A 57,671-nucleotide genomic window follows, 5' to 3' on the forward strand; every position below is an offset into this window, starting at 1 on the left:
TATCAGGTCCTCTCTAGATGTTAGCTTTTCGCCCACTACAGTTGACAAAAAGCCTTAATATTCACCTAGGAATGAAAGAGTTTTTTATCGTCCCTAACATCGCACTCATAGTCGTAATCCAGTTTTTTCTCTTCTTTTGTTAAACGTTTAAAGACTTTTTCTTCCGAAAGTTTGCCTTTTTTATCATAGGTAAGGACATTGATTTTATCGGCATTAACCTTATAGTGAACCATCTCTTTAAGAAATTCCTTATAAGTCTTAATATAGACTTTTTTACTATCGTAGATATCAGATTTAGTGGTATATTCGTCCACTTTATAACGATTATCTACAGCTTTCTCAACGACTTTTGTATAATCAACCAAAGATATTGTTGGTTCGAGCGTTCTAGACCAGTTACCAAAACGGAAAGCTTTTTCAGTATCATAATCCAAGTTAACCGCACCAGCCAAGGTATATTCATAAAATTTCAACTGATTGCCTTTAACTTTAACAAAATCACCGTCTTTTAGCTTACTTTTCTCATAGGATTCCATACCATCAATCATCTTTTTCTTGTCCTTATCATAATATCGATAACTTTCTTCTGAGATTTCACCTACCTGTAGGTGGACATCGGCATAACCACCAAAAGAAAGTGAAATTATTACAACTGCTCCAATAACAGAAGCAATAATGATTATAACTTTCTTAGATAAGCCTTTTTTAGATGCCACAATTGGTGTCACTTATTCAGTTACTGGCTCACTCACCTAAACTTGTGGCTGACTACTCTCTGCCACAGGCTCTGAGGCTATAAATTCGCCGTTCGCTTTGGATTGTTGAATTTCTTCTTCGGTTAGTTTGCAATTATTGATTGTTTTGAAATAATCTAACCACTCTGTTTCGTTCATAAAAGTCCCTTTTTTCATTGATACTCCTATTTTAGCAGAAAAATGCCAAAAATCTATTTGACCATTTTCATAAAAAGAAAAACAGTACCTGACTTTAGGCCTGATACTGCTTTATTAGACTTATGAATGTTAAATTCTATCAACGCTCTTTTTACTGCTACTGCTACCACTAGAGCTTGATTTTGAATCGCTACCATAGTCGTCACTATAGCCGTAACCATAATCATAATAGTCCTTGAAGTCATCGTATTGATCACTATAAGACTTCAGCTCTTTCTTATAATCTTTGACAGCATCGTCATAATCATCCCAACGTTTGTCTGTATCAGATTTACTTAGACGTTTAAAGGTAATACGTGACTCAAGCTTCCCTTTTTTATCATAAGTAGTCAGAGTGTATTCATCACCATGTTTGACATAAGTACGTTTTTCCCTCAAGGTATCTTTATATTCTCTTGTTGTTTTTTTAACGACTTTGTCAGCTACCTCTTTGGTATAGAACGAATAGTCTTTTCTCATCTTTTTCATGAAGTCTTTTGTGACATCTTCGACTTGATCCGCATTTAAAACTTGACTTTGTGTTTTATTCCACGGATCAAATATCTGAGGAACATCTATCTCATAGTCCATCAAACTAACATATGATTTATTGTCACCCTCTACTAAATTGTAGGTTCTAGATTGATTATTCTTTACAACTACAAAAGACTGCAAATCCAAATCTTCGTCCTTGTATTCATCTATGCCATCAACCATCTTGTCTTTATCATCATCACGATAAGAATAGGCTACTACCTCGTATGTTCCATCCGCAATCTTACCTGATTGGTAACGCCATAGTGAGTAGCCACCAACGATAAGTAAAATCGCTACCAAGGATCCTAAGACTGATGCCAAAATAATCTTAGTTTTCTTAGACATACCTTTTTTAGGGGGGACTACTTGTTGGAAAGTTGTTGCCGCGTTGACAAACTGAGGCTGTTGTGTCATAACAATCACAGGTTCAGCTGGCTCAATCGGTCTTTGCTCCGTCACTTGTCCATTTGATCTAAAAACGTTAGGTCGTTCAAGGATAAACTCGCCTGCTGCTTGAGCTTGAAATAACTCTGCGGGAGTTGGTTTACGACCGTTGACTAATTCAAAGTACTCAATCCACTCTTGCTGGTTCATAATAACATCCTTTTTTATTGGTCTACTGTTCTATTGTACTAAAATAAATAGCCAAATAGTATTTGACAATTATCATAAAGACTGTAAGTTTCTTTAACAAATCTTTAGGCTATGATTCTCCATAGAAAAAAACTGCTTGATCGGTTTACCTATCAGCGCCAGATACGATAATTTCTATATTAATCCCAGTCCTTATGATGCTCCAAGGCATGCTTATAATCTCACTCATAACCACTTCTGAGCCCTTTAGATTCCTCTGAAGTCAGTCGTTTAAAAATTCTACGCGACTCAATATGTCCATCATTAGCATACACAGTCAGAACGAGAGTATTAGAACGCTTTTCATAAACTCATTTTTGCTTCTACATTTTTTTATAACCATCCACACACCTTCGGACAGATACTTCTTTTACTCTTGAATACTCCTCTCCCTTTTTAGAAAGCTTAGCAATATGAGAAATCACTAAGGCTTTATATTCAGAGACTGTTAAATCCTGTTTCAAAGTCCTTGCACGAGGGTCAAAAGTCTGTGGTAGCTTTTCGTCGTGCTCAAATAGTCAAACAAAAGGTTCTCCATCCCTATAAGAAAGATAATAAAATTGACATTTCATATTCTCAACAACTATAAAATTTTCATATAAGGTGTCATTCTTTTCTCCCCACCCAGTCAAATTTACCAATTCATTTGAATATGCCTAAGTAGCTTCGTCTTTTACCATCTGATAGGCGCCATCTGGAATATAGTTCTCTTGATACTTTCAAAATCTTCCCTCTCTAATGGCTATTAAGACTACCACCACAAGGTCAAGAACCGAAATAAGAGCAATATTCCATTTTTTTGCGTTAGTCATTCCTCTTTCCTCCATATTATCCTACTCTATAGTACTATTTTACCAAAAATAGAGAGAAGATCTGTTACTTGGATAGCAAAGAAAAATCGATAGAGAACACTTACCCTCAAAGCTCTTTTCATCTATTTACTTTTTAACATCCTCAGCACCAATGACTGGGTATTCGGTCAATCCTGATGCTACTTCTTCTTCAGCCTGGTCTGATCCTTCTGATTTCTCCTCAAGATCAAACTTAGGTGCATCTTTTTCATAAGCATTAATGATATCCGCAACAACTGGGTGACGTACGACATCATTAGCAGAGAAATGAACAAAATCAATAGCCTTGATTTCCTTCAATTTCTCCATGGCATCGACAAGACCAGATTTAACACGACGCGGAAGGTCAATCTGGCTCATATCTCCATTAACAATCATTTTAGAATTAAAGCCCAGACGCGTTAAGAACATCTTCATCTGCATGATGGTTGTATTTTGCGCCTCGTCAAGGATAACAAAGGCATCTTCAAGGGTTCGACCACGCATATAGGCGAGTGGCGCAATTTCAATAATTTCACGTTCCATAAGACGAGTCGTCTGCTCTTTGCCAAGAATTTGATAAAGGGCATCATAGACAGGGCGAAGGTAAGGGTCTATCTTTTCCTTGAGATCTCCTGGTAAAAAACCAAGGCTTTCACCTGCCTCAACAGCCGGACGTGTTAGAACAATACGTTTCACCTGGCCACGTTTAAGAGCTGTGACTGCAAGAGTGACCGCTAAGAAGGTTTTACCTGTACCAGCTGGACCAATCCCAAAGACCACATCATGGCTTTTAATGCTATCAACATAAACCTTTTGCCCTAGGGTCTTAACTCGAATAGGCTTACCACTGTTGTCCTTGATAATCTCTTCTTCATATAAAGCAACAAACTTATCAATCGAACCATCTTGAGCCATGGTTAAGGCCGCGACAACATCTGAAGTGTTGACTAGCATCCCACGCTCCACTAAAACAAGGAGGGCTTGAATGGTCAAGCGGGCCAATTCGACACTTTCTTCGTCATCCCCAAGGACTTGCACACGCTCTGTTCGGGCATGGATAATAACATTTAGGTTTTCTTCGATAAGTTTTAGATGGCGCTCATTGGTCCCGAAAAGCGACAAGACGTCATCTGGGTGGTTTAGGGTAATTTCAACAGAATACTCTTGCAAATAGAGTTCCTCTCTCTTTCGTATTTTTCTCCATTATATCAAAAAAATCACGCCAGGCGTGACTTTTTGTAATTCTTAATTATGCATTGAATGATACGTGAACGTGGTCATAGTGGTTTTCAGTAACGCTACCACGATCAGGCATTTGGTTCCAAGTATTAGCTGGTCCGTAGATATTGTTTACTGGTGCATAGAATTGTTGTCTGTAGATGACATATGAGATACCTGCATTTGCGATATTGTCTACAGCATATTGTGCAACCTGATTACCAACTTCTGAACCAACTGGTACCATAACGTCAACGGCAAGTCCTTTACCATGGTCTTGTGGGTCACCTTCACGGTAACCACCGATATCAGTAAGACCAAATTGTGCTGCTACCTTTTGACGGAAAGCTTCAGCTTGTGGTTGAAGATTTGGATCCGTTGGAAGTGTATTTGTTGATGCAGGTTGTGCTGCTGGTGCCTCTGAAGTTGCTGGTGCTTCTGAAGCAGCTTCTGATGTTGTTGCTGGTTCTGCCGCTGGCTGTTCTGCTGGCGCTTCTGAAGTCGCTGGTGCTTCTGATGTTGCTGCCGGTTCTGCCGCTGGAGCTTCTTCTTTTACTTCAGGCTGTGCTGGTGTTTCAGCAGCTGGAGTAGTTGCTGCTTCAGGTGTAGCTTCTGCTGACGCAGTGACATGATCAATAGCATCAGAAACTGGTTGCTCAGTTTCTGCGTATGCTGGTGCTTCTGATGCTGATGCGATAGCTTCTGTTACTTCTGAAACAGCTTGAGTTGACTCTTCTGTAGCAGGTGCTTGAGTAGCTGTTGTGTTTACTGTTTCAACTGGAGCTGTCAAGTCCGCTGCAACTACAGATTGACCATTTACAGTCACTTCGTTAGTTGTCAAGTTAGCTTCTGCAACTACAGGTGTAGTTGATGTTTCTGAAGCTGGAGTTTCAACTTTAACTGATACTGCTTGATTATCTGCGTTGTATGTTGTTGTCAAAACTGTTCCAGGGAAAATCAAGTCAATGTTTGTGATTTCGTTGATATTAGCCAAAACATTCACATCGATTCCCATCGCTTCAGCAATACTACCTAAAGTATCACCATATTGAACAGTGTACGTTTGTTGATTATCATTTACAGAGATATCTGCCTTGATTTGATCTACTGAACGCGCTGTCCAGTTAGAAGTTTCATCGGCATGTACGTGGCTGGCAGCAAAAAGTGAAAGTGCTGCAGTCGAGTAAAGAAGTGCCTTTGTAGTTTTAGATTTTGATAACATGTATAATTCATTCCTTTTTTAGCAATTTTAACATCTACAATAATATCACACTTTCCATCAAAAAAGTTGTGATTTACTGCTCTTTAAAGGAATTACTAACTAGTTGTAACAAGCCTAATTTATTGAAAAACATCTGAGATATTTGTAAAAAATGTAACAATTTATCCTAATTCAAATGCTAACCGCTTTATAAAAAGTTGTAAAAAAACAGTTACACCTATGGTAAAGCCCTATCCCTATCAATGTGCTAGATAGTCTTCCCAAATCTGGTCAAATTGACCTAGATTGAAAGAGAAACTAGCCTGATCTTCCAAGTAACGACTAACTTCTTCAAAATCATCGGTATGCTTAGGAAAGATTGAATCTTCAAAAGCCAGATCGGCTAAGATAGCTACCGGTTCATTTGATTTTGGATTACGTTGAGCCATCAGCCAAGTATAAAAGGATTTTCTCATACCTTCTCCTAACCGATTAATTCTGTTCCAAACTGATCTTGTTTGATTTTTTTAGCCTTCATCAAACCACCCAAGGCCTTTTTAAATTGCCCTTTTGAAATACCAAAGGTTGCCTTTATATCTGCTGGTGATGATTTATCGTTCAGAGTCATAAAACCACCGTTGCTTTCTAGGTAGGTCAAAATCATTTGAGCGTCATTTTCAAGCATCTCAAAAGAACGTGGTTTAAGAGAAAGATTAAGGGTGCGATCAACTTCTCTGAAACCAATCACGCGTGCTTCAAGGACTTGACCCAAGCGCGGCTCAGCATAACGTTCTGATGGATGAATAAAGCCAAGCATGTTATTCTCTGTCAGATAGACAAAGGTTCCTGACAATTTAAGACGGTAGGCAATGGCTGGCCATTTTTGATTTTGCATATTATCGTAAGCAGGACCAGCCATACGTTGAAAGACCTCAGGTTCAGCAGGTAGTCCCCAAATACGATCCTTTTTATCAACATCGAGTTTGATATAGAGTTTGTCACCTTTCTTAGGCCAAAGCTCTTTGAGTTCAGGTAAAACATCAAGAGAAACCACGATTTCCTTATCTGGAATTCCTACATCTACAAAAACACCCAAATCCTTACGGACTTCAGTAACCTCTCCCCAATCATAGGAATCACGAGTGGCCTTGATTTCCTTTTGTGTTAGACGTGATTTCTGCTTGCTATCTGTATAGGCGAAACCTGTCACCATATCACCAATGGCATGTTTCCCTTCTTCTTTAGACAAGGCAAAAGTTACACCGTCCTTTTGAACAAAGTAAAATTTGTCGTTTTCATCAGTTACTAGGGCAGTAATGATTGTTCCAAGTAATATATTCATTTTTTTTCCTCTAAAAAGAGAGTCGGACAAGGAAGCTAACATAGTCCATGCTCTTTTGCTTCTGTCCCACTCTCCTTATTTTTCTATTGATTAAACAGTAAGGAGTTCTTTTTCCTTCTCTGCTGTCATGCTGTCAATTTTCTTAACAGCGTCATCAGTTGCTTTTTGGATATCTTTTTCCAAAGCTTTCAATTGATCTTCTGTGATTTCTTTGTCTTTTTCTTGCTTTTTAGCTTCATCCATAGCATCACGACGAATGTTACGGATAGCGATTTTAGCATTTTCACCGACTTTTTTCACTTCTTTGGCTAACTCTTTACGAGTTTCTTCTGTAAGTGCTGGGATAACCAAGCGGACTACAGAGCCATCGTTAGCTGGGTTGATGCCAAGGTCAGATTCATTAATGGCACGTTCTATATCAGCGATTGATCCTTTATCAAATGGTGAAATCAAAAGAACACGTGCTTCTGGAACAGTGATTGAAGCCAATTGGTTAAGCGGTGTTGGAGCACCATAGTATTCCACAGTAATGCGGTCAAGAAGTGATGCATTGGCACGGCCTGCACGGATAGCTCCGAATTCACGGGCCAATGACTCGTGTGAGTGGGCAAAACGTTCTTTTGCTTTTTCAATAATTGCGTTTGTCATGAGTTCTCTCTTTCTTATTTACGTAATTCTGCTTTGTTAGATACAGTTGTCCCAATGTGTTCACCAAAAATAACACGTTTGATATTTCCTGGTTCGTTCATATTAAAGACAACAAGGTCAATGTCATTATCCATTGAAAGGGTAGAAGCTGTGGCATCCATAATTTTCAAACCACGTTTGATAACTTCTACGTGTGTCAATTCGTCAAATTTGACAGCATCAGCGTTTTTACGAGGGTCATCGTTGTAGACACCATCAACACCATTTTTAGCCATAAGGATAGCATCGGCTTCGATTTCAGCGGCACGAAGAGCTGCCGTTGTATCTGTTGAAAAGTATGGTGAACCAATACCTGCTGCAAAGATAACGATACGCCCTTTTTCAAGGTGACGAAGGGCACGACCACGAATATAAGGCTCTGCCACAGATTTCATATCAATCGCTGTTTGAACACGTGTATCGACATCCAATTGTTTCAAACTGTCAGCCATAACAAGGGCATTCATAACTGTTCCAAGCATTCCCGTATAGTCCGCTTGAACACGATCCATTCCTGCTTCAGCTGCAGGTTCGCCACGCCAAAGGTTACCACCACCGATAACCAAAGCAATTTGAACACCCGATTCTGCGACTTCAGCTATTTCTTTAGCCATTGTCTGTACGGTTGGAAGATCAATCCCAACACCACGCTCACCAGCCAAAGCTTCACCTGAAAGTTTAATGAGGACACGTTTGTATTTTGGTTCTACCATGATTTCTCCCTATTAACTATGTTGTTTTTCTGATTTTATTCTTGGCTCAGATTTATCATTCCTAATCCGTAAATGACCATCGTATTAAGAAGAGGATAAATCTCTTTCCAGATTGACAAATGGTCTCTTTATGACAAAGCGAACACTAAATCTTCATCCTTACTATTTTATCATAAATTAGGATTTTCACCTAGTCAAATATTTTAAAAAAATATGTTTACAAGATAACTGTAAAGGTGATGGTGTCATTTTTATAGGAGGTAAAGATTCGCCCTTTAAATAATTTAACCATGCTTTGCGCCATGGATAGACCTATGCCAAAACCACTGTGCTCTTTGTTATTGTGGGACTCATCAATACGATAAAAGCGCTCAAAAAACTTACTATAATCAACTTCCTTACCTTCTTTATAGGTGTTTGACACTTCTAAACGAGCCCTTTTACGCGTTCTTCCAATCTGACGAAGTCTTACAGTAACCGTCCCTTCTGGATCACAATACTTGTTAGCATTATCCACAAGGAGAGTTACAAGTTCAAAGAGAGACTTCTCCTCAGCCTTTACATGGATATCTGGGGCGATATCCATAACGAAGGATTTGCCATCTCGGACGACAGGTCCCTTAAAGTCCTCGGCTGCATCCTCTGTAATATAGGAAAAATCCACATCTTGAAGAACCATGTCCGGCTGCTCTTCCAGACGAGATAGAGCCACAAGAGAATTGACTAGATTGGTCAAACGTGCCACCTGGTCATTAGTTGACTTAGTCCATTCATTCTCCCCTGTCATGAGTTCCTGTAACTCCGTATTAGCAGAAATAATAGCTAATGGGGTTTTCAATTCATGACCAGCATTAGTGATAAAACGCCGTTGCTTTTCATAGTTTCGAATGAAGGGGCGAATGACAATTCCTGACAAAGCACTGACAATGATGACAAAAAAGATAAAAGCAAACAGTGATAAAAGAATAGAAAGACTGAACAAGGCTTGGGAAGAATTGTAATAAGAAGACGTGTCCAAAAAGACTACAAGGATTTTATCTTTGCTGACTTTGCTAACCTGATAACTCAGATTGATATTTTTTTCTCTAATCGTTCCAAGATTATTGGTCAAGCGACTAACTGTCAGAGCATATCTAGCCGCTTCCTCGTCGTTTATTAGGGACGTATGGCTGGTATCCTGGCTAACAACCTTATCATCAGACAAGGTCAAACTGAAAAAACGAAAGCTATCTGATGGAATCTCGCGCCCTTGATTAGTCTCAATTTTTTTGATTTTTCCGAAGCTTCCATTATTTTCTGTGAGTGTGTTGAGGACCTTGCTAATTTCCTGCTCCGTCTGAAAGGACCTCACAGTGTTGATGATTCCCACCGTAAAGATCAAGATAAAGAGGATAGCCAAAGAAGTAATCGTTATAAACTGAAGTCGTAAACGTCTAAACATGGGCTACTCCTCTCTAATTGGTGAGAAGGCAAAAGTCGCCACCTTTTTCACCAAGAATGCTGATATCCGCTTGAATGGCTTGTAATTTCTGACGCAGATAGGAAATATAGACCCAGACAATTGACTCGTCCACATCTTCCTCATCCTCCCAAATAGTCTTAAAAAGGTGCTCAGTCGTTAATTTCTTGGCAGGATTGAGCATGAAGTGGGCCATTAACTTGGTCTCTCTGCTTGAAAGTCGAATAGCGTTTCCAGCTACCAACTCCTGCTCCTCTTGGTCCAATCGAACAGAACCAAGAGTCAAAATTTTGGAAGTGAAGCTCTCACTCACACGACGTTCTAATGAGCGTAGACGAGCCAAAAGTTCCTTAAGGGAGATTGGCTTGGTCAAGTAATCGTCTGCCCCAGCATCAAGCCCGGTCACACGATCATCAATTTCAGCCATAGCTGTCAACATAATGACATGCGTCCTGTCCCCAGATGAGCGAATCTCTTTCAAGGCCTCGATACCTGTTTTTATGGGCATCATAATATCCATAATCATTACTTGATAAGCATTCTGTGCAGCTAGGTCTACGGCCTCTTGCCCATTGAATGCTTGATCCACCTCATAACCTTGATGCTCTAGGGCTGCCTTGTAAACTCGGGAAAGAGCCTCTTCATCCTCAGCTAGTAAAATTTTCAAAGCCATTCTAGTCCCCTCCTTCTTGAATTAAGTTACGGATAGTCTGCATGGTCAAATCACATGAAGCTAATTCATCCGCACAGCGCTTAAGCTCACGGGTAATCATTTCTGGATTCTTGATGTCATGCTTGTACTTCATCTGATGCTCCAAACTGGCCCAGGAATCCTGAGCGATGGTCCGAAGCTGAACCTCAACAAAATAGGTCCCTCTCTCATTTCCTAGCACATCTGGAAACTCGGTTTCTATTTCCAAAATGAGATGGTAAGAACGATAGCCATTGGGCTTAGCATTTAAAATGTAATCTTTTTCGTTATAGATAGAAACGCCAGGGATAGCCTTGATAACATCAATAGTTTTGTAAATATCATCGACAAAGCCACAAACAATTCGAATCCCAATACTGTCACGAATTTCCTTGAGAGCAGATTGGCTGGTTTCAGGCAAATTTTTCCTACGACACTTTTCACGCATAGAATCGCTTTCTTTAATTCGTGAAATGAAATGTTCATAGAGTTTAAAGCCTGTTTCTTTTTTGCTCGCAATATTAGTCGCAATAATTTGGTCTGTTATTTCTTGTAAAATCTTGGGGAGATACTGAGCATATTCCCCATAGATACTTGGAGTTGACATATAAACCTCCTCTAATAGCGTTTCCTAATTATAGCATAGTTAGTCTTAAAAATAAGGAATGAGCCAGACAAGAAGGACTCTAAAGCTAAGAAAAAAATCCAGCCGAAGCCAGATTCATTTTGCTTATCTAAGTTAAATAGCACAAGGCTATTCATCAAGTGATTTGACAAAAGGCCAGTTGCCTAGTTTGTGTGTTTCATAGGTCAAAACCTTATAACCGCATTGCTTGTAGCCATTCTTCCGGAGTCACTGCCAACATCATCAGATACCAGTCGTACTCTGCAGAATCTTCCAGATGTCTTTCGGACTCTTCAACAAAGTTAAAATACTTGAACAACTTAGTGATGCTTATAAAACGAAAAAGCTTAGTCGCCCCATTTTGAAGATAATTAAGCATAGAAATCGTCTGATGCTGTAAAATAGCTGCCGCAACAATGCGACCGTCCTTTTCAGCCACCAAACATGAGTCTCGTTTAATCGCCAAACGCACCAATATTTCCTGCAAGGCTAAGACAAATTCCTTATACTGTTCAGGATTCTTTAAATTACTAGCATTCATCGAAAGACAGAGATAATCTTCAAAAGCATCTGCGCACACTTATGCCACTTTTTAAACTTCATCTTGTCTTGCTTTGCGATATTGCATCTTGGTCTCCTAATCCGTCTGTTCTTTTCAGTATAACACAAAACGTATGACTGACAGTCATACGTTCTATGGCTTTTTGTAAAATCTTATAATTTTATAAGAAAAGTTTAGGCAACTTCTTCTGTAAATTGACTATTATAAAGATCAGCATAGAAACCATCTGCTGCCATGAGCTCATCGTGATTTCCCTGTTCAATAATGTTACCATCTTTCATCACAAGGATAAGGTCGGCATTTCGAATGGTTGATAAGCGATGGGCAATGACAAAGGAAGTACGACCTTCCATAAGCTTGTCCATAGCTTTTTGAATCAACTCTTCTGTCCGGGTGTCAACCGATGATGTCGCTTCATCCAAGATAAGAAGAGGGGCATCCTTAAGAAGCGCACGCGCAATGGTCAAGAGCTGTTTCTGACCAACTGATAAGGTCACAGAATCATCCAAATAGGTATCATAACCCTTTGGAAGTGTGGTGATGAAGTGGTGAACACCGACAGCTTTGGCTGCAGCAATAACTTGCTCATCAGAAATATTCTCTTGGTTGTAAATTAAATTATCACGAATAGTACCTTCAAAGAGCCAAGTGTCTTGAAGCACCATAGAGAATTGATCATGAACGCTTTCACGTTTCATGTCGTTCGTATCCACACCGTCAATGGTGATACGACCTTGGTCGATGTTATAGAACTTCATAAGCAGGTTAACAATAGTCGTCTTACCAGCACCCGTCGGACCAACAATAGCAATCTTTTGTCCTGGCTTGGCAAGAGCTGAAAAATCATGAATAATAGTCTTTTCAGGAGTATAACCAAAGGAAACATGGTCAAAGACTACTTGACCTTTAGTATCTGTCAGCTCAGCTGTCTTAGCTGACTCGTCGTCCATATCTTTTTCTTCCAAAAATTCAAAGATACGACCAATGGCTGCAGTGGCTGATTGGAGTTGTGTAATCCCTTGTGCAATTTGAGAAAGAGGTTGTGAGAAGATACGAACATAGGTCATGAAGGCTACCACATCACCAATAGTCAAGCTACCATCAATAACTTTGATAGCACCCACAAGACAGACCATGACATAACCAAAGTTCCCAATGAAAATCATAAGTGGCATCATAATACCAGAGATAAACTGTGATTGCCACATAGATTTATAGAGCTTATCATTAAGCCCCTTGAAAGCTTGACTACTTTCTTTAGATGCATTGTAGCTCGTTACAACTGCTTGACCCGTGTAAATTTCTTCAATGTACCCATTAATGTTAGCCAAATTTTCTTGTTGGCGTTTAAAAAGTGGTTGCGAGAAGCCCATGATAAAAGCTACTAGAACAAATCCAATCAAGACAGAACCAATCGCAGTGAAAGCCATAGTGACATTTGAGTAGAACATCATAATAATGGCTACTACCAAGAGAATACTTGAAGTAATTAGAGTACCCAGACCTTGACTAAGCGATTGTCCCAAAAGGTCAACGTCATTAGTCACACGAGAGAGTGTGTCTCCTTGAGAATGACTGTCGAAATAATTAAGAGGGACACTGTTGATTTTCTTTTGGATAGCTGTACGGAAACGTTGTGAAAAGCGTTGTGTAACCGTCGCAACCGTAAAACTTTGTAAGTAACCAACAATGGCTGAAATAACATATAAAACAGCCAAGGTCATAGCAATACTTGCTACCTTGTCCAAATCAATGCCTGGAATCGTCCCCATTTTTGTAGGTGTGATACCTTCAGTAATAGTATTGGTAATTTCTTTAAGCTTATCTGGTCCAATAACTGTAATGACAGCTGAAATAATTGCTCCAAAAATCGCTAGGACAAACGGAATTTGGAAACCTTTAATATAGGGTTTTAAGCGTTTATAGGATGATGTTTTTGGCTTATTTTCCATTTTCTAACTCCTCCTTAGACAATTGTGAATAGGCAATTTCTTGGTAAACCTCATTATTTGCCAAGAGTTCCTTGTGGGTTCCTTGACCAACGACCTTACCTTGATCAAGAACCAAGATTTGGTCAGCATCCATAATAGTAGAGATGCGTTGGGCAACAATCAACTTGGTCATCTCTTGTGTTTTTTCAGCCAATTCTTGACGTAACTTACGATCGGTCTTATAGTCCAAGGCTGAGAAGGAATCATCGAAAATCAAGATTTCAGGCTTACGTGCCAAGGCACGCGCAATAGCCAAACGTTGTTTCTGTCCACCCGAGAAGTTAGACCCGGCTTGGGCAACCTCTGCTTTAAGTTGACCTTCTTTATTTTCAACAAAATCTTTTCCTTGAGCCAATTCGAGAGCTTCCCAAATCTTAGCATCATCAAGAGGACTGTTATTGCTCGTTCCCATCGTCATATTTGACATGATATCACCTGAGAAAAGCACAGCTTTCTGTGGAATATAACCGACTATATTATGCAAGGTTTCATGGTCATAATGTCGCACATCGACACCGTCAACCTTGATAGTTCCTTGTGTGGCATCATAAAAACGTGGGATAAGGTTGACAAGCGTTGATTTACCAGATCCAGTCGAACCAATAAAGGCCACTGTGTCACCTTTTTTAGCTTTGAAGCTAACATGCTCCAAAACAGGCTCTGAAGTCTCAGAATAACGGAAGGAGACATCATCGAATTCGACAGTACCCACTTCTTTAGGCTTTTCAGAACTATTTTCAGGATAAGAGACTGAAGATTGGGTATCTAGAACTTCATTGATACGACCAGCTGCTACAACTGCACGTGGAAGAAGAAAGAAAACAACAATCATCATCATGAATCCCATAACAACTTGCATGGCATAAGATGAATAAACCACCATGTCTGAAAAAAGATGGACCTTATTTTCCATGGCACCAGCAATCTTAGTTGGATCTGTTGGAATCTTAACATCTTCAATCAAATGCGCACCAATCCAATAAATAGCCAGTGTCAAACCACTTGATACAGCAGTCATCACCGGTGTCAGTAAGGCAAAAGAACGACCGATAAAGAGATTGTTTCGAGTCAAATCAGTATTGGCCTTTTCAAATTTATCCTCTTGATAACTTTCAGCGTTATAGGCACGCACCACACGAATTCCTGTAAGAGATTCACGCGTTACGCTATTCAGTTTATCGGTCAGCGTTTGAATCAAGCGTTGCTTAGGCATAACCATAATCAAGAGGAAGAGCATGAGAATGGCAATTACTGCCACAGCGACAAGCAAGGCAAGAAGCCAGTTCCCATTTTTATCAGCAATCTTCGTAATAGCCCAGATTGCCATAATAGGTCCCTGTGTAATAACCTGTAACCCCATGGTCAGTACCATCTGTAATTGTGTAATATCGTTTGTCGTGCGGGTCAAAAGACTAGGAATAGAGAATTTCTTAATCTCGGCATCCGAAAAATCTAGAACCTGATGAAAGATATCATCACGAAGACGGGTGGTAAAACTTGCCGCAGTTCTGGCAGCTAAGAAACCAACCACTACAGAGGCCATAAAGCCTGCAAAGGACATTAAAAGCATTCGCATTCCTGGGGCATCCGTATTCCAAGCAAAAATATCCGACGCCTTAGTCCCCTTAGTTGATAAGAGGGTTGTAATGTCAGACATATAGTCTGGAATTTTCAAGTTTAGATAGACGTTCAAGCAAACAAAAATCACCGCTAAGACAATCATGATTAACTCTTTTGTCGTTAAACGTTTAAAGATTTTAAACATAAGTTACTCCTTATTTTTTTCTAAATTCATACGAATTTGGTGAAAGACTCGAAAAGCTGTTTCAGCATCTTCTTTCGAAATACCATCTAACAACTGTTCATGGATAGCCTCTCGGAAATATCCGACATCTTGGGCCTTCTTTTTACCCAAGTCTGTCAGATGAACATACTTGTAGCGTTTGTCCTTGTCAGATGTCACCAATTCAACAAAACCATTTTTCTCCATACGTTTGACCAAATTACTAGCCACTGACTTGGAAATAGATAGTCTTTTCTCAATATCTTTGATAAATATTTCTTTATCTTGATTCTCAAACAAGTACCTGACGGCAAATCCTTGCGGGCCAGCTAAATGCTCAACACCATGGATCTTTCCTAACTCTTGCACGCGAGATTCCATAGTATTGATGAATTCTCTGAATTCACTAAAAGGATCTTTTCCATGCATCTCAAGTTCCTCCTTGAATAATTCTCATGGAAACTATTTTAGTTCTTGTGGGAACTATTGTCAAGAAAAAAGTTCTTATGAGAACTAAAAAAGAGTGAGAAAGAAGATTGCTTTCCACTCTCACTCCCGTAACTTTGATTTTTAAGGCTTTGAACTCTAAAATCTAACAACAGTTGGGCTAGTCTATCTAAATAATAATTCCCTCCAAATGATCCAATTCATGTTGAATAATTTGGGCTGGCATGCCAGAAAAATTTAACTGTTTAGGCATCCATTGTTCATCTAAATAAGCAACCTCAATCGACTCATAACGTTTGGTTGGACGACTTCCTTCTAGAGACAAACAAGACTCCTCTGTTTGAAAAGGTGAGGACTTGCTGACTAAAACAGGATTAAACATAACTAGATTAACAAAGCCGATATTGACGATAATAACACGCTTTTTAACACCGATCATATTGGCAGCCATACCCACACAGGCATCCTTATGAAACTCCAGTGTATCACGTAAATCTTTAGCCAAATAGAGGTCTTCTTTAGTCGCTTCTGTCGATTTTTGTCCAAGGAAAAAGACATCCTTTACGATAGTTTTTATCATCTATTTACTCCCTTTTCATATTAATCACCTTGACCTATTATATCAAAAGGCCTACCCTCTAGTAAAACAGACAAAAAAAGAAACCCGCAGGCTTCTTTTTAGTCATCTTTCCTCACTCTATACAAATAACCAATAAACGCCAAAAGACTAATAGTTGAAACACCCATTGCCAATTTGGCAACTGGGGTATAACTATGGGTCAAAACGACAGCATGCTTACCTGGTGGTAGGACTAGATTAGTTGGATTCTTTTCCTCAGCTAAGTAAGTAGTTACTCGCTTTCCATCAATCCTCACTTCTTGTCCTTTATAGTAGAAAACTGGTAGCGACAAGACTTTAGCTTCTTTTGACTCGTTATCTACTGTAAGTGCTAGTTCCTTTGGAGAACGGCTGATGGTTGACTTAATTTCCTGATTTTCCAAGAAAAGGTGTTTGTCAAATACAAAGCCAAAGGGCACTTCTTTATTGGTGTAATCGCCATTTATATTTTTATAAGTTCCCTTAGCTAGCATTTCTCTCGTGACTTTTGTATTGCTTGGCAATATATTCCTGGCTTTAGTCATCTTATCTTGGACAGTAACAATCTGAAACATATTCAGACAAATACCAAACAAGACAAGTATCGTCGCTGCCTTCATAGACATATTTTCCAAGATATTAGCCAAGGCTAAACTGAAGAAAATCAAGGCAAAACTCCATAATCTCCAAGGAAATTGTAGATTGGACACTGGACTCTCCTGTAATAACTGCCAAGGAAAACTATTCAAAGTTAAAAAAGGTACATTCTAGCTTCCTTATCCTTCACAAAACGCTTAGCAAAGATTAGGCTTAGCACTAGACCCAGGAGATAGAGAAGATTAACTGACGGAGTCCTTAAATCACTTTTTAGAATCAACTCCCAGTTGTCTACCAGACTTAAGGCAGTCTTTGATAGGAGCGGTTTAAAAGTCGTTCGTAGAGTGACATACTTGAATTGCTCTATCATAGGAACAAAGAAGGCTAGAGACATACTAAGAGTGACAAGAGTGGCCTTAATAAATCCTAGAGTACGTCCTTTTTTATTATCCCAAAACCCAAAACTAGCTACCACTGCTATGAAAATCATAAGAGAAGCCAAAAGGACAGATAAGACATGGGAATAGACTAAACCAAGCATGCCAAGAGTCAAAACCCACCATTTCTTATAATATCCAAAAGTTATCAAACGAACGCCAACGAAAACTAGAGGTAAAAAAATCATAGCCAGCGTTTCGCCAACAGCTGCCCGGTAATAAGAATTGTGCAAGAAATAACCCAAAAAGAGATAAAAGGTAACAAATACCATCACCTGTTTATCAGAGTAGTTCATTAAACGTAATCCGTAAAAACTAAGCAAACAAGTTACAAGGCGAACAAGAAATTGAAAACTCATCCAGGCTACAAAGACTGACTGAGTCAGCTTATAGATTATGAAAATAGGATAATAGGTTAACCAGGGATAGAAGGTATTGATTAATTGTCCGGTCCCTCCGTTAGTTGTAAAATTGATAGGACTCTTCCAGACAGTATCCAAGGATAACAGTCGGTTAATGTGAAAGACAATATCATCACCATAAAGCTTGTCCCTAAAAAAGAACATAGGCAGTATTGACGCTATGCTGATCAAGAAACTTATTAAAATGACTGTCTGATTAGTATACTTCTTTCCTTTTGCCCCACAGGGATCCTTTCCAAGACTCACGATTATTCCTCTCGTATTCTAATTCATCAAAATCTGCTCTAAAAAGAGATTTCTTACTAGCTCATTATACCAAAAAAGAACAACTCTCCTCTTCCTCCTAAGTCCGTCTAAAAAAAAAGAAACCCACAGGCTTCTTTTCTTATTTTATTGAGAGGCTATCGGTAATAGTCTATCAATTAAACGATACCTTGTGCTGACATAGCATCTGCAACTTTTAGGAATCCAGCAATGTTGGCACCTACAACAAGGTTACCTTCATGACCAAATTCTTTAGCAGCTGCTGCAGCATTTTCGTAGATACCTTTCATGATATCGTAGAGTTTAGTATCAACTTCTTCGAATGTCCATTGTGTACGTCCGCTGTTTTGTGCCATTTCAAGGGCTGATACAGCAACACCACCGGCGTTAGCAGCTTTGGCAGGACCAAATGATACACCAGCTTTAAGGAAGACATCAATAGCTCCCAAAGTTGAAGGCATGTTAGCACCTTCTGAAACAGCCAATACACCATTTGCTACAAGTGTTTCTGCATCTGTTTCATCCAATTCATTTTGAGTTGCACATGGGAATGCCAAGTCAGCTTTAACTGACCAAACTGTCTTTTCACCACCAGCAGGTGTGAAGGTTGCATTTGGACGAGCTTCTGCATATTTAACGATACGTTCACGTTTAACTTCTTTGATTTCTTTCAACAAGTCAACGTCGATTCCATCTGGATCATAAACAAAACCAGATGAGTCAGAACATGTTACTGCTTTAGCACCAAGACTTTGCAATTTTTCGATAGCGTAGATGGCAACGTTACCAGCACCTGAAACAACTGCTGTTTTACCGTTAAAGTTTTCACCACGTGCATTAAGCATTTGTTCTGCAAAGTAAACAGCACCGTAACCAGTTGCTTCTGTACGAGCAAGTGATCCACCCCAGTTCAAACCTTTACCAGTAAGAACACCTGTGTACTCGTTACGAAGACGTTTGTATTGGCCGTAGAGGTAACCAATTTCACGTCCACCAACACCGATATCACCTGCAGGTACGTCTGTATCTGCACCAATGTGTTTGCTCAATTCAGTCATGAAGCTTTGGCAGAAACGCATGATTTCGTTATCTGATTTACCTTTAGGATCGAAGTTTGATCCACCTTTACCACCACCAATTGGTTGACCAGTCAATGAGTTTTTAAAGATTTGTTCGAAACCAAGGAATTTGATGATTGATTGGTTTACAGATGGGTGGAAACGAAGACCACCTTTGTAAGGACCAATAGCTGATGAGAATTGTACACGGAAACCACGGTTTACTTGTACTTGTCCTTTATCGTCAACCCATGGCACACGGAATGAAACGATACGTTCTGGTTCAACCAAACGTTCCAAAAGGTTTTCTTCAATATATTTAGGATATTTATCGAAGACAGGAACAAGTGAATCGAAAACTTCTTCAACTGCTTGAAGGAACTCAGCCTCATGGCCATTTTGAGCTTTCACTTTTTCAAAAACGCTAGCAACGTACTCTTTACCTGTTGTCATATCAATGTTTCCTTTCAAATAATTACCTTAGTAATTTAATTACATGAATAGTATAAATTTTCAGAATCTTCTTGTCAAGTATTTTTTGTCATTTTTTCGATTTGCATGTTATATTTTATTACATGGATAATTCTTCCTCTTTTGTAAAAACCTATCACGTCAGTAATGTAAGCGTATTACCTTTTTGGGGTGTTCTTTCAAAATTTTTCTCCTTATTTAAAGACTTGAAGCTTAATTTGTTTGAAAAAAACAATTTAGTTATTTTACTATTTCATCTATTTACATTACCTCGAAACTATGTTACCATTAATTTAGTAAATTTACTATATTTAAAAAAGGATAAGCCTATGAAAAAAAAAACATCTGTCAGGAAAGAGTATTAGCATTGTTTTTGGAACCTTTGCTCCAATGCACATGGGACATGTCGACCTCATCACAAAGGCAAAACGCGCTAACGACAACGTCCTTGTCATCGTAAGTGGCAGCAACACACAAAAAGATCGTGGGACACGCACAGGCCTGTCGCTCAACCGACGCTTTCGTTATGTCCGTGAAGTTTTCTACGATGATGAACTAGTCGTTGTGGATAAACTGGACGAAGCCAATATGCCTCCCTATCCAGAAGGTTGGGTGCCATGGGTTAACCGCATCAAAGAGCTTATCACTAAGAATACGGATAGTCCTGAAAAGATTACCTTCTATGTTGGAGAGCCAGAGTACGTGATCGAGCTCAATCGCTACTACTCTCAAGCTCAGGTAGAGATCATCGAACGTTCTATTATCAATATTTCTGCTACTGAGATTCGCGATAACCCTATGGAAAATTGGCGGTTTATCACCAAACCTTTCCGTCGCCACTTTACTCGTAAGGTCCTAGTTGTCGGATCTGCCAGTGGAGGAAAAACAACCCTTGTTAAGGATTTGGCTCGTACTTACAACGCCCCTTGCTCACTTGAATATGCCAGAAAATATCAAGAAAAGTATAATGTCCGAGATGACGAGTTAGATACCAATGATTATATTCACCTCTTAACCGATCAATATGCCCAGACAGCTGAGATCATTGACAAGGGGCAACACTCAGGGCTTATTTTTGCAGACACCAACTCAACGGTCACTAAGGTATATATCGACTACTATCTGAAAGAAAACATTTCACAAGAAGAGTTCGATATGTTAGATCGACTCTATCAGGTAACCCAAGCTCGTGAAAAGTGGGATTTGATTTTTGTGATACTGCCAAAATCAAACTATGTAGATGATGGTTTCCGTGACATGACTATGGCTGATAACCGAACACGGGATTGGTTTACCAAGCATCTCTTGGACCTACTATCACCATTCAAGGATAAAATCGTTATTTTAGGAGAAAACAGTGATAGTGACAGTTTTTTTGCTGACAACTACCATCACGCCAAAAAAGCACTCAAGGAACGTCTACACATCGAGATTTAGAAGACTGATGTAAAGCAATCATCATTTGAACTTACAATAAATAAAGGAGGAAACCTATGACCAAAACCTTCGAAAACTCTGGTAACGAAAAGGAATTTTTGGACATCTATCAGCGAGAGGAAAGGGATAAGTACGTTAAGCCCTCAGTGACCGTTGACTCGGTTATCTTCCGCTATTATGAAGGAAGAGTCCAAACCTTACTTATCAAGCGAAAAAAACATCCCTTCATGGGGAAATACGCCCTCAGTGGTGGCTTCGTTCAGGAGCAAGAAGACCTCAATCTAGCTGTCTGTCGTGAAGTACAGGAAGAAACATCCGTTAAACTCAATCCTGATCAGATTGAGCAACTCATTACTGTGGGAACACCTTATCGAGATCCTCGAATGTGGACCATTACAGTGGCTTATCTCTGCTTCATGACCTTTAATGACATTCAAGTGGAAAAGGCTACCGATGATGCAACATCTACACATTGGTTAGACATCGCCACGGTAAATGGTCAGCTGCAACTTGTTGATGGCAATAAGCAACTGTCACACGATGACCTCGCCTTTGACCACTGGGAAATCCTCTTAACCGCTATGGAACGTATCAAGGGACGACTCGAATACTATCCAACTATCCTTTCCATTATGCCCGAGGAAAACACCTTGACCACCTACCGTCAACTTTTTGGTACCTTTAATGAGGACTACCTCAAGATGGATTCGACAAATTTCTTGCGCCGCTTTAAACACCTCTTCCAAAAAACAGGACGCCAAGTAGCTACCAGAACTAAAAAGGCTGCTACCTACACTTATCAGATCCCACCAATCTAAAGTAGATCTTTGTTTGACAATTTTTACCTTACATAGTAGTATTAAGAAAAATTAATAAGAGGTATCGTATGAAAAGTTTTACATTAATTAGTGGGATTCTCATTACTCTCTTGGGTGTCTTTTTCTTCGCTAATCCTACAAACCTTCTTGCCATTGTTGGTTGGCTTTTTGCTCTAGTGATGCTCATTTCTGGTGTTTCAAGTCTCATGATTTATTTCAAACGTTATAACGAAAACCGCACCTTCTTCCAACTGCTTCAGAGTATCATTTCCATTGTTTTTGGGATTATTTTGCTATCAACATCAGCATGGGTGCTCTCAGGTGTAGCTGTAACCATTATCGCTTGGTGGCTTCTTGTCTCAGCCTTTACACAAGGCTTTCAAGCTTATCGCCAACGTCAATTCGGCTTCTCAGGACAACCTGCCCTATCAATCGCCTTGATTTGTCTGGTATTCGGTCTCCTACTCTTTAGTGCCCCGTTTTTCTCAGCCTTTCTTATTGGGCGCTTGGTAGCTTCCTTAATTATCTTTACGGGTGTTTCAGTCCTCTCCTTCTCATTCCGCTTGTGGTAAGAAGAAACCAGACACTACATAAACATAAAAAAGCCTTGCAAATGCAGGGCTTTTGTCATACTTTGATTACTAAAGAGCTTATCCTTCTAGCTCACTCAAATACTCATAACGTTCATACTTTTCAAGTAAAGTTTCGTTGGCAGCCTCCAAATCACGTTGAAAGGTAGCTAACTGTCCATAATCGCTAGCATTTTCAAGCATGGCTGCTTCAATCTCTTCGATTTTGGCCTCAAGGTCAGCAATCTCGTCCTCAATGGTTGCCCACTCTTGTTTTTCAAAGTAACTCATGCGTTTTTTGTCTTCTTTGACTTTTTCAACCTTAACGCTAGCTTGTGCTTTTTCCTTCTCAAGAAGGGCTGATTGCTCTTGTAAGAAGGCTTTTTCATCAAGGTAGTCCGTATAATTGCCAAAGAACTCACGCACGCCGCCATCTTCAAAGGCTAGAATCTTGTTTGCCACCTTATCCAAGAAATAGCGGTCGTGACTAACGGTAACGACAGGGCCTCCAAAACCATTAAGGAAGTTTTCCAAAACCGTCAAAGTCGCAATGTCCAAGTCATTTGTTGGTTCATCCAAGAGAAGAACATTGGGTTTTTCAATCAGAATCTTAAGTAGATATAGACGTTTCTTTTCCCCACCAGAGAGCTTGGCAATCTGTGTCCCATGGGTAGAACGAGGGAAGAGGAATTGCTCCAAGAGCTCTGTGATACTGGTTGTTCCAACCGTTGTCTTAACTTCATCTGCAACTTCTTGCAAGTAATTAATGACACGCTTGCTCTCATCCATATCTTTAATTTGCTGTGAGAAATAACCAATACGTACCGTCTCACCAATATCCAGGACACCAGCTGTAGGCACAAGGTCACCATTAATCAGATTGAGCAAGGTCGATTTCCCGACACCGTTATCCCCAACAATACCGACACGGTCACGATTTTGCATGATAAGGTTGAAATCACTGAGAATTTGCTTGCCGTCCTCATAAGCAAAATCGACATGCTCGAAGTTCACTACCTTCTTACCAATACGACTAGTCTCAAAGTTAATTTCAAGATCGTCATTATTGACCGTTTGGTGAACCTCACCCTTAAGATCCTTAAAGCGATTGATACGAGCTTGTTGTTTGGTTGCACGTGCCTGTGGTTGCGTTCGCATCCATGCTAACTCCTGCTTATAGAGTTGCTTTTTCTTGTGAAGAGTTGCTGCATCTCGTTCATCTTGTTCGGCCTTTAGACGCACATAGTCTTGATAATTCCCTTGATATTCAATCAAATTAGCCTGGTCTAGCTCAAAGATACGTGTAGCTACATTGTCCAAGAAATAACGGTCGTGGGTAATAAAGAGTACCGTTTTTTTAGAAGACTTGAGAAAATTCGTCAACCAAGCAATAGTATCAATATCCAAATGGTTGGTTGGCTCATCCAAAAGCAAGAGATCTGCATCATTCAAGAGAACCTGAGCCAACTGCACACGACGACGAAGACCACCTGAGAGGTCCCCGACCTTTTGCGAGAGGTCTGACAATCCCAACTTAGACAAGACTGTCTTGACCTCGCTCTCAATGGACCAAGCATCTAGACTATCCATCTCAGCCATAACCTTCTCCAAGCGAGCCTGATTCTCCTCAGAATAATCTGCCATAAGGGTTTCATATTCTCGAATCAAAGCCATCTCACGAAGGTCTGATGACAAGACCGTATCAAGCACTGTCTTGCTATCATCAAATTCTGGCTCCTGAGTCAAATAAGCAATCTTATAGCCATTAGCCTTAGTGAAAGGTGACACATCACCATCAAAACCAATACGCTCAGAGACAACATCTAGCAAGGTTGTCTTACCTGTCCCATTGACACCAATAATCCCAATACGATCCAAATCATGGATAATAAATGAAATCTCTTTAAAAACCGTCTTATCCCCAACGGACTTGGTTAATTTTTCAACAATAAAATCTGACATCTTACTTCCTTCTTACAAATAACACCGCTACGGATCCTACGCATGCTCTGTAGCGGTGTGTCATTTTTATAACGTCCGTAGACTTATTTCATAGCTTGAACAAAGGCCATAATGGCTTCCTTGTCATTAGCTAGATTTCCATCAACAATAGTATTTTCAATAGCTTTGAGTGCACGACCAAGCTCCGGTCCAGGTTTGAAACCCAGCTCCTTCATTAGCATACCGCCATTTACAACGATTTCGTGTTTATCATGAATGAGCAACTGACCGTCCAAATCAGCAATACGCTCATAATCGACTGTCAAGCCCTGAGCCTGTCTCAAACCTTCAGCTTCCTCCAGGAGCTCCTTACCATACTGATAAACATCTTGCTTGGTCACAGCTCTCTCCATACGGAATTTGAAAATCTCAACTAGAGATTGTACTGTCTTCTGGAAATTCACAGAGGTCTTCCATTTTTTAAGGAAAGAGCGTGGATTGTCATGCTTGAGAGCCAAAAGCGTAGCTGCCCAGGCCTGCTCAGAACTTGTAAATCTAAAGTCCTCCACATAGTCTGCCACAAAAGACTGCCATTCTTCAGCAGTTTCTTGAAAATCTGGAAGGTACTGATAAGCCTTAGTTGCTAGAAGTGCCTTGATCCCTTTCTTCCAATGCGGTGCCAAAAGCAACTTATCGAACTCGATGAAACTTCGCTCAATCGAAATCTTTTCCAGAAGCGGAGCATGGCTGGTCATAGCCTGAAAAGTCTTTTTTTCGATATCAAAGTCTAAACTCGCGGCAAAACGTAACCCTCGCATGATACGAAGGGCATCCTCGTTAAAGCGTTCCTCAGCCTTACCAACAGCCCTCAAAACACGGTTGTCCAAATCATCAAGACCATCGAACTTGTCGATAATCTCAGCATTTTCATTAAGAGCAAAAGCGTTGACTGTAAAATCACGACGCTTAAGATCCTCTTCCAATGAACGCACAAAGGACACGCTAGACGGACGACGGTAATCTACATAGACGTCCTCTGTTCGGAAGGTCGTCACCTCATACTCACCGCCATTTTCCAAGACCAAAACAGTCCCATGCTCAATACCGATATCCACCGTACGCTCGAAAATTTGCTTGGTCTCTTCAGGATATGAAGATGAAGCAATGTCTACATCATGAATCGGACGGTTAAGAAGGGCATCTCGCACCGAACCACCAACAAAGTAAGCCTCAAAACCCGCAGCCTTAATCTTCTCTAATATTGGTAAAGCCTTCTGAAACTCAGAAGGCAAATAACTTAATCTCATAGTAAATGTTCCAAACCATAAACAAGCTGATCACGTTTAACCACTTCTTTAATACCGAGGTTAACCCCACCCATGAAGGAAATACGGTCATAAGAATCATGACGCAAGGTCAAGCCTTCTCCTTGGGCACCAAAGATAACCTCTTGGTGAGCCACAAGTCCTGGCAAACGCACACTGTGAATACGGAAGCCATCAAACTCAGCACCACGTGCTCCAGCAAGTGTTTCCACCTCATCCTCAGCACCTTGACGTTTCGTTTCGCGAACCTCACGAATAAGTTCAGCTGTTTTCACTGCTGTACCTGATGGCGCATCCTTTTTCTTGTCATGGTGAAGCTCAATAATTTCAAGATCTGGGAAATATTTGCTAGCTTCTGCCGCAAACTTCATAAGAAGGATAGCACCAATAGCAAAGTTAGGTGCAATCAAACCACCAATAGACTTGTCTTTAGAAAGGTCTGTCAATTCCTGAATTTGTACTTCAGTAAATCCTGTTGTCCCCACAACTGGTGCAAAACCATTTTCCAAAGCAAAACGAGTATTTTCGTAGGCAACAGCTGGCATAGTGAAATCCACCCAGACATCTGCGTCAAAGCCAACCAAATCCGCTTTATCTGTAAAGACAGGAACACCGTCCACTTCTTTTTCTGTCGCAAATGGGTCAAGCAAGGCAGCCAAAGTCAATTCGTCATCTCCCTTAACCATTTCAACCGCAGTTGAACCCATTCTTCCTTTAAATCCGGCAACTATAACTTTAATAGACATATCATTTTTCCTCTCTATTGATCTCGCTCATAGGCAAGTCTGATTCCAGATGGATCGTACTTATTTGGTAAATTTAGGTGTTAAACCTAGCACTAGCGCTCCCTCGCCCAAGTGCGTCGCAATCACAGCACATAAGGATACCACCGATGAAACAGTAATCCCTTGAGCTTCCAGCTGACTTTTAAAAGCCTCAGCCTTTTCAGGAGCATTGGTATGAAGGATGCTAAGCTCCATTTCACGATTGTCTTCGGCTAGGGAAACCAAGCGTTTCACAGCTTTCTTCTCTGTACGTACCTTTTCAAAAACAACGATTTTGCCTTCAGCATTAAAATGTAAAATGGGTTTGATAGACAAGAGATTCCCCAAGATCGCTGAGCCATTCGACAAGCGGCCACCCTTAACGAGGTGATTAAGATCATTCACAAGAATATAAGCCGTCGTGTTCTCTACTTGCTCCTCGAGCTTCTTCAAAATATTCTCGAATGACATCCCTTGCTCTGACCAATACAAAACGTTTCTAACCATAGCACCCATAGGAGCTGCCGTGATTTTAGTATCAGGAAAAGCAACCTTCAACTTGGCATGATCTTCAATCAAAAACTGACTATTAGCCCAAAAACCAGAAATCCCCGAAGAAAGGAAAAGCCCAATGACATGGGTATACCCTTGCTCCCCCAACTCCATGAGAAAGTTATCCAAGTCGGCTAGATTAGGTTGTGACGTCTTGAGCAGTTCCTCAGAGTTTGCCATTTTCTCGTAAAACTGATTCACATCCAAGTTCTTTCCTTCAACAAAAGGCTGCCCCTCAATGATAACCGGAATATCTAAAACATAAACATCAGCATGGCCCTGAATTTCAGTAGGGAGATTAACCGATGAATCCGTAATAACTGCAAGAGACATCTTAGAACTCCAAGTTAATTCCTGGACGATCCAAGGCGATTTCAGTCACTTCATAAGTCAAACGCTGAAGTGTATCCAGTAGTGGTGCTGCCAAAGACTCAGCTTCTTCTTGTGAGAAATCTTTTGGTTTATTGACAATACGGTTTTGAATATGGTTCATTTGAGAAACAATCCCTGAGATAACAAACTCATCACGAACAATCATAAATTGCAAAACAGCTACAACCGACGTATTGTTAGTTTCTTTATCTTTATTGTGCAACTGAAACGTTACTTCAACATTTGTTTTAGGAACACCATTCTCTTTTTCCCACTCATGGTTACGAACATCATAGTGGTAACGGTTAACAAATACTTTTTCGCGAATTAAATCCATTAGTCATTATTCTCCTTGATAAAATTACTCTTTATTATAGCATAAATATGCTTTATTATGGGAATATTATTGACAGAAAAATGAGTATTCAAACTGATTTTGACAGTGATAATAAGCACTAGCAAACTAAAAACTTGGAATTGACCGTCAGACTACTAAAACAGAGCTCCTTCACCAGAAAAGAGCCCTTATATTAATAGCTAAAAGTCCCTCAGAGAACGTTTCTGTTGTCCCTGTTCATCAAAATTCTCAGGAGCTAACCAATTCTCAAATCGTTCTTTAAGCCTCGGCCACTCACTATCAATAATCGAGAACCAGTCCGTATCTCGACTACGTCCCTTATAAATAGCATGATTACGAAAACGCCCTTCATAGGTGAACCCTAAACGCATGGCAGCATTGGCAGAAGGACGGTTGAGACTGTCACATTTCCACTCATAACGGCGATAGTTAAGATTTTCAAAGACATATTTCATAAGCAGGTATTGAGCTTCTGTAGCAGCTCGAGTCTTTTGTAAAGCAGGTGCCAAAATCACTCGCCCCATCTCAACACTGCGATTTTTGGGTGTAATAGCCATGAGTGAGAAAGTACCCAGAACCTTTCCTGAAGCCTTATCCCTAATGGCAAAGAAATAAGGGGTTTGGGATTTCTCATAATCCTCCAAACACTGACGTACAGCTTCTTCAGATTCAAAAGGCTCCGCATACATATAGGTCCAATCGGAAAGAATCTGATTAGTAAAATAAAAGTCTAAAATATCCTTATAATGCTCTGCCACTGTCAAATGTTCAACGCTACAATAACGACCTTCTAATAGGGCAACATCTGGCATCTTACCTGGACTAGCATCCGCTAGACTTAGCCCCACTTCTTGTTGGTAGTGATTTAAAGGCATAGAATTCTCCTTTTTCATAAAGAAAAGCCTACACAAAAGTGCAGACTTTAGCTTAATTATTTAGCAACTGGGTATACAGATACTTGTTTTTTGTCGCGACCTTTACGTTCGAAACGTACAACACCTTCAACTTTAGCGAAGAGTGTATCGTCACCACCACGGCCTACGTTTACACCTGGGTAGATGTGTGTACCGCGTTGACGGTAAAGGATTGATCCACCTGATACAGTTTGTCCATCAGCTGCTTTAGCACCAAGACGTTTAGCTTGTGAATCACGACCATTGGAAGTAGAACCCCCACCTTTTTTGTGGGCGAAAAGTTGCAAGTTTTCAAGAGTTTTCAACATAAGATTGTGTCCTTTCTTAGTGATTAGTCGCTAACTTACGCGTTGATAGCGTTGATAACAACTTTTGTATAAGGTTGACGGTGACCTTGTTTACGGTGGCTACCTTTTTTAGGTTTGTATTTGAAAGTAACAACTTTCTTTTGTTTACCTTGTTTTTCGATAGTTCCGACAACAGTAGCTCCCTCAACAACTGGAGTACCTACTACAGTTTTATCACCACCGACAAGAACAACTTCGTTAAAAGTTACTTCTGATCCTGCTTCAGCGTTGATTTTTTCAACGTAGATTGCTTGACCTACTTCAACTTTAACTTGTTTTCCACCAGTTTTGATGATTGCGTATGTGCTCATGATGCACCTCCTATTAAAATTTTTAATGTGTCTGAGGTTTCCCTCTGTGAAGACTCGCCTAGTACTGCGGGGACAAACCCACTTGCAAACAGTAGTCGTGCGGTTGCACAGGACGTGCATTTAGTCAACGTTACAATTCTATCATTTTTTCACGCTAATGACAAGAGAAAAAGTTTTTTGATTATTCTTATTCTGCTCATTGAATTTTAGCCAAGTAAGGATTAGCCTACTCAACTCTTATAGCATATTTCCCTAAGAAGGTCTTAGCTAGTTCCTGCTCCAAAGCATCTAAGGAGAGACTCCTATCCGTTTTCAAAATGTGATAACGTTCAGTCCCTTCAAAATAGAAGTGTTTCAATAGCTGATAACCATTTCGTTCATAAAATGCTAAACGTTTTAAACGTTGCCCCCGATTAGAGACTTGCTCCTCATCCATAGGTTCAATCGTAAGCACACATGGTCGTCCCCCTGCTTCTTCCTTAACTTGTTCCAAAATCTGACTGCCGTATCCCTGAGAATGTTTACTTTCTTCAACCGCGAGAAAGAGTAGGTAAACCAAGTTGTCAGTATAAATGGTATAGGTCAAGCCAACGAAGACTTCCTGATCAAAATAGGCCAAGAAAGATTGTCCTCTTTTCAAGCTGTTCCTAGACAATTGCCAGAGTGGGAGACGCTCCTCCACAGGAAAAGCCGCTTCATAAAGCGAAGCGACCTTCTTAAATGTTGGTGTCAGAGGATAAATGTTACGAACCTCTAATGTCATTTTCCTAACCAATAACCTTCTTATAATCTTCTGGTGTTGCTACATGAGCGTGCTCACGTTGGCGATCAAGCAAGTGACTAAGGAAATCACGGTTGCCCAAGGCTTCTTTAAGTGTTTTCTTAAATTGCCCAGCATTCATTGGTGAGAAGATATTACTTGGCGCTGTATATTCAGGACCATGGCTAGTGTTCGTAAAGGCAAGGATAAGCAAGTTATTTTCAAAGGCAGCACGTGTCGCTGACAAGATTTCATTTTGATGGTTAATATCCAAGTAGAAATCCGCTTCCTTATAAAGACGCTTAACCTGCTCTGTCGTAATATTAGGGTAAAGGCTAACATTACTATATTTAGCCAAATCCATCAAGCGACTTGACATTTCTGTAATTGCCCCAACATGATAGTGCATGGTAGGCACTTCACTGACAATGCTTTCCAAATGTTCAATCTGGTCTGAGTTGGTCAAGATAAGCGCTTGATTTTGGAAATTATTCTGGCGGGCAAATGGATACATGAATCCAAGGAAGGCCACGCGAGAAGCCTGCTCTGGACTAATCAGTTTTAGAAGATTTGTGTAAGCTGTGTATTCTTGCACGACAATCTTAGTTTGACGGTGATTGCTATCAAGAAGGAAACGCATATTCCCAGGAACGGAATCAGTAATCGGTTCTTGCCAGAAGAGAACATCTTGACCAGAATTTGGAAGATTCATAGTTGTCAAGAAAGGTGTCGCCAGTGAGTTGTATAAAATACGACTCAAATCATAACCGACTTCTTTAAGATAGAAGACTACAAATTCAGACTTATTTTTGAAAATGTAGACCTTGTCTTTCCAATTCAAGATAAGGTCTTTAGTCAAATGGTTGATGACGATAACTTCCTTGTTGTCAGGAGTGAAATAGCTCGTAATGGTCGCTTCTTGCTTAACATTATAGGTTGTTTGTGAGAATCGGTAACCCTTGTTATTGTAGCGATCAGTCACGCGCAAGCGTCCTGACTCATCGTACCAGTCCACTGCTTTAACCAGACGTTGGTGAGCAGGATGGGCATAATGAATATGACCACGTTTCTTATCAAAACGGAAGATTTCCGCATTGCTATTCGTTCCTATAATTTCCCAGTAGTCAGGTACAGGAACCTGATTAAAGTAAAGTGCAGAACCTTGAACCTTGTCAAAACCGGTGAAATAAAGGTAAGGTGAGGTCACATCACTAGGTAAAAAGCCATCATCTGAAAGACAAACTGTTGTATTCACATAGCCAGCGACAATCAGTGAGTAATGGAGATCCCAACTACCTTGACTATAGTTTTCAAATAAATTAATCATGATTAGTTATCTCCCTTACTAAGTTAAGCCACTTCTGCTCGATTTCCTCTGTCAAAAAGCCTTTGGCAATGTCATAAGAAACTTGATGAACATGATCCAAATCTGAGCGATTGAAGAAGGCTACAATTTTCTCTGCCAGGGCAGCTACGATAGCAGGTTCATCATCTTTTTCAAAACGAGGAATGAGGTACCCATTCTCATTGTCCTTGATAAAGGTTTGGTTCCCATAACGAACATCAAAACCAATCATACCTAGACCAGATCCCACGGCTTCTAGAAGTGTCAAACCAAATCCTTCACTCTTAGAACCTGATAGGTAAAGTTCGTAGTCCTTGTAGACTTCTGTTAAGTCTTGGTGACCTTTAAGGTGGATATAATCCTGAGCTTGATTTTCCTCGATAATGGCCTTAAGTTTGGCTTCTTCAGCACCTGTTCCATAGATATCAAAGTTTACTTGTGGCAGACTTTCTTTAGCCTTAATAACAGCCTTGGCCAACCAGTCCACGTGTTTTTCATTGGCCAAACGTGAAGCTGTGATGATTGAGAATGGTTTACGCTCTCCTTCAGGCTCTCTCAGTTTATCCACACTTCCCACAGGAATCGTTACAATATTAGGTCTAAATGGTGTATATTTGTTGAACTGATCTAGCATAATGCTACGTTGACGCTCTGTCGCTGTGATGAAGAAATCAACCTTATCTGCATTGCTGAATTGGTACTCATAGAAGTTATTCCAAAGAATAGTCTTTTCTGTCACAGCATTTTCACTAAAGTGCTCTGCATGGACAACAACTCCTAGCTTAGCCGGTTTTGTATTACGGAAAACGGCCTGTCCTGTACCGGTTGCACGGTCCAAAATGACAACGTCTTGCTCAGTTAGACCTAGTTGAGACATAAAGTAGGCAATAAACTCATGCTTAGAAGACAAAATCTTATCCGGGAAACGGAAGACACTATCCTTACCATCAACAATTTCATCATAAGCAATAGTGCCATCTTCATTGAAGAAACGCCGTTGATAAAGGTGAGCCTTATTATCTACCGGTGTGTAGTACTCCGTGAACATCTTAGTGTAAGAGTAAAAGTCTTTACGGATTAAGCAGCCACGCGATACTTTTTCCACACGATGAACGATATCTTCACCCTCTTTACGCAAGTAGGCTGCATAGAAGATATCTTCCTTGGCACAAAAAAGCTTAACCACTTTGCCATTAATCTCACGACGCGTGATGTCATAAGGAATTTCCTTTTCCAAATCCTTGACAGTATAGGTCGTTGGGGCAATCTTAAGGTCTGTAAAATAGCTGTAAAGCCAGATAACATCTTCGTCCGCAAAACCCATGTTACGGGTCAAATCAGACAGGTTGTCCTGCAAGAACATATCCATAAAGACAAACTTAGCCTTAATACCTGTATTTTTGAAAATTCTAGAACGATAGGCCTGAGCGTACTCAACACCACTTGATGCCCAACCGATTCCTAAATTGATGTTATAAACAGTCATGCAGTTTCCTTTCTAGGTAAAAGTTCAACATCGATATTTCTTTTTCGATATAGCTAACTCTAATGATACCTGGGCAATACCAAACTGTCACTATATCCTCCTAGACTAAAGTAAGTCTTCAATAAGTGTATCCACTTCGTCTTGTGCTTCTTCAATAGGTGTGATTTCAGTCACCATGATTCCTGCAACCGCACGTTCAACTAGGCTTTCAACATCCATACGACCTTCATATTGCTCAACGTTCTTGATTTTGGGATTAGTTTTTGGACGGTCAGGTGCAAAAATGGTACAGCAATCCTCAAAAGGTTGGATGGAGATATCAAAGGTATCGATTTTTTGTGCCAATTCAATGATTTCCAACTTATCCATAGTGACAACTGGGCGAATCACGGGCGTACAGGTTACAGCATTGATAGCCTTCATAGACTCCATAGTCTGACTAGCAACCTGTCCAAGACTCTCACCATTGATGATCACGAGACCACGGCGTTCTTCACGAATTCGGTCTGTAATACGCATCATAAAGCGACGTGTCAAGGTCATCAAATAAGCTTCTGGTGCTTTTTCTTTGATTTCCTCTTGAATCTCAGTAAATGGTACTTCAATGAACTGAATATTACCACCAAACTTGGTCAACTTACGGGTCAAATCTTGAGCCTTTTTAAGTGCACCAGGACTTGTATAAGGTGGGCTTGCAAAGTGAACAGCCTCGATATCCACACCACGTTTAAGAGCTAAATAACCTGCAACAGGCGAATCAATCCCACCTGAAAGCATGAGCATTCCTTTACCAGCAGTTCCTACAGGTAATCCACCTGCTCCCTTAATTTCCTCATGAGAAATATAAGCTGCCTCGGCACGAATTTCTACCTTGAGGTTGACATCTGGTCCCTTCATCTGGGCCTTAATATCAGGCAATACATCAAATACAGCATTTCCTAAAGTAAGGTTGAGCTCGCGACTATCTAAAACAAAGTCGTGATCACTACGTTTGGCGGTCACCTTAAAAGTAAGGCCGTCACGATAGAGTCCAGTCATAATGTCTTGAACAGCTTTTTTCAATACTTCGACATCTTTTTCAAATTTGTAAACAGGGCTAAAGGCCTGAATCCCGAAAATCTGCTTCAAAGACTCTGCGACTGGTTCGTAGTCTGTGCCATTGAGATAGATGTGTCCACGGTCTCGATCAAAAGTCACTTTAACTTCTGGATAGATAGATAACACATCTTTGATGTTATTTCTAAGTTTATTGATAAAACGCATACGGTTTTTGCCCTTAGTTGACAATTCACCGTAGCGAACCATAATTTCTGAATACGTTAATGTCATTCCTTTTCCCTTTAAACTTGAATTTAGTTTTATTTTTTAATCGATTAAATCTTGCTATCTTACTTTTTGCGTCTTAGCATAGACCTGCTTGAAAATCGTGAGAAACTGTTCTACTTGTCCCATATCATTGTCATCATCAAGACTGATACGAACGGCCGTTTGAGCTAACTTAGTCGGTACACCCATAGAAATAAGGGTTCCCGCTGGTTTCCCCGCCTTAGATGAACATGCTGATGTCGTTGAAATATAGATTTGATGCTCTTCAAAAGCATGGACAATAACTTCACCACGAACACCCTTGATTCCAAAGGTCAAAATATTAGGTGCAAAGTCCTCACCCTCACCTGAGAAAATAGTAATATCCTCGTACTTAGCCAATTCGTCAAAGATAATCTTTTTCATCTTAGCAATTTTAGGAAGAGAAAATTCCTCTTTGTCAGTTACCAATCGCAAGGCCTTGGCCATACTCGCAATGCCAGCAACATTCTCAGTCGTTGAACGAAAATCTTTTTCTTGCCCACCACCGGTTAAGAGTGGCGTAATCTTTTTCCCTGCCTTTTTGTAGACAAAACCGACACCTCGAACGGCATGGAACTTATGACCAGAAAAAGTTGCAAAATCTACACGGTCTGTTAAATAAGCTGATACAGAAATCTTCCCAATAGCCTGAACAGCATCCACATGGAAAGATATGGTCGGCTCATTAGCTAGAAGATCTGAAATTTCTTGGATAGGTTGGATTGAGCCGATTTCATTATTAACTGCCATAACCGAAACCAAAATCGTGTCAGGGCGTAATAATCCAGCAAGAGCTTCAACATCCACAAATCCTTGCTCATTAACTGGTGCATAGGATACTTCGAAACCATGCTCTGAAAGCCATTTAGCAGACTCTTTTACCGCAGGGTGTTCAATATCGGAAACGATGACATGTTTGCCATAAGGCTCTTTTTCGAAGGCCACACCCTTGATAACCCAGTTGTCTCCTTCGGTTCCACCAGACGTAAAGAAAATCTCATCGGCTGATTTTCCAATGAGTTCCGCAACTTGCTTACGAGAAGCCTCCAAAATACGTGTCGCAGATGTTCCTAATTGGTGAAGGCTGGATGGGTTCCCAAAAATTTTAGTAGCCACTTCTTGATAGGTTCTAAGTGCCTCTGGATAAGGCACCGTCGTGGCTGAATTATCAAAATAAATCATGATTTTTCCTCGATTTTTATTTACTATTTATTATAGCATAATTTTTTTAGCAATTTTTGCGAGAAAATCATATAATATAGAGTACGAAATATTTTTAAGGAGAGCATCATGTCTGAAAATTACTCACGCCGTAACCATTCATCAAAAGAAGAAAAAAAATCTGCACCAATGGTGACCGAACACGTTACAAAAGGCTTCACTGCCTTCCAAAAAGTACTTACTGCTATCGGGACAATTTTGTCAATCATCGTGGCTTCAATCACCATCATGAATTTCACAGCCTCTAAAAATAAAGACACTTCTGATTCATCAGCCAATCAGTCAACTGTAGTCATTAAAGAAGGCAACAATAAGACCCAAGAATCAAGTGTCGCCTCATCTAGCTATAGTAATGCAACTGACTCAGAAACAGAGACAAGCAGCCAAGCTGGTAATAATACCTATTCTTCATCAGCAGATACAACAACTGGTGGAAATACAACTACTTCTTCATCCGCAGCCACTGCAGACACAACAACTGGCAATACGACAACTGGTGACGCCACAACTAGTGGCGCTGCTTCCAACTAAAACAAAGAAAAGGTTAGGAAACCCCTGCCTTTTTTCTATAATCCTATGAACTATACAGAAACTCTAAATTTCATCCACTCCTTCAAAGGCAATGGACGTCGCCCTCAACTCGAACGTATGCGTTGGCTCCTGAAACAAGCTGGAAATCCTCAAATGCACTATCCAACAGTCCATATTGTCGGGACCAACGGTAAGGGATCAACAACTAGCTACCTACAAAATACCCTAACAAAATCAGGCTATCAGGTCGGGACCTTTACCTCCCCTTATATTACTCGCTTTAACGAACGTATTAGTATCAACGGCACAGAGATTCCAGACAAGGATCTGATTAACATTGTTGCGAAAGCTCAGGGTCTTCTCGATGATTTAGAAGAGCACACTGCTTTTGAGCGACCAACAGAATTTGAATTGGTCACCTTACTCATGTTCCTCTACTTTGACCTTAAACAGGTTGATATTGCTATTATTGAAGCCGGAATTGGTGGACGACTTGATTCGACCAATGTTCTTTCGCCAGAGCTTGTCATCTGTACTTCGATTGGCTTTGATCACACTGAGACCTTGGGCAATAGCCTTTTGGACATTGCCAATCATAAAGCAGGCGTCATGCGAGAAAACACACCTATCTTACTTGGGCGTATCTCTGCAGAAGTTGAACATTTCTTCAACAAAAAATCACATGACCTACAAGCACCTTTAGCCATCATTGATAGGGAAATTCAGCTGCTTTCAAGGGACAATCAAACGATCCAAATTTCTTATGACCATTGGGAAAGTCCAAATCTTAAACTTCCAATGTTAGGACAGCATCAAGAAAACAATGCTGGGCTAGCTGTCACTGCCGCCCATCTCCTAGCTCAAAGATTTTCTAAGATTACCGATAAGAGCATCCAAGAGGGAATAGTAGAGACGCATTGGCCTGGTCGTAGTGAGTGGATAGGAGATAACATTTATCTAGATGGTGCTCATAACCCTCAAGGAATTGCCAGCTTAAAGCAGGTACTAAAAGATAACTTCGCTAATCGTAGGGTACACATCCTCTTTGCAGGACTTAGGCGGAAACCTCTAGCAGATTTACTAGAGAAATTGAAAGATTATGATATAACGGTAACCAGCTTTGACTTTTTTGAGGCACTGCCCTTGGATGACTATCCCAAAGACTTCAAACGTTTGGCCGACTACAGAGACTGGCTAGCACAAGCTGAATCAGCAAATTCTGACGATCTATTTGTTGTCACTGGATCTCTTTACTTTATCTCAGAAGTAAGAAACTACTTAATTAACGAAAGAAAGGCCTGAAGGTCTTTTTTTATTTAGACAGTCTATAGTTTTACACAAAGTGTAGGCTGCTATTTAAACACAAAGAAAAGCCTGAAACTCTCAGTTAACAGACTTCACTTTTCTATCACATCGTTACAAACTCTTCTGAGCCTGTTGGGTGAATGGCAACCGTATTATCAAAATCAGCCTTAGTTGCTCCCATCTTAATAGCCACAGAGAAACCTTGAATCATCTCATCAACACCGTAGCCAATACCATGAAGACCGATGATTTTTTCATCCTCACCAAGCGTTACTAATTTCATTGTTGAAGGCTGACGATTGTCTCCAAGGGCTGTATACATTGGTGTGAAACTAGACTTATAAACCTTAATATTCTCTGCACCATATTTAGCGATGGCTTTTTCTTCAGTCAAACCAACAGAACCAATCACTGGATGGCTAAAGACCACAGTGGCTACATCAGTGTAATCAAGCTTAGCATCAGCTTTATTGTTGAAGAGTCGCTCTGACAATTGACGTCCAGCCTTGACTGCAACTGGTGTCAAATCAAGTTTACCAGTCACATCGCCAAGGGCATAGATTCCAGGAACAGATGTGTTTTCAAACTCGTCTGAATAAATGTTACCTCGTTCAGTCAACTCAACGCCTGTCTTTTCAAGACCAAAGCCAGAGGTATTGGCTGCTCGTCCAATAGCCCAGATGAGGCAATCAACAGTTATCGTTTTTCCATTATCAAAACTAATGGTCAAGGAATCATCGGCATTTTTCACTACTTCTGTAGCATTAGCATGTGCATGGAGGGTCGGTCCAGATTTGGCCATCTCGTCAACTAAAACATCAACGATATCCTTGTCAAAAGTACGCAATGGACGATCTTTACGCACAAAGAGGTGTGTATCACTTCCAAGAGCATTGAGAACACCAGCAACCTCAACTCCGATATAACCACCACCAATAACAGCTGTACGTTTTGGCACCTCATCTAGTTCAAAGAAACCATCGGAGGTAATCCCATATTCACTACCTGGAATGTTTGGATAAATAGCGTGACCACCTGTCGCAATAAGGATATGGGGTGCTGTATAATGCTCACCTGCTACTTCAACTGTATGAGGGTCAACAAATCTTGCATACTCATAAACACGTTCAACACCATTGCTATCAAAACCACGCTCATAAGAACCATGGATACGGTCGATATAAGCCTGACGATTGGCCTTAAGCGTCGCAAAATCAAATTTATTAAGCGTCACATCAAAACCATACTCTCCTGCATAACGGTGAAGGGTCTCAGCAACCTGAGCACCATACCACATGACCTTTTTAGGTACACAGCCCACATTAACACAGGTACCACCGACCTCTTTCCCTTCAAAGAGAATAACCTTAGCGCCGTGCATAGCAGCACGATTGGCACTGGCAATCCCACCAGAACCACCACCGATAACAATATAATCGTATTCTTTTACCATAATTCACCTCTTATGTTTCTTTATACAGAGCATTAGCTACTAGATAAACCATTTCTGCCTATACTGTATCATAAAATAGGTACCCTGACAAAAATCTGCTACGACACAAAAAAACAATCCCGTCACAACGAGATTGTTTTGTCATATCTTATTTATCAAGTGGTTTGCGGAGGAATCCGAAGAGGATACCTGATACCACAGCACCAATCAAGATGAAGAGAAGGTAGAGAAGGGCATTTGATGTGAGGGCGATAACGAAGATACCTCCGTGTGGTGCCATCAATTTGATTCCTGCCATACCTACAAGAGCACCTGTAAGAGCTGAACCGACGATAAAGCTTGGGATAGCGCGTGCTGGGTCAGCTGCACCAAATGGAATCGCACCTTCAGTGATGAATGAGAGTCCCATAACGATGTTTGTCAAACCAGAGTTGCGTTCTTCTTCAGTGAATTTATCTTTAAATAAGAGTGTTGATACAAATACTGCCAACGGAGGAACCATACCAGCCGCCATAACTGCTGCCATAACAACTGAACCACCTGAAGTTACTGTTGCTGCGAGAGTACCTGTACCAAAGACATAAGCTGCTTTGTTGACTGGTCCACCCATATCCACTGCCATCATACCACCGACAAGGAGACCAAGTAATACTGCTGAGCTTCCTGACAAACTTGACAAGAAGTTATTAAGACCTGTGTTGATTGCTGCCATCGGGATATTTACTGCCAACATCAAGAAACCTGTAGCGAATACACCAAGAAGAGGCAAGAGCAAGATAGAACGGATTCCTTCAAGAGCACGCGGAATACCTGCCAAGAGTTTACGAAGAACGAGGATAACACCACCTGCAAGGAAACCACCAACAAGGGCTCCAAGGAAACCTGAAGATACACCAGCAAGGGCAAGGGTTGCTTTACCTCCTGAAGCAAATGGAACACCACCAAAGGCTGCACCACTTGAAGCAATAGCACCAGCTACGAAACCTGAAACCAAACCTGGTTTTTCAGCGATAGAGTAAGCAATGTAACCTGCAAGTACTGGAAGCATGAATCCAAAGGCCGCACCACCAATTGCTTTGAATTGAGCAGCAATTTCATGGTAAGAACCAAGTTGTGACAATTGATCTTTAGGAACACCCATGATTTGGTCAAGCAAGAAGGCAAGCGCAATCATGATACCACCACCGATAACGAATGGAAGCATTTGGGATACCCCACTCATCAAGTGTTTATAGAAGGCACCACCCAGGCTCAATTTCTCATTTGATTCTTGGGCAGCTCCAGCATTTTCAGCATGGAAGACTTCAGCCTTACCATCCAAGATGTTTTGAATCAATTCTTGAGGTTGACGAATACCTGCAGCGACTGGTTTAGAAAGCAATTTTTTACCATCGAAACGGGCTGTTTCAACTGCCTTGTCTGCTGCTACGATAACACCTACAGCCTTACTGATTTCTTCGGCAGTCAAAGGTGTTCCGACACCTGAAGCACCGTTAGTTTCAACACGAACATTGACACCCATTTCTTCACCTGTTTTAATTAGTGATTCTTCAGCCATGTAAGTGTGAGCAATACCAGTTGTACAAGCTGTTACGGCTACGATAAGTGGTTTATCGCTTGAAGTTGCTTCTTTAACAGCTTGTGCTTTCTTAGCTTCCTCAGCCTGTGCTTCTTCTTCACCCGTATTGAAAGTAGCAATCACTTCATCTGGAGAAGTCACCTTACGCAAACGATCTGCAAAACCATCTTGCATAAGGTATTTTGACAACTCAGCAAGAGCTGCCAAGTGAGTGTCATTTGCTCCCTCTGGAGCAGCAATCATAAAGAAGAGGTCTGTAGGTTGACCATCAAGTGATTCGTAATCTACACCTTTATTAGATTTAGCAAAAAGTACTGTTGCTTCTTTTACTGCAGCATTTTTACTGTGTGGCATAGCGATTCCATCACCCAAACCAGTTGATGTTTGTGCTTCACGAGCCATAATACCTGCTTTGAAAACATCAAAGTCAGTGACAACACCGTTATCAACCAAGCTGTTAATCATTTCATCGATAGTAGCTTCCTTTGTAGTTGCTTGAAGGTCAAGCAACATGACTTTCTTGTTCAGTAAATCCTGAATTTTCATAGTTTTTCTACCTCTACTTTATTGTATGTTTCTTTAATAAATCCAATTGCTGCCAAGTCATCTGAGAAAGCTGTAGATGTTCCACACGCTACTCCCCACTTGAGAGCCTCAATCGGATCACTTGATTTAACAAACTCACCAGTGAAACCAGCAACCATTGAATCACCCGCACCAACAGAGTTTTTCACTGTTCCCTTGATTGGTTTAGCAAAGTAAGCAGCCTCTGGTGTGACAAGCAGAGCTCCATCACCAGCCATTGAGATGATAACGTTCTGTGCACCTTTAGCAAGGATTTCACGCGCATATTTTTCAACATCAGCCAAACCATTAAGTTTGACATTGAAAATAGCTTCTAACTCATGGTTATTTGGTTTAACCAAGAGTGGTTGGTAAGCCAAGGAATCAAGCAAGGTTTGTCCTTCAAAGTCACAGACAACCTGTGCACCCGTTTCACGCACTAGTGGAATCAATTTGTTATAGATCTTATTTCCAAGATTGCTTGGTGCTGATCCAGCAAAAACAACCACATCGTCAGCACTTACACTTGAAAGAACTGCTTCCAATTCAGCCAATTGATACTCATTAATGACAGGTCCTGCACCGTTAATTTCAGTTTCTTGGTCAGCCTTGATTTTAACATTGATACGTGTATCTTGATCCACAGCTACAAACTTAGTTTTAATGCCTTCTGCATCCAAACTATCTGTCACAAAACGTCCTGTAAAACCACCGATGAAGCCCGTAGCAGTATTGTCAATTCCTAAACGTTGTAAAATACGACTGACATTAATACCCTTACCGCCAGCGAACTTATCATCACTCTCCATACGGTTAACTTCACCAATCTCTACTTTATCGATACGAACAATGAAGTCGATTGATGGATTTAGCGTTACAGTATAAATCATACTTCAATAACCCTCGTTTTCTCTTTTAATTCTTTTAGGAGCTCTTCTTCCGAAGCATTTGTAATTATGGTTACTTTCTCAACCTCGGCTACCTTAGCATAGGTAATCTGACCAAGTTTAGAGGCATCAGCTAGAACATAGGCTTTTTGCGAATTAGCTATAACCGTCCGTTTGATAACTGCCTCTTCCATGTCTGGTGTAGTGAAATAATTAGCATCAACGCCATTAGCACCAATGAAAGCACAATCAAAATTCAGTTGTCTGATTTGCTCTTGAGCAGTACTTCCAATAGACGCATCCGTTGAATGTTTAACCTTTCCTCCAACAATCCTAGTACTAACACCGAGATCTACCAGGTTAACCGCATGATGGATAGAATTAGTCACAACCGTTACCTGACGATTGGCCAAATGTGGAATCAAAAGTTCATTTGTTGTACTAGCCTCAAGAAAGACGACATCACCTTCCTTAATTAAATCGGCAGCATAACCAGCTAACTGTTCCTTCTCTTTAACGTTTCTAATAGCTTTTTGACTATTGGCAATTTCTTTCTTTAGACCATGAATGCTTTCAGCACCACCATGAACACGTTTAAGTTGGCCATCTGCCGCTAACTCGTCCAAGTCACGACGAATCGTCGACTCGGAAGTATCACTTAACAAAACAGTTAGGTTTTCCAAAGTGACAAAACCATCTTGTTTCAACTGAGACAAGATAATCTGCTTACGTTCAGACTTTAGCATAATCTCTCCTTATGTAATCGTTTACAGAGTCTATTATACTCAATTTTTAATAACTGTCAACTAAAAACAGTCAAAAAAAATCAAAATATTTCATTATAAAACACTAATCTTCCAAAATGGCGCAATTTGATAAGAAAGTTCTTACATTTTCAAAAAGAATACAACATTTCAGTATCAACTGCAAAATAAAAAAGCCTTTCGGCTCTCTTATCTTATTTGGCATAGTCAACCGCGCGGAATTCACGAATGACTGTAACCTTAATATTTCCTGGGTAATCCAAGTTTTTCTCAATTTGTTCACGTACCTTGTGAGACAAGATTGTAACTTCATCATCTGAGATTTTATTTGGATGAACCATAATACGAATTTCACGACCAGCCTGAAGGGCGAAGCTTGTTTGAACACCGTCAAAGCTTGATGCAATCTCTTCCAGATCACGAAGGCGTTTGACATAATTCTCAACGGATTCATTACGAGCTCCTGGGCGAGCCGAACTCAAAGCATCTGCTGCAGCTACAATAACTGCAATCACACTCTCAGGTTCCACATCTCCATGGTGGCTGGCAATGGCATTAACCACAACTGGATGTTCTTTGTACTTACGTGCAAACTCAGTACCAATCTCAACGTGACTACCTTCGACCTCTTTGTCAATAGCTTTCCCCATATCATGAAGGAAACCAGCACGACGAGCGAGAGCCACATTTTCACCCAATTCACTGGCCATAATACCTGCTAGTTTACCAACTTCAACTGAGTGACGAAGTACGTTTTGACCATATGACGTACGGAACTGCAATCGTCCCATAATCTTGATTAGGTCAGGGTGGAGATTCATAGCCCCAATTTCGTAAGCCGCCTCCTCACCATATTCACGGATACGGTTATCCATTTCCTGACGACTCTTCTCAACCAACTCCTCAATACGAGCTGGGTGGATACGTCCATCTTTAATCAAGGCTTCGAGAGTCATGCGAGCAATCTCACGACGGACTGGATCAAAACCAGAAAGAACAACCACTTCTGGAGTATCGTCAATAATAACGTCAATACCTGTTAGACTTTCAAGCGTACGGATGTTACGCCCCTCACGTCCAATGATACGACCTTTCATATTATCATCTGGGAGGTGAACAGTGGTTACGGTTTGTTCAGTAACATAATCCCCAGACAAACGTTGCATAGCTTGCGCCAACAAGTTTTTGGCCTTCTTATCAACAGTATCTTTGACCTGTGCTTCTGCATCTTTTATACGTGTTGCAATCTCATGAGTCAGATTATTCTCAGTCTCTGTTAAGATTACCTCACGCGCCTCTGCAATGGTCATTTGACCAACACGTTCAAGTTCAGCTTGCTTCTCAGCCTCTAGCTGAGTCACATTCTCTTCACGCTCATTAAGATGTTTAGATTTGTCAGCAAGACTCTGCTCTTTCTTCTCGAGGGCAAGTTCTTTACTTGATAGATTTTCATCCTTACGATCAAGGCTGGTTGCACGTTCTGTTAAACGATTCTCCATTTGTTTAAGCTCTTGACGTTCAGATTTGAATTCTTTTTCAATATCTTCTCGATATTTTCTAGCTTCCTCTTTTGCTTCTAACAAGAACTCTTTACGTTGAGCCTTACTTTCGCGTTCAGCAGTCACACGCAGATGATCTGCATCATGTTCCGCCTGACTGCGAAGGTTCACAGCGTCTTGTTCTGCCTTTAGCAAGGTAGTTTCTGCTTGTTCCTTAGCTTTGCTAAGTTTAATAGAAATTGCTAAATATCCAACGACTAAACCAATGAGTGCAAAGACAACTAAAATTATCATGTTTATCATGTCTTTACCTCAACTTTTCTAAGGTTTCCCTAAAGAAAACCGTCTTCTAGTGTATCATATTTATAGCGAATTCTCAAATAAATACTAGAACTTTAAACTGATTTTATGGTATGATAACTCTATTAGAATAGGGAGGTATTACCATGCCAAAAAACGTTACTGTTGAAAGTTTTGAACTTGATCATACCATTGTAAAAGCGCCTTATGTCCGTCTTATTTCAGAGGAAGTTGGACCTAAAGGAGATATCATTACAAACTTTGATATCCGTTTAATTCAACCTAATGAAAATAGTATTGATACAGGTGGTCTTCATACTATCGAACACCTACTCGCTAAACTAATTCGTCAACGTATCGATGGACTTATTGATTGCTCACCATTTGGTTGCCGTACAGGTTTCCATATGATTATGTGGGGGAAACAAGATCCTACAGAAATTGCCAAAGTTATCAAATCTAGTCTTGAAGCTATTGCAAACGAAATTACTTGGGAAGATGTTCCAGGAACCACCATTGAATCTTGTGGTAACTATAAGGATCACAGCCTTCATTCAGCTAAGGAATGGGCTAAACTTATCCTTAAACAAGGCATCTCAGACCAAGCCTTCGAACGTCATACCGTCTAAAAAACCATTGGGAGTAGTGTCCCAATGGTTTTTAATATTTTCTAAAACGTTGATAACGCGCTTCAAGCAAGTCTTCTTTTGATAATTGGCTTAATTCTTCCAATTCATCTACGATGTCTGTCTTAATCGCTTCAATAATTTCACTAGTAAAGTAACCACGTTCTGGGATCACCTTATCAACGATTCCCATATTAAGCAACTCGCCTGATGTAATCTTCATCAACTCTGCTGCCTCTTCTGAACGTGAGCCATCTTTCCAGAGAATAGTCGCAAACCCTTCCGGACTCAAGATAGAGTAGATGGTATTTTCAAGCATCCAAACCTTATCGGCTACTGCCAAGGCAAGAGCACCTCCCGAACCACCTTCACCAATGATGATGGCAATAATTGGTACCTTAAGGTCGCTCATTTCCATAAGGTTACGCGCAATTGCCTCACCCTGTCCACGTTCCTCTGCCCCGACACCAGGATAAGCACCTGCAGTATTGATAAAGGTAACAACTGGACGACCAAACTTTTCAGCCTGTTTCATAAGGCGAAGAGCCTTACGATAGCCCTCTGGATGAGGTTGACCAAAGTTACGATTGAGATTATCTTGTAGGTTTTTACCTTTTTGTATACCAACTACTGTAACGACTTGGCCGTTTAAGCGACCAATACCACCGATAACGGCACCATCATCACGGAAATTACGGTCACCATGAAGTTCGATGAAATCATCAAAGATTCCTTTGGCAAAGTCCAAAGCCGTTAAACGGCCTTGATCACGTGCTTCTTTTAAAATACGTGCTACGTCACTCATTGAACACCTCCATGGAATGATAAGAGTGTGGCAATGGTATCAGCCAACTCTGTACGTTTGACAATGGCATCAACAAAACCATGTTCTTGAAGGAACTCAGCCTTTTGAAAATCATCTGGCAAAGTTTCACGAACCGTGTTTTCAATGACACGACGACCTGCAAAGCCAATCAAAGTTTGTGGCTCAGCCAATATGATATCACCTTCCATGGCAAAACTTGCTGTAACCCCACCAGTGGTTGGATCTGTCAAGACAGTCAAGTACAACAAGCCAGCATTCGAATGACGTTTTACTGCTGCTGATATCTTAGCCATTTGCATCAAACTCATGATTCCCTCTTGCATACGGGCACCACCAGAAGCTGTAAAAATAACAACTGGAAGTTTTTCAGAAATCGCATACTCAAAGAGTTTTGTGAGTTTTTCACCAACAACAGTTCCCATTGAAGCCATGATAAAGTTAGAATCCATAATGGCCAAGGCTGTTTTTTGCCCCTTGATAGTTGCAACACCAGTCACAACAGCTTCATCAAGACCAGTTTTTTCCTTGGTCGCTACTAGTTTCTCCATATAACCTGGGAAATTCAATGGATTTTCAGTTTTAATACCTGTAAACAGTTCTTGGAAAGATCCCTCATCAACCGTTAAATCAAGACGTTCTTTTGCCGAAATGCGGAAGGTATAAGAACAGTTTGGACAGATTTTAGCTTGTCCCAAGTCCTTTTGATAAATAGCTTGCTTACAGCCAGGACATTTGGCAAAAAGCTCATCTGGTACTTCTGGCACCTGGTGATCAATCCCATTACGTACAGAACGGTTAGGATTGATACGGATATACTTTTCTTTTCGATCGAATAATCCCATAAACTCTATTCCTCACGCTTCTGATATTCTGGTAGGAAAGTTTCCATCAAGAATGATGTGTCATAATCTCCAGCGATAACGCTACGGTCTGAAATCAAATCCAACTGGAAGTCAGCATTTGTCACAACTCCATCGATTTCAAGCTCGTAAAGAGCACGTTGCATCTTCATGAGTGCCTCAAATCGATTTTCTCCATGAACAATGATTTTGGCAATCATTGAATCATAGTAAGGTGGAATGGTATAGCCTGGATAGACAGCACTGTCCACACGAAGGCCAACACCACCACTAGGCAGGTAGAGATTGCTAATTTTCCCTGGGCTTGGAGCAAAGTTGAACTTAGGATTTTCTGCATTGATACGACACTCAATGGCATGTCCCTTAATTTCAACGTCGTCTTGAGTCACAGATAATTTTTCACCTGCGGCAATACGAATTTGTTCTTTAACAATATCCACACCACTTACAAATTCAGTAACTGGGTGCTCAACTTGAACACGGGTATTCATTTCCATAAAGTAAAACTGACCTGATTTTTCATCAAGGAGAAACTCGATAGTACCCGCATTTTCATAATTAACAGCCTTAGCGGCACGGACAGCCGCTGAACCAATTTCGTGACGAAGTGTCTTACCAATAGCAACTGAAGGTGATTCTTCCAAGACCTTTTGGTTATTACGTTGAAGAGAGCAATCACGTTCACCTAGGTGAACAATGTTACCATAGCTATCTCCCAAAATTTGAACCTCGATATGACGAGCTGGGTAAATCACTTTTTCAATATACATCGCCCCATTACCAAAGGCTGCTTTAGCTTCTTGTGACGCAGATTCGAAGGCAGGAGCTAACTCTTCTTCAGTGTTAACCTTACGGATCCCCTTACCGCCACCACCAGCAGAAGCCTTAAGCATTACTGGGTAACCAAGACGGTTAGCAACCTCTAAAGCATCCTCAGCTGTAAAGACTTCACCATCTGAACCAGGAATTACAGGGACATTAGCCTTAATCATTTCAGCACGAGCATTGATTTTGTCACCCATCTTGTCCATGACTTCGCCTGAAGGGCCAATAAACTTGATGTTCATTTCTTCACAGAGAGTGGCAAATTTAGAGTTTTCACTCAAGAAACCAAACCCTGGGTGAATAGCTTGAGCCTCCGTCACAATAGCAGCTGATAGGACACGATTCATATTCAAATAAGAATCCGTTGATTTTGCAGGCCCGATACAAATAGCTTCATCAGCAAGTATAGTATGGAGAGAATCCTTATCCGCTTCAGAATAAATAGCAACCGTTTGAATACCCAATTCACGCGCTGCACGGATAATACGCACTGCAATTTCACCACGATTGGCAATCAATAATTTTTTAAACATAAAACAAGATAACATCAGACATTTTTCGATAGTCTGTGTTGATTTCCTTTCTATGTGATAGACCAATGTCTAAAGAAAAATCCTTTCCGACTGTCGCCAGAAGGATTTTCACAAAACATTAGCTTCCAATAGCAAAAGTCAAAGTACCTGATGCAGCAAGTTTCCCATCGACTTCAGCCTTAGCTTCAACAACAGCAATTGTTCCACGACGTTTAACAAACTTAGCTGTCATAACAAGTTGGTCACCAGGAACCACTTGTTTTTTAAATTTAACCTTATCCATACCTGCGTAAAAAACTAACTTGCCTTTATTTTCAGGTTTTGACAATTCAAGAACACCAGCAGTTTGCGCAAGAGCTTCCATGATGAGAACACCTGGCATAACTGGGTATTGAGGAAAATGTCCATTGAAGAAAGGTTCATTGATAGTTACATTTTTAATAGCCGTAATTTCGTCTTCTGAAACTTCTAAAACACGGTCTACCAAAAGCATTGGGTAACGGTGTGGCAAAGCCTCACGAATAGCATTAATATCAATTGTCATTTGATGCGTACCAATCCTTTTCCGTAGTCAACGACTTCTTCATTCGCTACCAAAATTTCAGTGATAACACCATCCTTAGGTGCTGGCACTTCATTCATAACCTTCATTGCTTCAACGATAAGAAGCGTTTGGCCTTTCTTAACAGTGTCGCCAACAGAAACAAAGGCTGGTTTTTCAGGTGATGGAGACAAGTAAGCCACGCCGACAAGTGGACTTTCAACAACTTCTCCTTCAGCAGCTTGAGCTGGTGTAGAAGCTTCTTCAACTGGTATTGCTGCAGTTTCAACAGCAGCGGGTGCTACTACTGGAGCAACTGGAGCCTGAGGAGCTGACGCAACCACTTCAACTGTAGGAGCTACTGGGGCAGCAGTTACTGAACTTGTTTGATTTTTACTCAAGTTCAACTCTTCTCCATTGTTTTTGTATGAAAATTCACGCAAAGTTGAGGCATCAAATTGAGCCAACAAATCTTTAATTTCAGAAATATTCATAAATTAGCCCTCCCAACGTTTAAAGGCAAGAACAGCGTTGTGTCCACCAAAACCAAAGGTATTTGAGATTGCATACTCAATATCAGCTTCTTTACCTTCACCGTAAACAACATTAGCTTCAATGTAGTCAGACAATTCTTTTGTACCTGCAGTTTTCGGTACATAGCTATGACGAATAGCTTCGATTGTTGCAATAGCCTCAACCGCACCAGCAGCACCTAGCAAGTGACCTGTAAATGATTTAGTAGATGAAACTGGAACATCCTTACCAAGTACAGAAACAATGGCACCACTTTCTCCTTTTTCATTGGCAGGTGTTGATGTCCCGTGAGCATTAACATAATCGACATCTTCAGGTTTGATACCAGCTTCATTAATAGCTAATTTAATTGCTTTAGCAGCACCTGAACCGTCTGGAGTTGGTGTTGTCATGTGGTAGGCATCACAGTTTGATCCGTAACCAACAATCTCAGCCAAGATGTTAGCACCACGTTTTTGAGCGTGTTCTAAGCTTTCGATAACGAGAACCCCTGCACCTTCACCCATAACAAAACCATTACGGTCTTTATCAAATGGAATTGATGAACGTTCTGGATCCTCTGTTGTTGAAAGTGCTGTAAGAGCATTGAAACCACCGATACCAATCTTAGTGATTGAAGCTTCAGCACCACCAGCCAAGACAACATCATGCAAACCGAATTTAATTTCACGGAAGGCCTCACCGATTGCATCATTGGCAGAGGCACAAGCAGTCGTCACTGATTTACATACCCCTTGAGCACCAATTTTAAGAGCAATGTTACCAGCACCCATGTTTGAGAGTGCTTTAGGGATAAACATTGGTTTGATACGTTTCATACCACGTTCGTGCATACGGATGATTTGATCTTCAAGTTCTTGTAGACCACCGATACCAGATGACACGATAACACCAACACGATCACGATTTTCTTCTTCCATATTAAGTCCTGAATTTTCAAGAGCTTCCATGGCAGCATAAATCGCATAAAGTGAGTAAGTGTCCATACGGTTAGTATCTTTTTTCACAAAGTACTTATCGAATGGGAAATCTTGGATCTCACCAGCGTTAAAGACTGGGATTTCAGAAGCATCAAACTTAGTGATTGGCTTAATACCAATCTTACCGTCATGAAGACTGTTCCAAAATTCTTCTGGTGTATTACCGATTGGCGAGGTTACACCGTAACCTGTAACAACAACACGATTTGTAGACATATATATTCTCCTTTTGTCGGATGGATATTCTAGTAAATGATTTTTTGATATTGAAAATCAATTATTGCATGGTCATACCACCATCAATTGCGATGGTTTGACCTGTAAGATACTCTTGACTAGCCAAGAATGCTGCAACTTCAGCTACTTCTTCTGCTTGACCAATACGTTTCATTGGTACTTGAGCAATCATAGCATCTTTCATTTTCTCTGGAATAGCGTTAGTCATATCTGATTCAATGAAACCAGGAGCGATAGCATTGACACGGACACCACGGGCCGCAACTTCACGAGCTACTGATTTAGTGAAACCAATCAAACCAGCTTTTGAAGCTGCATAGTTAGCTTGACCAATATTACCCATGAGACCTACAACAGATGACATATTGATGATGGCACCTTGACGAGCCTTAGACATTGGTTTCAAGACAGCTTGTGTCATATTGAAAGCACCAGTCAAGTTGATTTTCAAGACGCGTTCAAAATCTTCTTCAGTCATCTTCAACATCAACTTATCGTTGGTGATACCAGCATTATTAACTAGTACATCAACACTTCCAAGTTTTTCAATGGCTTCTGCTACCATACGTTTAGCATCCTCACCATTAGAAATATCACCTGAGATACCAACAACAGTTACACCATAGTCTACAAATTGCGCAAGTAAGTCCTCAGAAATTTCTGAACGTCCATTCAAGACAATATTAGCACCTAGACTCGCAAATTTGTGCGCCACAGCTAATCCAATACCACGTGTTGAACCTGTTACAAAAATATTTTTATTCTTAAGTTCCATGTTTACCTCGTTTTAAGCATTAAGAAGGGCATCAAGACTAGCTTGATCTTCCACACTTTGAGTTGGTAGGGTTTTATCAATTTTCTTCAAGAAACCTGACAAGACTTTTCCTGGCCCAATCTCAACCACCTCATCTACACCAAAATCTTGGATAGTGGCAATCGAATCATAAAAACGTACAGGTTCCATCACTTGACGAGCCAAAAGAGCTTTGACGTCTTCTGATTTCATAATTTGAGCCTCAGTATTACCTACCAAAGGAAGCGTAAAGTCATTGAATGACACTTTCTCAAGTTCTGCTGCCAATTTTTGACTAGCTGATTCAAGTAAAGCTGTATGAAACGGTCCTGAAACATTTAGAGGAATCAGACGTTTAGCACCAGCTTCTTTAAGCAATTCCACAGCATAATCAACCGCCTCAACTTCACCACCAATTACAATTTGTGCCGGAGTATTATAGTTAGCAGGAGTCACCACACCCTTTTCAGAAGCTTCTTGACAAATCGCTTCAATCAAATTTGGATCTGTATTCATGACAGCAACCATTTTTCCACTTCCAGCTGGAGCTGCAGTTTCCATGAATTCCCCACGTTTAGCAACCAAGGCTACTGCATCTTCAAATGAGAGGGCACCAGCTACAACTAGTGCAGAATATTCCCCAAGAGAAAGTCCAGCAACAATATCAGGAGTAATACCATTTTCTGCCAAGAGACGGTAAATAGCAACTGACGTTGTTAAAATAGCTGGTTGAGTATAGCGTGTTTGATTAAGTTTTTCTTCGTTAGAATCAATCAATTCACGCAAATCATAACCTAGAATACGACTAGCCGTATCAAATGTTTCTTTGACAACGGGATATGCCACATACAAATCACTTGCCATACCCAATTTCTGAGCTCCTTGACCACCAAATAAGAACGCACGTTTTGTCACTATAATAATCCTTTCGACGTTTTTAGACGTTTACATCTGCCCAACGAGCAGCTTCTTCTTTAATTATCTTTGCAGCACCTGTATACAAATCTTCCAAGATTTCTGCACACGTTTCTTCTTTACGAATAAGACCTGCAATTTGTCCAGCCATAACTGAACCATATTCCACATCTCCATCAACAACGGCATTACGAAGTGCACCTGCACCAAGCTCTTCAATTTCCTCTTGAGTTTTCTTACCAGATAAGAAATCTTTTTCAGCCTGATTATACTCTGTAGCCAACTTATTCTTAATGGCACGAACAGGGTGTCCTACAACAGAAGCAGAAATCACAGTATCGATATCTTTAGCCTTCAAAATCTTATCCTTGAAGTTTTGATGAGCGTTAGATTCCTTGGCAACAGCGAAACGCGTACCAACCTGCACAGCTTCTGCTCCAAGCATGAGAACAGCAGCCATACCACGTCCATCAGCAACACCACCAGCCCCAATAACCGGGATAGATACCGCATCTGCAACTTGTCGAACAAGAGCCATAGTTGTCAATTTACCGATGTGACCACCAGCTTCCATACCTTCTGCAACAACAGCATCCGCTCCAAGTTTTTCCATACGTTTAGCAAGTGCAACTGATGGGATAACTGGAATAACTGTGATACCAGCTTCGTGGAAACGTTCCATATATTTACCTGGGTTTCCTGCACCAGTTGTAACAACTTTTACACCTTCTTCAATAACAAGGTCAACAATATCGTCAACAAATGGCGACAAAAGCATAATATTAACACCGAATGGCTTGTCAGTGATTTGTTTTACTCTGTCAATATTAGCTTTGACCACTTCTTTAGGGGCATTACCGCCACCAATAATTCCGAGTCCACCAGCATTTGAAACGGCTCCAGCCAAATCACCATCAGCAACCCAGGCCATACCACCTTGGAAGATTGGATATTTAATTCCTAACAGTTCTGTAATACGAGATTTCATTTTTCACCTTTTTTCGATTTTCTAATCAAATAAATAGTTTAATAATCAAAGTAATTGTATAAACAAAGGAGAATATCCCTAATAAGAATATTCTCTATGGCCTGCTTATTTAGTTTTCTCTTCTACGTAAGCAACAAGGTCACCGACAGTGTTAAGACCTTCTTCAGTTTCGATTTGAATATCGAATTCATCTTCGATTTCTGAGATAACTTGGAATACATCAAGTGAATCAGCATCAAGTTCGTCAAAAGTAGTTTCTACTTTTACTTCTTCTGCATCTTTCCCAAGTTCTTCAACAATGATTTCTTGTACTTTTTCAAATACTGCCATTTTATTTTCTCCTTTAAGATAAATATATTTCTTATAATCTATGCTGGTGCATAATTTATATAACTAGATTTTAACAATTAGACTTCCCCATGTCAAACCCCCGCCAAAACCTGAGAGAAGAATTGTTTGATCACTACCTAATTGAAGAGTCCCATTCGCCACATTTTCAGAAAGCAAGATTGGAATACTTGCCGCACTGGTATTACCATAAGACATCATGTTAGCCAGAAATTTGTCACGACTGACATCAATTTTCTTAGCCATAATATCCAAAATACGAATGTTAGCTTGATGAAGAAGGAAGTAATCAGGCTCACCTTTTTCTTCAACCAAAGCCTTAATGCTCTTTGAAACCGTCTTAACGGCAAAATCAAAGATCGCTTTCCCATCCATTTGCATATAGGGATTAGGCTGCTCAGCACCATCAGAATAAGGCGAAATAACTGCAGAAGCTCCCAACTCAAGACCGTCCTTGCTACCGTCGGTATTTAAAGATTCACCAAAAAAATGTTCTTCTTCAGATTCTTCTAATAAAACACCGCCAGCACCATCTCCAAAAAGAACTGCTGTTGTACGATCAGACCAGTCTAAAGTTTTTGAAAGAACTTCAGCACCAATGACTAAACCTTTTTTGTAAGCACCTGACTTTATCAATTTTTCTGCGGTTGCCAAAGCAAAGACAAAACCACTACATGCCGCAGTAACATCAAAAGCGAAGGCGTTAACTGCTCCAATTGTTCCTTGAACACGTGCTGCCACTGACGGCATTGAGTTATCGGGAGAAATCGTTGCAACTAAAACAAAGTCTAGCTCTTCGGGAGATAAGCCCGACTTTTCCAACAGCTGATAAGCAACATTGGTAGCTAAATCACTCGTATTCTCATTTAATGAAATGCGACGTTCTTGAATCCCTGTACGTGAGCGAATCCACTCATCACTGGTATCCATGATTTTAGATAGGTCATCATTGGTCACGACCTGAGCAGGTGCATAATGGGCAACCTGACTAATTTTTGCAAATGCCATTATTTTAACTCCTCAAGAAAGGCATGGAGATTTTCCAACCCCTTGCTCATAACCTTTAATTCCTCGTCGTTAAAGCCCTCTGTAATCCGCATCACCATTGATTTATGGAAACCACGGTGAAGACGATATACCAGACGACCTTTTTTAGAAAGTGATAGATGGACCACACGACGATCAACAGATGATCGCGTACGAATAATATATCCTTTCTTTTCAAGTTTATTGAGAGAAGTTGTTACAGTACCAAGGGTTAACATAAGCTCTCTAGCAACTGCACTTGGTGTCGTATCTGGATGTGTACCAATCACATCAATGGTATGCATTTCCTTGAGGGAAACATCATTAAACTTTGAATTTTTCAAACTTGCTTCTTCGATAATAACGACGTTATTAAAAATATCAACAAGATAGCCATTAATTTTATCGTAATTCACACCAGACTCCTCTCAATAAGATTTGATTATCAAATTATATCAAACTCAAACTAATTTAGCAAGTCCAATTTGAAAGCTTTAGTTTTAATTTCTGAAAACAAGTTTATTTCCCTTGGAATTTAGGACGGCGACGCTCACTATAAGCACGTACACCTTCTTTAAAGTCCTCTGTAAATGCAAGAGATTTCTGCAAATCAAGCTCCAGCTTAGCATATTTTTCCCAACCTGCAAATTCAGATTCCCAAACCATTTCTTTAATTGCTTTGAATGAATTAACTGAAGAACGATTTAATTTCTTAATTAACTGACTCACTGTTTTCTCAAGCTTTTCTGAATCGACTACCTTGTAAGCAATTCCCCAATCTAAAGCTTTCTCAGCTGACACGGGCTCTCCTGTCATGGTAATTTGAGTAGCACGATTAATACCAATTGAACGAGTCAAAAGGTAAAGACCACCAGCATCAGGGGCCAAACCAACACCTACGAAAGCTTGAATAAATTTAGCTTTTTCAGATGCAATTGTAAAATCTGCTGCAACTGCTAAGTTAGCAGCAGCACCTGCACAGGGGCCATCAACAACCATGATGACTGGCTTAGGCAATTTTTTAAGAGCAAAAGCAATTTCATTCACTTGCTCAGCAATACGAACCAAAGATTGTACATCATCTACAGCAACAGCTTTTTTCATTTGATCAAGGTCTCCACCAACAGAAAAGACTTTCCCATTAGCATTGATAACCAAGAACTTCACAGTTGCATCTTGCCCTGCTTCCTCGATTGCAGCCATAATCTCATCACAAACTGGAATGTTAAATCCATTTTGAACTTCAGGGCGATTGAGAGTTAATGTTGCCACTCCCTCTTCAACGCTATAAAAAATTGTTTCGTAAGCCATTTTAGCACTCCTTCCGACAACTAGTTCCTATATCAAAACCGCATTTTATTTGATTTTTATCATAATTTCATTTGACGAATAGATAATTTGATAGTCAAATCATTTATCGTTATTTCCTAGTATACCATAGTCCACCTAAAGGTCAACATAAACTTAGATTTTTTTAATTTCACACATCAAAACACCGAGAAGAAAAGCTCGGTGTTGTTTTCTATTTTATTAAGCCTAAAACATCTGTAAGACTATCCAATAAACCTTTTGCAGCACTTTGATCCATACCAAACCGATTATCTCTAATCGCCCAGACCTCTACATCTGCAGCTACTCCAGCGGCAATTCCTTTTTCACTATCTTCAATGATAAGAGCACAATTTGCTTGCACGTTTAATTGCTTTAATGCTGCCAGATAAATCTCTGGGTTGGGTTTACTCTCTTTAAATTCTTCTCCTGAGAGAACCACATCAAAGAAACCATCCAAATGGTTTTCCTCCAAAGCTCTAAGGATATCTGCCTTCACTGAGCTAGAAGCCAAACCTATTTTCAACCCTCGAGATTTCACTTCATTCAAGACTTTCAAAACATCAGGAAAAATTAATTCTTTATAGGGTAAGGGATTATTTTGTTTATAAGTATTGTACTCTTCTTGTAAAGTTGACACATCCCACTTATCATAATCATCTCTGAGAATATTTTCCCAAACCTGCTTAGTATTTCCACCTATAAAGAAAGACGGGGGTAAATGATCTATTGAAATACCTTTTTGGCCTAAAAAACTTGCCCGTCGATCATAATAATATTTTTCAGTGTCAAAAAGGACACCATCCATATCAAAAATAATTGCCTCTACCACGGGATATCCTCCTTTTCTTCCTTTATTGTATCATAATCAGACTAAATCTTACTCGTTTTAAAAAACAATGTGACAAATTGTCAGAATTTTGCTATAATTGTAGAGTAATTTATAATTTTTTGGAGTAACTATGAAAGTCATCAAATTTGGCGGAAGCTCACTCGCTTCAGCAACACAATTAGAAAAAGTCTTAAACATTGTAAAATCTGACCCTGAACGCCGCTTTGTCGTTGTCTCTGCCCCTGGTAAACGTAACGATGAGGATACCAAAGTTACAGACGCCCTAATTAAATACTACAAACACTATATAACGGGGGCTGATGTTAAAGCTGACCAAGAATGGATTATTAACCGCTACCAGGCTATGGTCGACGAATTAGGTTTCAAATCAAAAGAGATGGTAAACATTGCTAAAGCTATTACTGATCTCGCTACGCTTCCTATCGAGGATAACAATTTCCTCTATGATACCTTCCTAGCTGCTGGAGAGGACAATAATGCAAAATTAATTGCTGAATATTTCCGCAATAACGATATTGAAGCACGCTACATTCATCCTCGCGAAGCTGGTATCTTGGTCTCAAGTGAGCCAGGCAACGCCCGTATTCTCCCAGGTTCATATGATAAGTTAGAAGAACTTCGTGAATCAGATGAGGTTCTGATTATTCCTGGATTCTTTGGGGTCACCTCTGATAATCAAATTTGTACATTCTCACGAGGAGGCTCTGATATCACAGGCTCTATCGTAGCTGCAGGTGTTAAAGCCGACCTATATGAAAACTTTACAGATGTAGATGGTATTTTCGCAGCCCACCCAGGTGTAGTACATGAACCGCACTCTATTCCAGAGTTGACTTACAAAGAAATGCGTGAGTTGGCATATGCTGGATTCTCGGTTCTTCATGATGAAGCTCTCCTCCCAGCATATCGTGGTAAGATTCCATTAGTTATCAAGAACACCAATAATCCGGACCACCCAGGCACACGTATTATTCTTGAACACCAGGGAGCAACCGTTCCAGTTGTTGGTATTGCTAGCGATGACAAGTTTGTCAGCATCAATATGAGTAAATACCTCATGAACCGCGAGGTAGGTTTCGGACGTAAGGTGCTACAAATCTTGGAAGATTTAAACATCCGTTGGGAACATATGCCTTCAGGAATTGATGACCTTTCAATCATCATTCGAGAACGTGAACTTACCCCAATCAAAGAACAAGAAATCCTC

59 protein-coding genes and 1 other annotated feature (1 of these 60 running past the window's edge) are annotated in these 57,671 nt (G+C 40.3%); of the genes, 7 read left to right on the plus strand and 52 right to left on the minus strand.

From position 1 onward, the window contains the following. Positions 1-65 precede the first annotated feature (65 nt). From RDY04_RS07930 to gdhA, 20 genes are all read right to left on the minus strand, one after another. Positions 66-728 carry a hypothetical protein gene (locus RDY04_RS07930; RefSeq protein ID WP_303950156.1) on the minus strand — a complete coding sequence of 221 codons (663 nt, stop codon included), beginning with the start codon at positions 726-728 and terminating at the stop codon, positions 66-68. 24 nt (positions 729-752) lie between these two features. Continuing rightward, entirely contained in the window at positions 753-911 is a 159-nt protein-coding gene (locus RDY04_RS07935) for a hypothetical protein (protein ID WP_303950159.1), read from the minus strand. A gap of 111 nt (positions 912-1,022) precedes the next feature. Beyond that, on the minus strand, positions 1,023-2,063 hold the full coding sequence (locus tag RDY04_RS07940; RefSeq protein WP_303950160.1) for a hypothetical protein: 1,041 nt from the start codon (positions 2,061-2,063) through the stop codon (positions 1,023-1,025). A 977-nt stretch (positions 2,064-3,040) separates the two neighbouring features. Then, positions 3,041-4,105: a PhoH family protein gene (locus RDY04_RS07945; RefSeq protein WP_303950162.1), complete on the minus strand. Its 1,065-nt coding sequence runs from the start codon at positions 4,103-4,105 to the stop codon at positions 3,041-3,043. Positions 4,106-4,184: 79 nt separating this feature from the next. After that, a complete protein-coding gene (locus tag RDY04_RS07950) occupies positions 4,185-5,375 on the minus strand; it encodes a LysM domain-containing protein (RefSeq protein ID WP_303950165.1) in 1,191 nt (396 codons plus the stop codon). A gap of 239 nt (positions 5,376-5,614) precedes the next feature. After that, complete coding sequence (locus RDY04_RS07955; RefSeq protein ID WP_303950167.1) at positions 5,615-5,830, minus strand: YozE family protein; 216 nt, start codon at positions 5,828-5,830, stop codon at positions 5,615-5,617. Positions 5,831-5,838: 8 nt separating this feature from the next. After that, positions 5,839-6,696, minus strand: a complete 858-nt coding sequence (cvfB, locus tag RDY04_RS07960) for an RNA-binding virulence regulatory protein CvfB (protein WP_303950168.1) — start codon at positions 6,694-6,696, stop codon at positions 5,839-5,841. Positions 6,697-6,786: 90 nt separating this feature from the next. After that, positions 6,787-7,344, minus strand: coding sequence for a ribosome recycling factor (gene frr, locus RDY04_RS07965; RefSeq protein WP_003095421.1), 558 nt, complete (start codon positions 7,342-7,344; stop codon positions 6,787-6,789). A 14-nt stretch (positions 7,345-7,358) separates the two neighbouring features. After that, positions 7,359-8,096, minus strand: coding sequence for a UMP kinase (pyrH, locus tag RDY04_RS07970; RefSeq protein WP_303950171.1), 738 nt, complete (start codon positions 8,094-8,096; stop codon positions 7,359-7,361). Positions 8,097-8,313: 217 nt separating this feature from the next. After that, entirely contained in the window at positions 8,314-9,537 is a 1,224-nt protein-coding gene (locus RDY04_RS07975; protein WP_303950173.1) for a HAMP domain-containing sensor histidine kinase, read from the minus strand. A 13-nt stretch (positions 9,538-9,550) separates the two neighbouring features. Then, entirely contained in the window at positions 9,551-10,228 is a 678-nt protein-coding gene (locus RDY04_RS07980) for a response regulator transcription factor (RefSeq protein WP_303950175.1), read from the minus strand. Between the two features lies 1 nt (position 10,229). After that, positions 10,230-10,853 (minus strand): GTP pyrophosphokinase family protein, encoded by a 624-nt coding sequence (locus RDY04_RS07985; RefSeq protein WP_303950178.1) that lies wholly within the window; start codon positions 10,851-10,853, stop codon positions 10,230-10,232. Positions 10,854-11,064: 211 nt separating this feature from the next. After that, a complete protein-coding gene (locus RDY04_RS07990; protein WP_303950180.1) occupies positions 11,065-11,451 on the minus strand; it encodes a GNAT family acetyltransferase in 387 nt (128 codons plus the stop codon). Positions 11,452-11,606: 155 nt separating this feature from the next. Further along, on the minus strand, positions 11,607-13,385 hold the full coding sequence (locus RDY04_RS07995; protein ID WP_303950183.1) for an ABC transporter ATP-binding protein: 1,779 nt from the start codon (positions 13,383-13,385) through the stop codon (positions 11,607-11,609). Next, positions 13,375-15,189, minus strand: coding sequence for an ABC transporter ATP-binding protein (locus RDY04_RS08000; RefSeq protein WP_303950185.1), 1,815 nt, complete (start codon positions 15,187-15,189; stop codon positions 13,375-13,377). Before RDY04_RS08000 ends, RDY04_RS07995 begins: the two co-directional genes overlap by 11 nt. A 3-nt stretch (positions 15,190-15,192) precedes the next feature. After that, positions 15,193-15,636: a MarR family winged helix-turn-helix transcriptional regulator gene (locus RDY04_RS08005; protein ID WP_272148218.1), complete on the minus strand. Its 444-nt coding sequence runs from the start codon at positions 15,634-15,636 to the stop codon at positions 15,193-15,195. Positions 15,637-15,823: 187 nt separating this feature from the next. Next, the gene (locus tag RDY04_RS08010; RefSeq protein ID WP_060972073.1) at positions 15,824-16,234 is read right to left on the minus strand and encodes a peptide deformylase; all 411 of its coding nucleotides are present in this window, start codon (positions 16,232-16,234) and stop codon (positions 15,824-15,826) included. Positions 16,235-16,332: 98 nt separating this feature from the next. Next, a complete protein-coding gene (locus RDY04_RS08015; protein WP_303950190.1) occupies positions 16,333-16,962 on the minus strand; it encodes a hypothetical protein in 630 nt (209 codons plus the stop codon). A 41-nt stretch (positions 16,963-17,003) separates the two neighbouring features. Next, entirely contained in the window at positions 17,004-17,852 is an 849-nt protein-coding gene (locus tag RDY04_RS08020) for a hypothetical protein (RefSeq protein ID WP_303950193.1), read from the minus strand. 278 nt (positions 17,853-18,130) lie between these two features. Beyond that, positions 18,131-19,483 carry an NADP-specific glutamate dehydrogenase gene (gene gdhA / locus RDY04_RS08025; protein ID WP_303950195.1) on the minus strand — a complete coding sequence of 451 codons (1,353 nt, stop codon included), beginning with the start codon at positions 19,481-19,483 and terminating at the stop codon, positions 18,131-18,133. Positions 19,484-19,846: 363 nt separating this feature from the next. On the opposite strand from gdhA, the gene RDY04_RS08030 reads away from it, so the two are divergent. From RDY04_RS08030 to RDY04_RS08040, 3 genes are all read left to right on the plus strand, one after another. Beyond that, positions 19,847-20,938 carry an AAA family ATPase gene (locus tag RDY04_RS08030; RefSeq protein ID WP_303950379.1) on the plus strand — a complete coding sequence of 364 codons (1,092 nt, stop codon included), beginning with the start codon at positions 19,847-19,849 and terminating at the stop codon, positions 20,936-20,938. Positions 20,939-20,994: 56 nt separating this feature from the next. After that, positions 20,995-21,756 (plus strand): NUDIX domain-containing protein, encoded by a 762-nt coding sequence (locus RDY04_RS08035; RefSeq protein ID WP_303950198.1) that lies wholly within the window; start codon positions 20,995-20,997, stop codon positions 21,754-21,756. Between the two features lie 68 nt (positions 21,757-21,824). Beyond that, a complete protein-coding gene (locus RDY04_RS08040; RefSeq protein WP_303950200.1) occupies positions 21,825-22,328 on the plus strand; it encodes an HdeD family acid-resistance protein in 504 nt (167 codons plus the stop codon). 78 nt (positions 22,329-22,406) lie between these two features. Here the strand turns inward: RDY04_RS08040 and RDY04_RS08045 are convergent, their stop codons facing one another. From RDY04_RS08045 to RDY04_RS08105, 13 genes are all read right to left on the minus strand, one after another. Beyond that, on the minus strand, positions 22,407-24,287 hold the full coding sequence (locus RDY04_RS08045) for an ABC-F family ATP-binding cassette domain-containing protein (RefSeq protein ID WP_303950203.1): 1,881 nt from the start codon (positions 24,285-24,287) through the stop codon (positions 22,407-22,409). Positions 24,288-24,370: 83 nt separating this feature from the next. Then, positions 24,371-25,573, minus strand: a complete 1,203-nt coding sequence (locus RDY04_RS08050) for a CCA tRNA nucleotidyltransferase (RefSeq protein ID WP_303950205.1) — start codon at positions 25,571-25,573, stop codon at positions 24,371-24,373. Beyond that, entirely contained in the window at positions 25,570-26,337 is a 768-nt protein-coding gene (dapB, locus tag RDY04_RS08055) for a 4-hydroxy-tetrahydrodipicolinate reductase (protein WP_303950207.1), read from the minus strand. The genes RDY04_RS08050 and dapB overlap by 4 nt, the downstream gene beginning before the upstream one ends. Positions 26,338-26,397: 60 nt before the next feature. Beyond that, positions 26,398-27,240: a DegV family protein gene (locus RDY04_RS08060; protein ID WP_303950208.1), complete on the minus strand. Its 843-nt coding sequence runs from the start codon at positions 27,238-27,240 to the stop codon at positions 26,398-26,400. A 1-nt stretch (position 27,241) separates the two neighbouring features. Continuing rightward, positions 27,242-27,616, minus strand: coding sequence for a DUF1149 family protein (locus tag RDY04_RS08065; RefSeq protein ID WP_303950210.1), 375 nt, complete (start codon positions 27,614-27,616; stop codon positions 27,242-27,244). A gap of 200 nt (positions 27,617-27,816) precedes the next feature. Further along, positions 27,817-28,512, minus strand: a complete 696-nt coding sequence (locus RDY04_RS08070) for a GNAT family N-acetyltransferase (protein WP_303950213.1) — start codon at positions 28,510-28,512, stop codon at positions 27,817-27,819. 56 nt (positions 28,513-28,568) lie between these two features. Then, positions 28,569-28,859, minus strand: a complete 291-nt coding sequence (gene rpmA / locus RDY04_RS08075; RefSeq protein ID WP_002885483.1) for a 50S ribosomal protein L27 — start codon at positions 28,857-28,859, stop codon at positions 28,569-28,571. A gap of 35 nt (positions 28,860-28,894) precedes the next feature. Beyond that, complete coding sequence (gene rplU, locus RDY04_RS08080; protein ID WP_002885597.1) at positions 28,895-29,209, minus strand: 50S ribosomal protein L21; 315 nt, start codon at positions 29,207-29,209, stop codon at positions 28,895-28,897. Between the two features lie 40 nt (positions 29,210-29,249). Then, positions 29,250-29,324: a sequence feature (ribosomal protein L21 leader region), on the minus strand. 111 nt (positions 29,325-29,435) lie between these two features. Next, the gene (locus RDY04_RS08085) at positions 29,436-29,972 is read right to left on the minus strand and encodes a GNAT family N-acetyltransferase (RefSeq protein WP_303950305.1); all 537 of its coding nucleotides are present in this window, start codon (positions 29,970-29,972) and stop codon (positions 29,436-29,438) included. A 4-nt stretch (positions 29,973-29,976) separates the two neighbouring features. Further along, on the minus strand, positions 29,977-31,296 hold the full coding sequence (gene gtfB / locus RDY04_RS08090) for an accessory Sec system glycosylation chaperone GtfB (RefSeq protein WP_303950306.1): 1,320 nt from the start codon (positions 31,294-31,296) through the stop codon (positions 29,977-29,979). Continuing rightward, positions 31,289-32,800, minus strand: coding sequence for an accessory Sec system glycosyltransferase GtfA (gene gtfA / locus RDY04_RS08095; RefSeq protein ID WP_303950310.1), 1,512 nt, complete (start codon positions 32,798-32,800; stop codon positions 31,289-31,291). Before gtfA ends, gtfB begins: the two co-directional genes overlap by 8 nt. A gap of 105 nt (positions 32,801-32,905) precedes the next feature. Beyond that, a complete protein-coding gene (gene thiI, locus RDY04_RS08100) occupies positions 32,906-34,129 on the minus strand; it encodes a tRNA uracil 4-sulfurtransferase ThiI (protein ID WP_303950312.1) in 1,224 nt (407 codons plus the stop codon). 54 nt (positions 34,130-34,183) lie between these two features. Continuing rightward, a complete protein-coding gene (locus RDY04_RS08105; RefSeq protein ID WP_303950315.1) occupies positions 34,184-35,329 on the minus strand; it encodes a cysteine desulfurase family protein in 1,146 nt (381 codons plus the stop codon). 108 nt (positions 35,330-35,437) lie between these two features. On the opposite strand from RDY04_RS08105, the gene RDY04_RS08110 reads away from it, so the two are divergent. Both RDY04_RS08110 and RDY04_RS08115 read left to right on the plus strand, forming a co-directional pair. After that, the gene (locus tag RDY04_RS08110) at positions 35,438-35,899 is read left to right on the plus strand and encodes a DUF6556 family protein (RefSeq protein ID WP_303950317.1); all 462 of its coding nucleotides are present in this window, start codon (positions 35,438-35,440) and stop codon (positions 35,897-35,899) included. Positions 35,900-35,944: 45 nt separating this feature from the next. Next, positions 35,945-37,201 (plus strand): folylpolyglutamate synthase/dihydrofolate synthase family protein, encoded by a 1,257-nt coding sequence (locus RDY04_RS08115; protein WP_303950320.1) that lies wholly within the window; start codon positions 35,945-35,947, stop codon positions 37,199-37,201. 106 nt (positions 37,202-37,307) lie between these two features. Here the strand turns inward: RDY04_RS08115 and gorA are convergent, their stop codons facing one another. From gorA to RDY04_RS08140, 5 genes are all read right to left on the minus strand, one after another. Next, positions 37,308-38,657, minus strand: coding sequence for a glutathione-disulfide reductase (gene gorA / locus RDY04_RS08120; RefSeq protein WP_303950323.1), 1,350 nt, complete (start codon positions 38,655-38,657; stop codon positions 37,308-37,310). A 148-nt stretch (positions 38,658-38,805) separates the two neighbouring features. Continuing rightward, on the minus strand, positions 38,806-40,782 hold the full coding sequence (locus RDY04_RS08125) for a fructose-specific PTS transporter subunit EIIC (RefSeq protein ID WP_303950325.1): 1,977 nt from the start codon (positions 40,780-40,782) through the stop codon (positions 38,806-38,808). Then, positions 40,779-41,690 carry a 1-phosphofructokinase gene (gene pfkB, locus RDY04_RS08130; RefSeq protein WP_303950328.1) on the minus strand — a complete coding sequence of 304 codons (912 nt, stop codon included), beginning with the start codon at positions 41,688-41,690 and terminating at the stop codon, positions 40,779-40,781. Before pfkB ends, RDY04_RS08125 begins: the two co-directional genes overlap by 4 nt. Then, on the minus strand, positions 41,687-42,433 hold the full coding sequence (locus RDY04_RS08135) for a DeoR/GlpR family DNA-binding transcription regulator (RefSeq protein ID WP_303950330.1): 747 nt from the start codon (positions 42,431-42,433) through the stop codon (positions 41,687-41,689). The genes pfkB and RDY04_RS08135 overlap by 4 nt, the downstream gene beginning before the upstream one ends. A gap of 212 nt (positions 42,434-42,645) precedes the next feature. Then, complete coding sequence (locus tag RDY04_RS08140) at positions 42,646-44,253, minus strand: ribonuclease Y (RefSeq protein ID WP_295493544.1); 1,608 nt, start codon at positions 44,251-44,253, stop codon at positions 42,646-42,648. A 143-nt stretch (positions 44,254-44,396) separates the two neighbouring features. Between RDY04_RS08140 and RDY04_RS08145 the strand changes: the two genes are divergently transcribed. Then, entirely contained in the window at positions 44,397-44,879 is a 483-nt protein-coding gene (locus tag RDY04_RS08145; RefSeq protein ID WP_303950336.1) for an S-ribosylhomocysteine lyase, read from the plus strand. Positions 44,880-44,910: 31 nt separating this feature from the next. Here the strand turns inward: RDY04_RS08145 and RDY04_RS08150 are convergent, their stop codons facing one another. The 14 genes from RDY04_RS08150 to RDY04_RS08215 form a co-directional block, all read right to left on the minus strand. Further along, the gene (locus tag RDY04_RS08150; protein ID WP_303950338.1) at positions 44,911-45,681 is read right to left on the minus strand and encodes an acetyl-CoA carboxylase carboxyl transferase subunit alpha; all 771 of its coding nucleotides are present in this window, start codon (positions 45,679-45,681) and stop codon (positions 44,911-44,913) included. Then, entirely contained in the window at positions 45,678-46,544 is an 867-nt protein-coding gene (accD, locus tag RDY04_RS08155; RefSeq protein WP_303950339.1) for an acetyl-CoA carboxylase, carboxyltransferase subunit beta, read from the minus strand. The genes RDY04_RS08150 and accD overlap by 4 nt, the downstream gene beginning before the upstream one ends. A 5-nt stretch (positions 46,545-46,549) precedes the next feature. Next, the gene (locus RDY04_RS08160) at positions 46,550-47,920 is read right to left on the minus strand and encodes an acetyl-CoA carboxylase biotin carboxylase subunit (protein WP_303950342.1); all 1,371 of its coding nucleotides are present in this window, start codon (positions 47,918-47,920) and stop codon (positions 46,550-46,552) included. A 118-nt stretch (positions 47,921-48,038) separates the two neighbouring features. Further along, complete coding sequence (gene fabZ, locus RDY04_RS08165) at positions 48,039-48,464, minus strand: 3-hydroxyacyl-ACP dehydratase FabZ (RefSeq protein WP_002885470.1); 426 nt, start codon at positions 48,462-48,464, stop codon at positions 48,039-48,041. Further along, positions 48,461-48,955, minus strand: coding sequence for an acetyl-CoA carboxylase biotin carboxyl carrier protein (gene accB, locus RDY04_RS08170; RefSeq protein ID WP_303950351.1), 495 nt, complete (start codon positions 48,953-48,955; stop codon positions 48,461-48,463). The genes fabZ and accB overlap by 4 nt, the downstream gene beginning before the upstream one ends. A 3-nt stretch (positions 48,956-48,958) precedes the next feature. Then, positions 48,959-50,191, minus strand: coding sequence for a beta-ketoacyl-ACP synthase II (gene fabF / locus RDY04_RS08175; RefSeq protein WP_303950354.1), 1,233 nt, complete (start codon positions 50,189-50,191; stop codon positions 48,959-48,961). Positions 50,192-50,252: 61 nt separating this feature from the next. After that, positions 50,253-50,987, minus strand: coding sequence for a 3-oxoacyl-[acyl-carrier-protein] reductase (gene fabG, locus RDY04_RS08180; protein WP_303950356.1), 735 nt, complete (start codon positions 50,985-50,987; stop codon positions 50,253-50,255). Positions 50,988-50,999: 12 nt separating this feature from the next. Next, complete coding sequence (gene fabD, locus RDY04_RS08185) at positions 51,000-51,920, minus strand: ACP S-malonyltransferase (protein WP_303950359.1); 921 nt, start codon at positions 51,918-51,920, stop codon at positions 51,000-51,002. 22 nt (positions 51,921-51,942) lie between these two features. Further along, positions 51,943-52,908 carry an enoyl-[acyl-carrier-protein] reductase FabK gene (fabK, locus tag RDY04_RS08190; RefSeq protein WP_303950362.1) on the minus strand — a complete coding sequence of 322 codons (966 nt, stop codon included), beginning with the start codon at positions 52,906-52,908 and terminating at the stop codon, positions 51,943-51,945. A gap of 105 nt (positions 52,909-53,013) precedes the next feature. Beyond that, positions 53,014-53,238 (minus strand): acyl carrier protein, encoded by a 225-nt coding sequence (locus RDY04_RS08195; RefSeq protein WP_002885495.1) that lies wholly within the window; start codon positions 53,236-53,238, stop codon positions 53,014-53,016. 63 nt (positions 53,239-53,301) lie between these two features. Then, positions 53,302-54,264, minus strand: a complete 963-nt coding sequence (locus tag RDY04_RS08200; RefSeq protein ID WP_303950369.1) for a beta-ketoacyl-ACP synthase III — start codon at positions 54,262-54,264, stop codon at positions 53,302-53,304. Continuing rightward, entirely contained in the window at positions 54,264-54,698 is a 435-nt protein-coding gene (locus RDY04_RS08205; protein ID WP_003095649.1) for a MarR family winged helix-turn-helix transcriptional regulator, read from the minus strand. The genes RDY04_RS08200 and RDY04_RS08205 overlap by 1 nt, the downstream gene beginning before the upstream one ends. Before the next feature lie 103 nt (positions 54,699-54,801). Beyond that, positions 54,802-55,593, minus strand: coding sequence for an enoyl-CoA hydratase (locus RDY04_RS08210; RefSeq protein WP_303950370.1), 792 nt, complete (start codon positions 55,591-55,593; stop codon positions 54,802-54,804). Between the two features lie 211 nt (positions 55,594-55,804). Further along, positions 55,805-56,443, minus strand: coding sequence for an HAD family phosphatase (locus RDY04_RS08215; RefSeq protein WP_303950373.1), 639 nt, complete (start codon positions 56,441-56,443; stop codon positions 55,805-55,807). A gap of 130 nt (positions 56,444-56,573) precedes the next feature. Here RDY04_RS08215 and RDY04_RS08220 point away from each other — a divergent pair, with 130 nt between their 5' ends. Then, positions 56,574-57,671, plus strand: partial view of an aspartate kinase gene (locus tag RDY04_RS08220; RefSeq protein WP_303950376.1) — the 5' portion only. Its footprint extends 261 nt past the window's final position; 1,098 of the gene's 1,359 nt are visible here — the first part of the coding sequence; the start codon lies at positions 56,574-56,576; the stop codon falls past the right edge of the window.

The organism is uncultured Streptococcus sp. (assembly GCF_902463925.1).
Lineage (GTDB): Bacteria > Bacillota > Bacilli > Lactobacillales > Streptococcaceae > Streptococcus.

Excerpts from the sequence above, each read along its gene's own strand:
- RDY04_RS08140 (WP_295493544.1), bottom strand. The coding sequence starts at position 44,253 with ATGATAAACATGATAATTTTAGTTGTCTTTGCACTCATTGGTTTAGTC.
- pfkB (WP_303950328.1), bottom strand. The coding sequence starts at position 41,690 with ATGATTTATACTGTAACGCTAAATCCATCAATCGACTTCATTGTTCGT.
- RDY04_RS08105 (WP_303950315.1), bottom strand. The coding sequence starts at position 35,329 with ATGATTTATTTTGATAATTCAGCCACGACGGTGCCTTATCCAGAGGCA.
- RDY04_RS07995 (WP_303950183.1), bottom strand. The coding sequence starts at position 13,385 with ATGGAAAATAAGCCAAAAACATCATCCTATAAACGCTTAAAACCCTAT.
- pyrH (WP_303950171.1), bottom strand. The coding sequence starts at position 8,096 with ATGGTAGAACCAAAATACAAACGTGTCCTCATTAAACTTTCAGGTGAA.
- RDY04_RS08010 (WP_060972073.1), bottom strand. The coding sequence starts at position 16,234 with ATGATAAAAACTATCGTAAAGGATGTCTTTTTCCTTGGACAAAAATCG.
- frr (WP_003095421.1), bottom strand. The coding sequence starts at position 7,344 with ATGACAAACGCAATTATTGAAAAAGCAAAAGAACGTTTTGCCCACTCA.
- RDY04_RS07975 (WP_303950173.1), bottom strand. The coding sequence starts at position 9,537 with ATGTTTAGACGTTTACGACTTCAGTTTATAACGATTACTTCTTTGGCT.
- RDY04_RS08085 (WP_303950305.1), bottom strand. The coding sequence starts at position 29,972 with ATGACATTAGAGGTTCGTAACATTTATCCTCTGACACCAACATTTAAG.
- RDY04_RS07950 (WP_303950165.1), bottom strand. The coding sequence starts at position 5,375 with ATGTTATCAAAATCTAAAACTACAAAGGCACTTCTTTACTCGACTGCA.
- dapB (WP_303950207.1), bottom strand. The coding sequence starts at position 26,337 with ATGTCTATTAAAGTTATAGTTGCCGGATTTAAAGGAAGAATGGGTTCA.
- gtfB (WP_303950306.1), bottom strand. The coding sequence starts at position 31,296 with ATGATTAATTTATTTGAAAACTATAGTCAAGGTAGTTGGGATCTCCAT.
- RDY04_RS08020 (WP_303950193.1), bottom strand. The coding sequence starts at position 17,852 with ATGTTCTTTTTTAGGGACAAGCTTTATGGTGATGATATTGTCTTTCAC.
- RDY04_RS07935 (WP_303950159.1), bottom strand. The coding sequence starts at position 911 with ATGAAAAAAGGGACTTTTATGAACGAAACAGAGTGGTTAGATTATTTC.
- rpmA (WP_002885483.1), bottom strand. The coding sequence starts at position 28,859 with ATGTTGAAAACTCTTGAAAACTTGCAACTTTTCGCCCACAAAAAAGGT.
- rplU (WP_002885597.1), bottom strand. The coding sequence starts at position 29,209 with ATGAGCACATACGCAATCATCAAAACTGGTGGAAAACAAGTTAAAGTT.
- RDY04_RS07985 (WP_303950178.1), bottom strand. The coding sequence starts at position 10,853 with ATGTCAACTCCAAGTATCTATGGGGAATATGCTCAGTATCTCCCCAAG.
- RDY04_RS07940 (WP_303950160.1), bottom strand. The coding sequence starts at position 2,063 with ATGAACCAGCAAGAGTGGATTGAGTACTTTGAATTAGTCAACGGTCGT.
- RDY04_RS08110 (WP_303950317.1), top strand. The coding sequence starts at position 35,438 with ATGTCTGAAAATTACTCACGCCGTAACCATTCATCAAAAGAAGAAAAA.
- accB (WP_303950351.1), bottom strand. The coding sequence starts at position 48,955 with ATGAATATTTCTGAAATTAAAGATTTGTTGGCTCAATTTGATGCCTCA.
- RDY04_RS08060 (WP_303950208.1), bottom strand. The coding sequence starts at position 27,240 with ATGTCTCTTGCAGTTATTACGGATTCATCGGTTAATCTCCCTACTGAA.
- RDY04_RS08065 (WP_303950210.1), bottom strand. The coding sequence starts at position 27,616 with ATGGATTTAATTCGCGAAAAAGTATTTGTTAACCGTTACCACTATGAT.
- RDY04_RS08070 (WP_303950213.1), bottom strand. The coding sequence starts at position 28,512 with ATGCCTTTAAATCACTACCAACAAGAAGTGGGGCTAAGTCTAGCGGAT.
- RDY04_RS08200 (WP_303950369.1), bottom strand. The coding sequence starts at position 54,264 with ATGGCATTTGCAAAAATTAGTCAGGTTGCCCATTATGCACCTGCTCAG.
- RDY04_RS08115 (WP_303950320.1), top strand. The coding sequence starts at position 35,945 with ATGAACTATACAGAAACTCTAAATTTCATCCACTCCTTCAAAGGCAAT.
- RDY04_RS08045 (WP_303950203.1), bottom strand. The coding sequence starts at position 24,287 with ATGTCAGATTTTATTGTTGAAAAATTAACCAAGTCCGTTGGGGATAAG.
- fabK (WP_303950362.1), bottom strand. The coding sequence starts at position 52,908 with ATGAAATCTCGTATTACAGAACTGTTAGGAATTAAATATCCAATCTTC.
- RDY04_RS08145 (WP_303950336.1), top strand. The coding sequence starts at position 44,397 with ATGCCAAAAAACGTTACTGTTGAAAGTTTTGAACTTGATCATACCATT.
- RDY04_RS08210 (WP_303950370.1), bottom strand. The coding sequence starts at position 55,593 with ATGGCTTACGAAACAATTTTTTATAGCGTTGAAGAGGGAGTGGCAACA.
- RDY04_RS08050 (WP_303950205.1), bottom strand. The coding sequence starts at position 25,573 with ATGAGATTAAGTTATTTGCCTTCTGAGTTTCAGAAGGCTTTACCAATA.
- RDY04_RS08125 (WP_303950325.1), bottom strand. The coding sequence starts at position 40,782 with ATGAAAATTCAGGATTTACTGAACAAGAAAGTCATGTTGCTTGACCTT.
- gorA (WP_303950323.1), bottom strand. The coding sequence starts at position 38,657 with ATGGTAAAAGAATACGATTATATTGTTATCGGTGGTGGTTCTGGTGGG.
- RDY04_RS08195 (WP_002885495.1), bottom strand. The coding sequence starts at position 53,238 with ATGGCAGTATTTGAAAAAGTACAAGAAATCATTGTTGAAGAACTTGGG.
- RDY04_RS08000 (WP_303950185.1), bottom strand. The coding sequence starts at position 15,189 with ATGTTTAAAATCTTTAAACGTTTAACGACAAAAGAGTTAATCATGATT.
- RDY04_RS08035 (WP_303950198.1), top strand. The coding sequence starts at position 20,995 with ATGACCAAAACCTTCGAAAACTCTGGTAACGAAAAGGAATTTTTGGAC.
- fabG (WP_303950356.1), bottom strand. The coding sequence starts at position 50,987 with ATGGAACTTAAGAATAAAAATATTTTTGTAACAGGTTCAACACGTGGT.
- RDY04_RS08005 (WP_272148218.1), bottom strand. The coding sequence starts at position 15,636 with ATGCATGGAAAAGATCCTTTTAGTGAATTCAGAGAATTCATCAATACT.
- accD (WP_303950339.1), bottom strand. The coding sequence starts at position 46,544 with ATGGGATTATTCGATCGAAAAGAAAAGTATATCCGTATCAATCCTAAC.
- RDY04_RS07955 (WP_303950167.1), bottom strand. The coding sequence starts at position 5,830 with ATGAGAAAATCCTTTTATACTTGGCTGATGGCTCAACGTAATCCAAAA.
- RDY04_RS08150 (WP_303950338.1), bottom strand. The coding sequence starts at position 45,681 with ATGAGTGACGTAGCACGTATTTTAAAAGAAGCACGTGATCAAGGCCGT.
- fabZ (WP_002885470.1), bottom strand. The coding sequence starts at position 48,464 with ATGACAATTGATATTAATGCTATTCGTGAGGCTTTGCCACACCGTTAC.
- RDY04_RS08040 (WP_303950200.1), top strand. The coding sequence starts at position 21,825 with ATGAAAAGTTTTACATTAATTAGTGGGATTCTCATTACTCTCTTGGGT.
- thiI (WP_303950312.1), bottom strand. The coding sequence starts at position 34,129 with ATGACATTAACGTATTCAGAAATTATGGTTCGCTACGGTGAATTGTCA.
- RDY04_RS08135 (WP_303950330.1), bottom strand. The coding sequence starts at position 42,433 with ATGCTAAAGTCTGAACGTAAGCAGATTATCTTGTCTCAGTTGAAACAA.
- RDY04_RS08160 (WP_303950342.1), bottom strand. The coding sequence starts at position 47,920 with ATGTTTAAAAAATTATTGATTGCCAATCGTGGTGAAATTGCAGTGCGT.
- RDY04_RS07980 (WP_303950175.1), bottom strand. The coding sequence starts at position 10,228 with ATGGCTTTGAAAATTTTACTAGCTGAGGATGAAGAGGCTCTTTCCCGA.
- cvfB (WP_303950168.1), bottom strand. The coding sequence starts at position 6,696 with ATGAATATATTACTTGGAACAATCATTACTGCCCTAGTAACTGATGAA.
- gdhA (WP_303950195.1), bottom strand. The coding sequence starts at position 19,483 with ATGACAACAGGTAAAGAGTACGTTGCTAGCGTTTTTGAAAAAGTGAAA.
- fabF (WP_303950354.1), bottom strand. The coding sequence starts at position 50,191 with ATGTCTACAAATCGTGTTGTTGTTACAGGTTACGGTGTAACCTCGCCA.
- gtfA (WP_303950310.1), bottom strand. The coding sequence starts at position 32,800 with ATGACTGTTTATAACATCAATTTAGGAATCGGTTGGGCATCAAGTGGT.